Consider the following 57,671-nt stretch of genomic DNA (forward strand, 5'->3'; position numbering starts at 1 on the left):
AACAGCCAGCGAAGCATTGCCCGAAGGGGTTTCTGGCAGCGGATGCTCCAGCAGAGATATCTCTATTTCATGGCGATTCCATTTGCGATATGGGTGTTCCTATTCAGTTATCTGCCGCTGTGGGGCTGGACGATGGCCTTCCAGAAATTTCGGGTCGGACAATCGTTCTTCGATCAGAAGTGGGTTGGCTTCGATAACTTTCGAATGCTGTTTCAGGACGACCAATTCATCAATGCGATGCGCAATACGCTTGCGATGAGCCTTATGGGACTTATTGCAGGATTCACCGTTCCGATTATTTTCGCGGTACTCCTGAACGAAGTCCGAATATCGTTCCTGAAGCGGTTTGTTCAGACAGTTTCATATTTGCCGCATTTCGTATCTTGGGTAGTCGTCGCCGGCATTATCACGAAGATGTTGTCGACCGACAACGGCGTCGTCAACCAACTTCTCATGAATTTGCATCTTATCAACGAACCGATTGCGTTCATGGCGAAGGAGAATTTGTTCTGGTATGTCGTGACAAGTGCGGATGTGTGGAAGGAAACAGGCTGGAACGCCATTATTTATCTCGCAGCGATTTCTGGTATCGGCCCGGAGCTGTATGAGGCAGCCCGCGTGGATGGCGCAAGCCGATTGAAGCAGATGTGGCACATTACACTGCCGGGCATCCGTTCCACAATTATCATTCTGCTCATTATGTCGATCGGTCACTTGATCAGTATCGGGTTCGAGAAACAATTCCTCCTTGGCAACAACCTCGTCAAGGACAAGTCGGAAGTGCTTGATTTGTATGCGCTTAAATACGGACTAGGCATGGGCCGTTACTCTTTCGGTACCGCCATCAACATATTTAACTCAGTTGTCAGCTTGATTCTGCTCTTTGTCGCTAACGGGATTTTCAAGAGAGTGACCAAAGAGAGCATTATGTAGGAGGTTATCCGCTTGGACATTAGTAAACGATCCAGCTTGTCGCTGCCGGACCGCTTGTTCGATATCGCAGTGTATGTCGTTATCGCGTTGGTTGCCATATGTACGCTTTATCCATTCTTGAACGTACTTGCGATTTCGCTCAACGATTCCATCGATACGGTAAAGGGCGGCATTACCGTCTTTCCAAGGCAATTTACATTCGATAATTATTCATTGATTTTCTCTTTCGATGGGCTGCTAACCGGCCTGAAAATATCGATCCTGCGCACCTTGGTCGGTACGCTGCTTGGTCTCATCAGTGCATCGATGCTTGCCTATGTACTGAGTCGTACAGACTTCCAAGCCCGCAAATTTCTATCGACTTACCTGGCCCTCACGATGTATGTGTCGGGCGGTCTGATTCCGTTCTACATTCTGATGCGGGATATGCATCTCATCGGCACGTTCGCGATCTATGTGCTGCCAGGAGTCGTAAGCGCATTCAACGTATTCGTCATGCGCTCGTTCATCGACGGTCTCCCCGGCGCGCTTCAGGAATCGGCGAAGATTGATGGCGCGAATGACTTCATGATCTATTGGCGCATCATTCTGCCGCTAACAACGCCGGCGCTTGCCACGATTGCGCTGTTCCTTGCGGTCGGTCAATGGAATTCGTGGTTTGACACATACCTGTACAACGGCTCCAAGCCTAATCTGACAACCTTGCAATTTGAATTGATGAAAGTGCTTCAAAGCACGCAGATCGGCAGTGACGGCAATGTGAATGGACAGAACATGAACCAGTTGATGAATCGGATTTCGCCAGAGTCCGTTAAGATGGCGATTACGATCATCGTTACCGTTCCGATCCTCGTCGTTTATCCGTTCTTGCAGCGATATTTTGTCAGCGGCATGACGCTTGGCGCGGTGAAGAGCTAGCGTTTATATCACACAACAATCGGTATTGGCAGGGCGACCTGTTTTATACAATATAAGCTGAACTTGAGGGGGAGTTTCAATGAGCAGCATGAAACGAATGACAGGACTAGGCGTCACGCTGACGCTCGCTGTTGGCCTGCTGGCAGGATGCGGCGGCAGCAATGATGATGACAAGGGTGCACAGACTACAGAGACAGGGGATACGTCAAGCGCGGATCAGACGAAGACTGACGATAAGTCGCCTATTACGTTCTCGTTCTTCGCCGAGGATGCGAATCCGAACTGGCAAGGCATGAAGGATCAAGTTGGACAGGCCATCACGGAAGCAACTGGCGTTACACTGAATGCGGAATTCGCTGTTGGCGACCCTTCGCAGAAGGTGGCACTCATTGCAACGAGCGGCGATTATCCAGATCTGATCAGTGCGAAAGGCGATTTGAGCAAGCTGGTCGACGCAGGCGCGATGCTTGATCTTACCGATCTGATCGATAAGTACGCGCCTAACATCAAGAAGCTGTTCGGCGATCAAATGAAGCGTCTCCGCTACAGCAACGACGACCAATCGATCTATGTCATTCCGACATACTCGGGGATGGACAACAAATCGTTCGTAGCCGGCGGCGGCTTCGAGCTGCAGCACCGCGCAGTGAAAGAAGCAGGTTATCCGTCAATTAAGACGCTGCAAGATTATGAGAACGTTATCAAGGCTTATCTCGAGAAGCATCCAACCGATGAGGCAGGCAACAAGAATATCGGCGTAACGCTGAATGCGGACGATTGGAAGATGTACATTTCGGTAACGAACCCTGCAGCCGAAACAACCGGTAAATCCGGCGACGGCGAATATTACATCGATCCAGCTACCAACGAAGCTCATTATCACTTCCGTACGGAGGGTGAGAAGGAATACTTCCAATGGCTTAATCACATGTATAACACAGGTCTGCTCGACAAAGAAACGTTCACTCAGAAATCCGACCAATATTTGGCCAAAATCGCATCGGGCCGTGTCATTGGCTTGATCGACGCAGATTGGGATTATTCAGACGGCGAGAAGTCGCTGAAATCCGCAGGCAAATATGATCAAACGTATGGCCACTACTCGGTCATGGTGTCCGATAAGTACAAGGATAATCGCTTCCAATCGACTGGCTTCACAGCTGGTTGGGGCGTTGGCATCACGAAAGATTGCAAAGATCCGATTCGCGCGATTCAATTCCTCGATTATCTTGCTTCCGAGCAAGCGCAAGTGCTTAACAACTGGGGCATTGAAGGCAAGCAATATAACATGCAGGATGGCAAACGCGTTGTTCCAGCCGATGTTCAACAGCGAATTGTGAACGATAACACCGCGTTCAGCAAAGAAACGGGCATCGGCTTCTATACGAACATCGGCGCGCATTACGGCGATGGCGTGAAGGATTCGACGGGCAACTACTATACGAAGAACTTCCCGGAGCAAATCATCGATTCTTATACGGATGAAGACAAAGAAACGTTGAAGGCTTACAATGCGACGACTTGGATGGATCTGTTCCCGAACGAGGATCAATTCCCGATTAAAGCATGGGGCGCGGCGTGGAATATTGCTGTGCCAAGCGATGATGAAGTGAACATTCTGGCGAACAAGATGAAGGACATTACGTGGAAATGGATCCCGCAAGCGGTAATGGCTAAGCCGGAGGAATTCGATGCAATTTGGGACAAATATCAGAAAACGCTTGTAGATGCAGGCGTTGAGAAGATGGAGAAAGGCTTTACGCGTTATGTACAGGACCGCGTGAAGCTGTGGAATGAATAATTTGGAACGAATCGTCTCGTAACTTTCAAGCAGGTGCCCGAGAGATCAGGAAGTCAACGTCGATGTGATCGTTCATATTAAGAAGTAATTGAACAGCAGGAAACCCAAGTTCGGTTGATCCGCTTGGGTTTCTTTACGTGTGTGAAAGTCGCACCATACATCGCTTTCACGATTGAGGCTCGATAGAATGGATGTCCTTAAGATCCTATTTTGAGACCAGAAAATCAAGGCTAGTTGGATAAACGTTCAACTATAATGCTTCTCAGCAGCATCAAAATGCACAATTAGGAGAGAACATGTATGCACTACACCAATCCTGTCATCAGTGGCTTTCATCCGGACCCTAGCATCTGCAGAGTCGGCGAGGACTATTACTTGGTGACCAGCTCGTTCGAATATTACCCCGGAGTGCCGCTGTTTCACAGTAAAGATCTTGTGAATTGGGAACAGCTCGGACATGTTCTGACACGAACGGAACAACTGGATTTGCGCAATGCTAGAAGTTCAGGCGGCATCTATGCGCCAACAATCCGCTATTACGATGGCCTCTACTATATGACGACTACCAATGTATCCGGCGGCGGCAACTTCTACGTCTATACGGATGATCCTAGAGGCGAGTGGTCGGATCCGATTTATGTCGATCAGCATGGGATTGATCCCGATCTGTTCTTTGATGAGGATGGATCGGTCTATTATACAACTTCCAATGATGCCTTCGGGCAGGGGGCTTACCAGAGCCGCATCGATCTGAAGACGGGGAAACGTCTATCAGACGTGACCTTAATCTGGCGAGGGACCGGCGGACAGTATCCGGAAGCGCCGCATCTGTATCGAATCGGTGAATGGTATTATCTCATGATGGCGGAAGGCGGAACCGAATACGGGCATATGGTCACGATGGCAAGAAGCAAGCGGCCGGATGGTCCATTCGAGAGTTGCCCGCATAATCCGATTCTGACGCATCGGAGCCTGTTGAAGAGCATTCATGCAACGGGCCATGCCGACCTAGTGGAGGCGGCTGATGGCAGCTGGTGGGCTGTTTTTCTCGGCATTCGGCCTGCGGGTTATCCGAATTACCACCATCTAGGACGGGAAACCTTCCTTGCGCCAGTTACATGGACAGAAGATGGCTGGCCGATCATTGGGAATAATGGAACCGTAGATGAACAGATGGAGGTGGACAACCTTTGTGCGCAGCAGGTTAAGGTTGGTTCTGTGCGAGACGATTTCGACGCTACCTATCTCGCTTCGTATTGGAGCTTCTTGCGTGGAAATGATCAAGCGAATCGATCACTTACCGAGAAGAGTGGCTGCCTGACGTTGTTTGGTTCCGCATCAACGTTGAACGAGCTCGGCGTGCCTGCGTTTGTTGGCAGAAGGCAGCAGCATTTTGAATGCCGTGCGCGTGTGCACCTGACGTTTGTTCCGGAACGGACTGGGGACGAAGCAGGAATAACGGCATACATGAACGAGCAGTTCCATTATGAGATCGCGATCATGCAGACGCAGAGCGGGCGCAAGCTCATTTTCCGCAGGAGGATCGGTTCGATGTGGAAGGTCGAGAATGAAATGCCTTGGTCCGATGATTCGGTGATACTGACGGTTCAAGCACATAAGACGCATTATGAGTTCGGATTCGCTAGTCGGGAAGAAGAATCGGAGGTTCCATTCGGCAGAGGCGAAACAAGGTTTCTCTCTACCGAAGCAGCTGGCGGGTTTACTGGTGTATTCATTGCCATGTATGCAACAGGAAACGGTACTCGATCAGAGACGCCTGCACACTTTGATTGGTTTGATTATGAAGTCACGGAATAACGGAGGAGTGTTGTCGATTGTCAGCTAACAGTAAACCGAATGATCTCTATTGGAACGATAAGCTTCCAATAGAGGACCGCGTGAACGACTTAATTGGACACTTGACGCTGGAAGAGAAAATCGGGCTTATGCCTCAGTATCAGATTGCAGTGGAACGGCTTGGCATTCAGGCCTATAAGCATGGAACGGAGGCGGCGCACGGAATCGCTTGGCTTGGAGAGGCGACTGGTTATCCGCAGCCGATTGGCTTAGCGTGTACGTGGGACAAAGATCTGCTGAAGCGAATTGGTAGTGCGATTGGCGATGAAGCACGCGGCTTTTATAAGAAGAATCCTACGCATAATGGGCTAACGCTGTGGGCGCCAACGGTCGATATGGAGCGTGACCCGCGATGGGGGCGGACAGAGGAAGCATACGGTGAAGATCCCGTGTTGGCTGGCAAATTAACGGCTGCATTGACGCAAGGCATTCAAGGTGATCATCCCTTTTATTTGAAGGCAGTCGCGACGCTGAAGCATTTTATTGGCAATAACAATGAAGTGGGACGGGGCGATACTTCGGTCAGCCTCGATCCGCGTAACCTTCGTGAATATTACTTGAAAGCATTCGAAATTCCGTTTAAAGAAGGCGGAGCGCTGTCGATGATGACGGCATACAACGCGATTAATGGTGTGCCGGCAAACCTTAATCGGGATGTCATCGATATCGTCAAACACGAATGGAGAATGAATGGATTTGTTGTGAGCGATGCGTTCGATGTGACGGGAACAGTGCGCGATCATCACTATGTCGATACGAATAAAGAAGCGGTGGCTCGTTCGATTCGGGAGGGCGGCATCGACAGTATTACGGATGAAGCTCAAGTCGTGATCGATGCGATTCGCGAGGCGCTTGCGGACGGGCTTCTGACGGAGAATGACCTCGATATTGCGCTGCGCAATACGTTCCGTGTTCGATTCCGTCTGGGAGAGTTCGATCCAATCGAACAGAATCCGTATGCTGAACTTGACGAATCGGCTATCCTACGTCCGTTACATGCAGAATTGTCTAGGGAAGCGGTTCAGAAGGCGATCGTTTTGTTGAAAAATGAGAAGCAAACACTGCCGCTGCAAGCGGATAAGCTGCGTAAAGTTGCGGTCATCGGACCTTTGGCGGATCGTCTGTTCAGCGATATGTACAGCGGCACGCCACCGTACGCCATTACGCCGCTGCAGGGAATTCGAGAGCACCTTGAAGCAGATGGAACTCGTGTTGAAACCCAATATGTGAGCGGTGCCGATCGCATCCGATTGAAGGCGGTCAGAAGCGGGCGTTATGTCAAGCTAGGAGAAGATGAGAAGGCATCGCTGATCGCAGCTTCCGATCAAGCTGAGGATGGAGACATCCTGGAAGTGGAGGACTGGGGCTGGAGCAGTCATACCATCATCGCCGAGCGGAACAGGCGGTATCTGACGACGGATGATAAGGCGATTCATGCATCGTCTGAGCAGATTGCGGGTTGGTTTACGAAGGAAGTGTTTCATATTCATCCCGTCGATGATGACAACAGAAGTGACGTGAATATTACGACCTGGAATGGAATGCCGTTGACTATAGATGAAGAGACAGGTGTGCTGCTTGTTGGCGATGGACGTGCATCTGAAACGGCTAATGTCGTAAATGTCGGCGGTATAGAGGAAGTCGAGCATTCAAGTGTTGGAACGCCGCCAGCCGAAGCTTTCGAGTTGGAATGCGTGGCGAACGGGGTTAATGTAGCTGTAGAAGCAGCGCGTGGTGCCGATGCTGCAATCGTCGTTGTTGGCAATCATCCTCTAATCAATGGCAAAGAGACGATGGATCGGGCCGACATTACACTGGCGGCTTCACAAGAGCGCCTCGTATTGGAGGTGCTTGCAGCGAACCCGAACACGATTGTCGTCGTTGTCGGCAGCTATCCGTTTGCGTTGAACTCGCTGCAGGAGAAGGTGCCAGCGATACTGTACACTTCTCACGCGGGTCAAGAGCTAGGCCGCGCTGTAGCGGATGTACTGTTCGGTGATGTTAATCCGGCGGGCCGCGTGAATATGACGTGGTATAAGTCCGTGGATCAGCTGCCGCCACTGATGGATTACGACATTATCCAGGGTGGCCGGACGTATCAATATTTCGATGGCGAGCCGCTCTACCCGTTCGGACATGGGCTGTCATATAGCAGCTTCCGATATGACAGACTGGTATTGTCTGACGAACGTGTTGAAGCTGGACCCCAATCGGCTGTTCAAGTTACATGCGATGTAACGAATACGAGCGATCGAATGGGTGAAGAGGTTGTACAGCTCTATACACGACTGGATGTCTCGCGCGTGAAGCGTCCACGCTTGCAGCTGACCGACTTTAAGCGGATTGCATTGGCTCCTGGGGAGACAGTGAGCGTGTCGTTCCAGCTGTCGCTTGATTCGCTTGCAATCTGGGATGTAACGCGTGAACGATTCTGTATAGAAGATGGTGAATATGCGATTCTTATCGGTGCTTCGTCTAGTGATATGCGGCTGGAGCAGCGGCTTCGAATCGACGGTGAGACCATTCCTCCGCGAGATCTTATGCGAGTAACCCGTGCTGCCAACTACGATACTTACGATGGCATTCATCTTGGCGAGTGTACGGAAGGCGGCAGCGCTGCGATTGTAACGGAAGAGACAGGTTGGATCGCGTTCTGTGACGCGGAGCTTGGAGAGGGAGTCTCTGCGATCGAGCTGAGGGCTTCGAGTAAGGAAGACGCAGTTGTTGAGATAAGGCTGGATGGACCGGATGGATCGGTTGCGGGTAGATGCGTACTCGTTGCTGGAGAAGGGCGTGCTTGGCGCAGCTTCACTTGCGGACTATCGCTCGCTTCAGGCCGCCGCGATGTTTATTTAGTGCTGCAAGGATCGGTGTCGATTAGCTGGTTCCGGTTAATTGGAAGTTAATTAGAAATGGCGGTGCAGGGATGACTCCCTGACACCGCCATTTCTTTGTTGTTTCATAGGGTTGACTTCTAAAAAAGAACAGTTGAGATAATATCAATTTTTGGAAGGATTGAAGTATGATTGATATTATTATCTTGGAACCCCGGAAACGATAACTTAATGGAGGATGAACATATGGCTAACAAACGCCTTATAAAGGGAACAATTGTCATTATCGTTGCTGTCATTATTACTTTGTGGATCGCGAGCTTTTTATCGCCTGGGTTAGCAATAAGAAGGTATATTTTCTTTCACTTAAGACCATTACAGAGCTATACAGTAGAAATAACGGACAAGGATAGACATGATAGGCAGTATGGCTATCTTTATGAGGTTATTGGGTATAGAGATCCCGTTACCAAGAATGACTCAGGTGTATTCTATTTGAAGAAACACTGGATTTTCTGGACTGTTGCGAGTGTTGGTTCAGGGAGCTAGTAAGCTGACCTATGTTTGGGACAGCAACTTTCTCTATTATTCAAATTTAGAAGGCGCAACCTGATAATATTTCTTGAACGCCTTCGAGAATGTGAACGGATCCGGGTATCCGAGCAGTGTGGCGATTTGCTGCACCGAATATTTGCGCTCGTTGAGATAATCTCTGGCACGGTTCATACGAATCTGGTAGATGTATTGCCCCGGCGTTATGCCAAGCGTCTTCTTGAAGCTCGTAATGAAGTATTTCTCCGAAATACCTACAAGCGCAGCCAGTTCATTCACGCGAATGGTCTGATGGATATGATGGCTGATGTACTCAAACACCGGATGCAGCAGTTCTAAGCTCCCGCTTGTTGTTCTTGTTTCATTCCTTCCTCTGAACGCGCCGGTATATTGGCCTTGCCCGTGCAACTCGATTATCCTCGCAACTACTGCGGTTAGACATGCCTTCAGATATAGCCGGTTACCGGAAGGGGACTGATCAGCTCTGACTAACGCGTTGGTGCACAGGTCGACTTCTTCCCGTACTAGCTTATATGGAACAACACCCGACAGCTGAAAATCATTCAAAATCCGCTGCTGCTTCCCAATCTCGAAGTCGAAATGAATATAGTTGAAGCGGCAGCCTACCTGATTGACGGTTGTAGCTTTATACGGGATATCTGGATAGAAGAAAACAACATCGCCTGGATTAGCCAGATGTTCAACACCGTCTATCGTTATCGCAACGGTTCCTTCTTGTATGAACCACAGATCATAATCAATGTGTGCTCGATGTTCGATCCACGCCCCGTCGTGCTGGAGCGCTAGGAACGATTTCATGCGGAGTGAAATGAGCTCGGACAGATCACTTAGGATCCCCATATTCGCGGCTTGTTTGTTCATTATAAATCCTCTACTTATTGACATATAGGTATTGAGATTAGTATAACACTGGATTTAATGAACGCAAAGGATCGAACTTTTTGACATGAAGTCGAAACTATCACATATTCACCTTTCACTTGAGACAACTATAATGAGGTTGAGAAGAAGTATACGAATAAGGAGTGCATATGTGATGCTGCGGCTTTTTCGAACCAATGAAATACGTCAAGTTGTGGAGCTGGAAGGGGATTGGGACTTCGAGCCGACCGGGCAAGCGGACACCATACCGGAGAGCTACCAGTATCGGATTCCGGTGCCGGGCTGCTGGGAGATGCATCCGAAGCTTCACACTTATCGCGGTAAAGGGGTTTATCGCAGAACGATTCATATAGCCGAGAAGACAGCTGTTCGCTTGCTCTTCAAAGGTGTAAGCCACACTGCACGTGTCTTCTTCGACGGTGTAGAGGTCGCGCAGCATTACAATGCGTATACCCCTTTCACATCACCGCTGATTGCAGACATCGAAGCAGGTGAGCATGAGCTTGTTGTGATGGTCGATAACAGCTTCAATGAAGACTCCAAGCTGCATATCGCCAATGATTACTACACGTACGGGGGCATTATCCGCCCTGTAGGCATTGAATATATCGAGCCTGTCTATATCAAACATCTTCAATTCACGCCATCTTATGTGAACGGTCAATGGCAGGCTTCCATAGCAGCGGTTGTGACTAATACAAGCACGTCGACGGCACAGGTGCAATTGCAAGGATTGCTCGGCGATACGCCGATTACCTTCCCGGCTGCACATATTCAAGCTGGAGAAACAACAATGATCCGAACAAGCGGTGAGTTCCATAAAGTCCAGGCATGGTCTAACGGATCGCCTGCCTTATATAAGCTGCAAGTTCAGCTGTTCCGAGATGGCGAAGCGCAAGCTTCAGACGATCTAATCGAACGCGTTGGCTTCCGGACGGTAACAACGGCGAACGGACGAATTCAAGTCAATGGCGAGGACATTGTGCTCAAGGGCTTCAATCGTCATGAGGACCACCCGATCGTTGGCGCATCGTTCCCCTACCAGCTAATGGTGCAAGATATGGAGCTTATGCTGGAAGCAGGATCGAATGCTGTAAGAACAAGCCACTATCCGAATGACGAGCGTTTTCTGGATCTATGCGATGAGCGCGGCATCTATGTGTGGGAAGAGAATCATGCAAGAGGGCTCGATATTGAACATATGCGGGATCCGAGATTTCAGGAGCAGTGCCTCGTATGCAACGAAGAAATGGTCGAGAACCATTACAATCACCCGAGCATCATCATTTGGGGCATCTTGAACGAGTGTGCCAGCAATACCCCCGAAGGAAGAGAAATGTATCGCGAGCAATTAGCACAGATAAGAGGGATGGATCAATCCCGTCCGCTTACTTATGCGACTCATCATCGGGAGCATGATATATGCTTCGATCTGGCGGATATCATTTCGTTCAACTTGTATCCGCAGTGGTATACGGATGAAGATCCGGGCGAGCTTGTCGATCGGGCGCGCGGCTGGGCCGAAACGCTTGGCGGGGCGGGTAAGCCGATTATTATGAGCGAATTTGGCGGTGACGGGTTCTACGGCATGCGTGATGCAAGTCGTGTTCGCGGGACAGAGGAGAGGCAAGCAGATATTATTGAAAGCAATCTAGCTGCCTACACGTCCAGACCGTATATTTCCGGTATGTTCATCTGGCAGTTCTGCGATTGCCGTGTTGTGGAAGACTTGGGCTGGCTGTTCAGCCGTGCTGGCACGCAGAACAGCAAAGGCATCGTTGACAAGTACCGCAGACCGAAGCTGGCTTTCGAGGTTGTGAAGGAATATTTTAGACAATAGTAATAACGCTGTTCATTGCATGCCAGAAATACTTCATCAACGGTATGATGCCAGGTTCGGTGAAGGGATAAGGCGATAACTATACTTCAGTTAATCAACAGACGATAGGTTGCCCAAGCGAATGCATGGGTGCCTGTCGTCTTTATCGTATTTCTCCAGTTATTTCGAACGTCACAGTCGTAGACATCATAGCTTCTTGATAGTAAAATTTTGGATAGAGGAGCGTGTTGAATTGACCTTAATCACGATGAAGCAAACGGAATTTGACTCGATGAGTGACGAGAGACTTAGTTGGGTCTGCGTAGAGCCGATGTTAGTTAGCATCCGCGCCAAAGATGCCGCGACGAAGACGCAGGTGATTGGCAGCTTGAACCTAAGCCAGCAGGCGCTGTGCATGTTTAGGGTGTTCTATGATCATGCGCGGAGTTCAGCAGGCGAAATGTATGCTTGGGTGGCTTACATGCTGCAGACGCCAGGTTATTGGATAGGTGTAACCAAAGGCTTAAGTTACTTCGGAGATGATCAGATGGTACAGCTGCTTGAGGATACGAGACAGGTCATAGAGGAACATGAGCGAAAGTCAGAGGTCGAATCGGAATTTCATCCGTTCCGAGATTTAGAGCAGAATCCGGAGTTGGCTAATATAGCAGCTCAATTATATATCAGGTTTCAAGAGATTGAACAAGACAGCATCAAGCGTATCAGTTCGTTTATACGATTGAACCCGCAGCATTTTGTACAAATTGAAGATGAAGTTGTTAAGGAAGTTTAGATGTGTGATAGAGGGGACTGTCCGTGATCGGGCAGTCTCTTGTGTATATACAATGGAGATTCTCGCAAGTTAATGGGTTAACCTCTTAATATTAGATAGAGTTGGATGAATGCATGCGTTAATTCAACATTGTTCTGAAAAAATTCCTGCCGAAAACCTTCCCGATTGCATCTTCTTATTTGGAAATGGAAGCGTTCTTGTTTTATAATAGAACAGATGAGAGCTAGATAATTTATAATACTCCGAATTTATATTCTATGGTATGATAGCTCTACAAGGTTAGTTAACAAATAGGTTAACTAATTAACCAAATTAGGAACGTATATTGTATGATGGGGGAAAACGCATGAGTCTCGATGTGAAAAATGCTATCCAGAGCGGCAAAACAGTACTGGGTATTGAGCTTGGCTCCACACGTATCAAAGCCGTTCTTATCGGTGAGGATCATGTTTCGATCGCTTCCGGCGCACACGACTGGGAGAACAGCCTCGAGAACAACATCTGGACGTACAGCATTGATGCGATTTGGAAGGGCATTCAAGACAGCTATACGAAGATGGCGAATCAAGTGAAAGAGCAATACGGCGTTACGCTTCACACGATTGGCGCAATCGGCTTCAGCGGTATGATGCACGGTTACGTGGCATTCGACAAATCCGATGAGCTGCTCGTTCCATTCCGTACGTGGAGAAACAATCTGCAAGCGCAAGCATCCGCAGAATTGACGGAACTGTTCAACTTCCATATTCCGCAGCGCTGGAGCATTGCTCACCTGTATCAGGCGATTCTGAACGGTGAAGAGCATGTGGCGAACATTAGCTTCCAGACGACGCTGGCTGGCTACATCCATTGGAAGCTGACGGGTCAGAAGGTTCTTGGCGTAGGCGAAGCATCCGGCGTATTCCCGATCGATATCAACACGAAACAATTTAACAAGACGATGATCAATCAGTTCAACGAGCTGATCGCTTCCCGCAACCTGCCTTGGAAGCTGGAAGACATCCTGCCAGGCGTATTGTCTGCTGGCGAAAGCGCTGGCGCGCTGACGGCTGAGGGCGCGAAACTGCTCGACGTTTCCGGCGAGCTGCAAGCCGGCATCCCGCTCTGTCCGCCAGAAGGTGACGCAGGTACGGGTATGGTCGCAACGAACAGCGTAGCACAACGTACAGGTAACGTATCCGCTGGTACTTCCGTATTCGCAATGGTCGTTCTGGAGAAAGAATTGTCCCGAGCATATGAAGAGATCGACCTTGTAACCACGCCTACGGGCAGTCTTGTTGCAATGGCTCACTCGAATAACTGCTCTTCGGACCTGAACGCATGGGTTGGTCTGTTCGAGCAATTCGGCAAAGCGATGGGCATGAACTTCGACATGAACACATTGTACGGCACACTGTACAATCTGGCGCTTCAAGGCGATGCAGATTGCGGCGGCCTGCTGGCATACGGCTACCTGTCGGGCGAGCACATGACGCACTTCGAAGAAGGACGTCCATTGTTCGTACGTTCGTCGGACAGCAACTTCAACCTGCCGAACTTCATGCGTGTTCACCTGTCGACGGCGCTGGGCGCACTGAAGATTGGTATGGACATCTTGCTGAAGGAAGAGGGCGTGAAGCTGGACGAGATCCTCGGCCACGGCGGTCTGTTCAAGACGAAGGGTGTAGGTCAGCGCATTATGGCTGGCGCGCTCAACGTTCCAGTTTCCGTTATGGAAACAGCTGGCGAAGGCGGCGCTTGGGGTATTGCCCTGCTTGCTTCCTACATGATCAACAAATCGGGTAACGAAACGCTCGAAGAGTACCTCAGCGGCAAAGTATTCGCAGGCCAAGCGGGCGAGACGATCGCTCCGGACGCGAAGGACGTTGAAGGTTTCGAAGTATTCATGGAGCGCTACAAGCGCGGCCTCGCAATCGAGCGTGCCGCTGTAGAGAACCTGATCTAATCGAATCTTGTGTACGAATAGCAAAGGAGCTGACTGCCATGGCGGTCAGCTCCTTTGCTGCATTAGTCCAAATCGCTTGTCGTGTGATTCTTAAGCTCCGTAATCGATTTGTCGATCGCTAATTTCATTGCGCTCAATACCTCTGATAGATTCTGCTCGCGGTCGATCGCTTTCTGGAAGAATGGTCCGGCGGTTAGATATGCTGTGCCCTCATAAGGACTGATTGCGCCGATGTTAGGCAGCTTATTCTGGAAGAAAGCTTCGAGATGCTTACCCTGGATCGATTGAACCTCCGTACCGTACGCGCGCATGATTTCGCTATCTGCGAGTACCGGAGCGATGCCGTTCTTCGAGTTCTGCAGCTGAACATCCGGCGACAACAAGTATTGTATAACTTCCATTGCTTTTTGTTTATTCTTGCTTTGAGCAGTAAGCATCAGATTAAGCGTTCGGTTACCCGGACCCACTGATGGGACGTCATCCAACGTAGGGAACGATACAAGATCGATGTCTTGACTAGCGCTGCCGCCTTGCAGGAAATCAAGCCCATAGCCGAGTGCCATCGCAATTTTTCCCTGCTCTGTGAATGCTCTAACGTTCCCGGCATACTCCATGCCATTGCCAGCAATGCTGTAGATTTCCCGAATGTTCTCGAATAGCTGCTTCCATCCATCGCTGTCAACTTGCGCTCGATCGGTGCCCGCATCCAGGAACGAGAGACCTCGTTGATCGATCAAGGAGACGAAGCTCAAGTCTGTGAATATAGGTTCGAGTCCATGGATGTTCATTTTGTTTGAGAACTGCTTGGCCAGATTGAGCGTATCCGTCCACGTCATACCATCCGTGGGGTAAGGAACGCCGACTTGATCGAATACGGTCTTGTTGTAATACAAAGCATATAAATAACGGCTGTATGGAAGGGCATAGATTTGTTCTCCCGTTCCGTATGATCTTACATGGTCGATTAGTCCGGGTTCGAAGGCGTTCAAGTCGATCTCTGATTGCTGGATTAGCGGTGTCATATCGTATTGGACTTTATCGAACAGTTCTTGCGGGATGGTTACGCGATCGATATCCATAATAATGTCAGGTACATCGTTCGCTTCGATTCGCTGCTTCATCTGTGTTGGGTTAAGGGATACGAATTCGAAGGTGATCTCCGGAAACTGCTTTTTGAGCAAATCCATTGTAACGCCGGGGAGGGGCGGAGACGCTGCGAATGACAGCTGGTACGTTTCATTCGGGTCTGGTTTGTCCTCTTGGTCTTTCGAGCAGGCAGAGAATATAGAGGCAGACAGCAGCAGGAATACCGCTGCGAGTATTGGAATTCGTTTCTTCATCATCAACCGCTCCTTATGTATTCGCAATATCGATTCTTCTATACAGTCGAAAATTAATGAGCAAGGGCACAACAAACAGCAAGAGCAGACTGATCATGCCCTTCCAATCATCAAGCGCTGGAGTGGCATTCGGATTATTAGGGAAATAGCTGCTTATGATGACGATTGGAGCGGCCCAAGGATACCATAAACCAATGGTAGGTGAGTTGATAGTAATGGCTCCTGAGATCAATACGATCAGGCCATAAATGGTTGACGCGATGTAGCTCTTGAATATGATACTTATCAGTGCAGCGGCAGGGACGAAGCATAGCACCATGAGAAACAGCAATCCATAGATGCGCATGTAATGCTCGATCATCGCGAGTGTAAGCGACGGGTGTCCAGGCAGCAGCAAGCCTGCACCGATTGTTGCAGCGAATTCCAGCAGAATCAGAATGAATAGCAGCGGGATGATAACCAAATATTTGCCGATCAGAAACCAGTTGCGCGGATACCGATAAGTAAAGATGACATTCGCGGTATTGTCTTGGTATTCTCTTGCGATAAGAAATCCAACAAGCAGGGATACAACTATAGGGATAATCAAATAAGATACATAGCGAAAATTCGTAAACATAAGCCAATCCCAAGAGAACAACGTTCCGTGATTGCGCTTCTGGTATAGAATCGCGGAAAGTTCGAGAAATCCGGTGAATAGTGCACTGCCAGCGATAATCCATTCCAAGTGCAAACGTCGCAGCTTAATTATCTCACAGCGCAAGATACTGAGCATAGTAGGACGCCTCCCTGGTACTGATCGTATCGATAAAATAATCCTCCAAGGAGGCGTTTTTCCGTACCGCCTCGATAACTTGCACCCCGTTCATGACAAGCGTACGAATGATCTCGGCACTGTCCTCGACGTGTTCGTATAACCGGATCGTTCCGGGATCGGACAACTCATATTTGGCGATACCTAAATGCTGTTCGAGAATGAAGAGTGTTCGCGACGGCTCTACGATCTTCAGTTCCAGGTAACTCGGCATTCGCTGACGAAGGATGGAAGTATCAATCTCCTGCAGAAGTTTGCCGTGATGAATGATACCGATCCGCGTTGCTAGCTGATCGATCTCACTTAGCAGATGACTTGATACAAGCAAGGTGATTTGCTGCTGGCGCGAGAGTTGAAGCAGCAGCTCGCGGATTTCACGAATGCCAACCGGATCAAGACCGTTCGTTGGTTCATCAAGCAGCAGCAATTCTGGCTGATGGATAATCGCTCTTCCGATTGCGAGGCGCTGCCGCATCCCCATTGAAAGCTTCCGAACCGTCTTGTTGCGGGCTTCCCACAGACCGATCTGATGAAGGCATCGCTCAATGGCTGTTGGATCCTTCAGTCCGATCAGTTCACAATGGATCGCTAGATTCTCGCTGACGGTCAGATTCTTATAAAAGCCAGGCATGTCAATCATCGTGCCAACTCTCTCAAGCACAGCTTGTTTTGGATTGCGCGTATTGAAAAGATGGACCGTTCCTGAGGTGGGCTTAACAAGTCCGACAATCATGCGCAGCGTCGTTGTCTTGCCAGCGCCATTCTGACCGAGAAAACCATAGATATCGCCTCTTTGAATCGTAAGGTTGACTTGATCAACCACTGTATGTGGGCCATAGGCTTTCGTAAGCTGCTCGGTTTGCACAAGGATATTCTCAATTGTAATCACCTTCTCGCATCATTGATAAATATTACTATCTGTGATTTATTATAGATTGAATAGGTTGATTATGGTATTTCATCATTCTGACAAAATCCTTACAAATTACAGGAGGTCCGAATGGAGCCGACTCGAATATTGCTTGTAGAGGATGACGCTGAGATAGCGCGTTTGCTCCAACGCTACCTGGAGAAGGAAGCATATCATGTGACGGTGACGGACAACGGAGAAGACGCAATAGCGTGGATCGATCGCGTATCCTTTGACCTCATTGTCCAGGACCTTATGATTCCCGGGGCGGATGGCTATCAAGTGCTGTCTCACCTTCGTGCTTCCAGTCATACGCCGGTGCTCATTATTTCGGCAAAAAGTGACGAACTGGATAAGGTCGTTGGCCTACGACTGGGGGCGGATGACTATTTGGGTAAGCCATTCGGGATAGCAGAATTTATTGCGCGTGTTAAAGCGATACTTCGACGATATGTCGATTGGAGCGGCAAGCAGCAGACAGCAGTTCAAGCATTGCCGACACGGTTCGCGTATAAACAGCTCCTGTTGAACGAAGATACCCATTCATGTACGGTCGACGCAAGACCGGTCTCCTTAACCGCAACAGAATTCAAGCTGCTTAAGCTGTTTATGCTGTCGCCCAACAAGGTTTTTACGAAGGAAGAGATTATAAGTGCGGTGTGGAAGGATGAGTATATCGTGGATGACAATAAGCTGCTAGTCGTGATTCGTCGGCTTCGGGTCAAGATCGAGCGCAATCCTTCGGAACCGGAGTATATCCATACCGTATGGGGAGTTGGCTATAAGTTGGGAGACAGACAAGCGATATGATGTCCGGCATTTTAGTCATTGGCACTATAGTGTTGTTGTGGATAGGTTTATATTTTGCTTTCCGCTATGTTCGATTGAAGCGTGCAATGGAAGAGATGACCGATGCGCTGTCAATGCTGAATGAGAATCACCCGGAATGGAAGTTTCGTAGTCGTTTGTCTGATCGGGTATTTCAGCATCATGGAGCAGCCGTGCAGCGGTTGGTTGAACAGTACAAGAGTGTTATCCGCAGGGAAGCAGACACCGAGCAATTGCATCGAAGAATGATTGCGAATATGGCACATGACCTTCAAACCCCGCTAACAGCGACGATCGGCTATATCGAGGCAGTCATGACCGACACAGCACTGCAAGAAGAAGAGCGTCTGGAATACTTGTCCGTCGCCATGACCAAGAGCCGCCAAATTCAAAATATGTTTCAGCAGTTTTTTGAATTGACCAAACTAGAGTCGGACGATATGACCTTCTCGCTTCAGCCGGTTGACTTAAACCCGCTTCTCGAAGAGATTATTGTATTCTTCCGTAAACAGTTACGTGCAGAAGGCATCCAAGAAACGATACAAGTACCGGAGATGGAAGTGTCGGTATGGGGAGACTCTCGTGTAATTGAACGAATTATGTTCAATCTGCTGTCCAACGCCATTCGTTATGGGAAGAGCGGGGGGACACTTGAAGTGAAGGTGAGCGTGGAGGAATTGTATGTTTGGGTGTCGGTCATGGATCGTGGCCCGGGCATATCGCCGAACGATCTTCCTTATATCTTCGACCGATTATATACAGGGGAGGCATCTCGCAATACCAAGTGGAGGGGAAGCGGGCTTGGACTAACGATTACGAAACAGCTCATTCGGCAAATGAAAGGGGAACTGACCGTAAGATCAATTCCCCATGAACGAACCATATTCGCTTTCTCTATGCAGCGGTGTGTCCATTCGATCAACCGAAACGACCCGAAATATAGTCGCTCGTCTGTTTCTGGCTTGGATCCATGAACAACTTGTCTGTCTCATCGTATTCCACTACATGGCCCGATAAGAAGAAGGCTGTTTTGTCAGAAATCCGTGCAGCTTGATGCATGTTATGCGTCACGATGACGATGCTGTAGTCTTGCTTGAGCTCCGAAATCAGATCTTCGACACGTGAGGTCGAGATCGGATCAAGCGCGGAAGTAGGCTCATCCATTAGGATGATGTCGGGCTTCAATGCAACAGAGCGTGCGATGCACAGACGCTGCTGCTGGCCGCCGGATAGGGCGAAAGCGGACTTGTGAAGACGGTCTTTCGTTTCATCCCAGATTGCGGCTTTGCGAAGAGATTCTTCGACAAGATTATCAAGGTCAGCCTTTTTCTTCACACCGTGATAACGTGGACCAAACGCGATATTCTCATATATCGACTTATGGAATGGATTCGGGCGCTGGAACACCATGCCGATATGTTTGCGAAGCGCGACTACGTCAGTTTCGCTGCCGTTAATGTTATGCTCTTTCATCCAGATGTCACCGGTAACGCGGCAGCTTGGGATAAGGTCATTCATACGATTGAGGCTGCGCAGGAACGTCGATTTGCCGCAGCCGGAAGGTCCGATCAGAGCCGTTACCTGCTTCTCGGCGAAGTCGAGAGACACATCTTGAACGGCGTGCTTTTCTCCATAGTAGACATTCAGTTTCTTAGTAGACAATGCATTTGCTTGCACGCTGGAACCCTCCTTATTTGGCTGCGGTGAATTTGTTGGTCATATAGCGGCCGAGCGCACGAGCGCCTAGATTGAATACCAAGACCATGATGATGAGTACGGCGGAAGCGCCTGCTGCGATTTGCGGTGCGTCTGGAGCAAGACCTTCCGAGTTGATCTTCCAAATGTGTACCGCCAGCGTCTCGGCTGGACGGAATGGGTTAAGCGGCGAACGATCGTCGAGCGGGTTCCAGTCTGTGAAATCAAGACGCGGACTGCTCATGCCGGCAGTGAACAAGAGGGCTGCTGCCTCACCGAAGATACGGCCGGCTGCAAGAATCGTGCCCGATAGGATCACTGGCGTTGCAATCGGAAGAAGGACTGAGCGAATCGTCTTCCACTTCGAGATGCCAAGCGCGAAGCTTGCTTCTTTCTGCTGCGGCGGAACACCACGCAGGCCTTGCTCGGTAATGCGTACCATAAGCGGCAGGTTGAAGATTGTGAGCGCCAACGCACCCGAGAACAGCGAGAAGCCGAACCCGAATTTGTTAACGAGGACGAGCAGGCCGAACAGACCAACGATGATCGAAGGGAAGGAGGACAATACTTCGACAACGAGACGAATGAAGGAGGTCAGCTTGCTAGGTTTTGCATACTCACTCATGTAGATGCCTGCGCCGATACCAAGCGGTACGGTAATGATCAACGTCAGGACGAGCAAGAAGAGCGAGTTGAACAACTGCGGTCCGATACCGCCGCCGGCGCGGATCGATTCAGGTGCCGAAGTTAGGAAGTCCCAACTGATATGGCCAACACCGCGGATGAGAATATAACCAAGCAGTCCGAGCAGGACGGCGATGATGAAGCCGGCGACGCACATGATAACGCCGGTTGCGATTTTATCTACTGTTTTTGCACTCACAGCTTCTTCCTCCCTTCCAGGAAGCGGATAATGAATACGAATACGAAGGTCATGAGCATCAAGATCAATGCGAGCGACCAGAGCACGTTGTTTTGTACAGATCCCATTGCCGTATTGCCCATGCTGAGCGTAATGGCACTCGTCAGCGTGGATGTCGATTCGAACAGCGAATGCGGAATGTGCGGAGCGTTGCCGATAACCATCTGAACGGCGAGCGCTTCGCCGAATGCTCTTGCGATGCCAAGGACGATCCCTGTCATCTGTTGAGGCATCGTCGTTGGAAGCGCAACGCGATATATCGTTTGCCAACGTGTCGCGCCGAGTGCGTAGGAGCCTTCTTTGAGGCCAGCTGGCAGCTCGGACAGCGCGTCCGTTGCTATTGTCGTAATTGTAGGTAAAATCATGACAGACAGCACAAGTGCGCCTGCAGCAATACCAATCCCTTGACCAGGGAATAAATCGCGGAATAGTGGAACAATAACGCTTAAGCCGACAAATCCGTAAACGACGGATGGAATGCCAGCGAGCAGTTCGATGACTGGCTGCAGGAATCGGCGGCCGAATTTTGGAGCTAATTCAACGATGAATACAGCTGCACAGAAGCCGAGTGGCGCAGCGATAATGGCTGCGAGAATAGAAGTACTGAATGAACCAAAGATAAATGGCAGTGCACCGAATTGCGGTATATCAATGTCTGGATTCCACTTCACACCGGTAATCAGATCGAATGCATTTACGCCGTTTACAATAAAGGTGCTAAGTCCCTTCGAAGCGACGAAGTAAACCATCGAGAATATTGTAATGACGAGGAAAGCGATACAAATAAACGTATAGATTTTACCGACCCATTCCTCAGCAATATGCGGCTTAGCTTCTTGTCGCTTGTTGTAAGACCGCTCCATATTGACAGACCGCTCCATAATCGCATTCTCCCTTACGCAGGCAGGTCAAGAGACGGGATTGCCCGTCTCTTGGTCGGCCTACAGTTTATTAAATTAATTATTTCGTTACGTTGCCTGCTGCATCGCGTTTAACTTGCATTTTGCTTGTTGGGATATAGCCAAGCTCGACAACATCGCCGTTCTGAACTTCATCGGATGCGATGTAATCCAGGAATGCTTTCGTTGCTGCATCTGGCTCGCCTTTCGTGTACATGTGCTCATATGCCCACACTGGGTACGAACCGTTCGCTACGTTATCCACTGTTGCTTCAACGCCATCATATTTCAGCGTTGTAATGGAATCGTCCAGGTAGGACATTGCCAGGTAACCGATAGCGCCAGGCGTTTCGCTTACGAGCTTCTTAACTGTACCGGACGAATCTTCTTGGATCGAACCTGCAAGGTCTTCCGTCTTCGTGCCGAGTGCGAATTTCTCGAACGTTGCGCGCGTGCCGGAGCTCGACGGACGGTTGATGATTTGGATCTTCTCGTCTTTACCGCCAACTTCTTTCCAGTTCGTTACTTTGCCCGTGAAGATGTCTACCAGCTGTTGTTTCGTAAGACCGTCGATGCCTACATCCTTATTCGATACGGCTGCCATTGCAACGACTGCAACTTGGTGATCAACGAGCGTTGCTGCTTTGTCAGCATCAAGCTTCTCTTCAGCGAACACGTCGGAGTTACCGATTTGCGCTTGACCGTCAGCCACTTGCGTCAATCCTGTACCGCTGCCGCCGCCTTGTACTTGAATCGAAACGCCGCTGTTTTTGTCCATGAATTTCTGCGCCGTTGTGTCAGCCAGCTGTTGGAGTGCCGTGGAACCTACTGCTAGAATTGAACCAGACAGGCTGCTCGATTCGGAGCCGCTGGAGTTGTTGTCCTTGTCTTTGTTGCCGCATGCTGCGAGCGATACCGTCAGTGTCAGTGCCATTGCTAAAGTCAGAATCTTTTTCATTGTGGATATGTTCCCCTTCCAAACTATCGTTTTTGTTGTTCCCTACAAGAATCATTGTAGTAGAGGTGCGTTAACGTGAAGTTTGCCTCATGTTAACGGAATGTAAAACATTCTGATAATGATGAAATTGGTGTAATCGTTTTGAAAAGAGAATGTAACAATAATAAAATGATGGCGAACTATCCATAATTCGGGGTGAACCTATAAGAAACAGCCTCCCGAAGCGATCTTCGAAAGGCTGCTTGTATATCGGCTCTTATTTAATAGAAGAAACAGCTTCACTTCGCGGTGAATGTAGTTTGTTTACATACCTCGCACGTCCCATGAAAGAAGCGATGATGATGCCCACAATGGCTGAGGCAGCAAGAAACCAGAAGCCGAGATGAATGGCATCGGCAAGTATGTCTTTGTTAACATTCGTATTCGAGATAGAAGAAGTATTAAGATGATGATTTACAATCGCCGCCATAAGTGCTGAGCCGAATACGCCGCCTACATTGCGGAAGAACGTTACGGTAGAATTGGCTACACCCCGGTAACGGTCATCGACCGCCGTCGTAATCGCCATCTGCGCGATGGGCATCATAATTCCGATTCCAATGCCGATCAGCGCCATGTCGCTTCGAATCGTCCATTTGCTCGCATCGAGCGGAAGATTAGTTACTATTAATAGACCAGTGCCAGCGAGCGCCATGGATAAAAGCGCACAAGCGCGCCAGGTGAGTACCCGCATGAGGAAGGAGGCGAGGGTAGCGCCAGCCATTACGGCTGCCATCATCGGCGTCATCGCATTGCCGGCATCGACGACGCTTCCGCCTAAGCTGCCTTGTACAAACAGCGGGATGTAGAGCAATGCGCCGAACATCATGACGCCTTGTACGAAGGTGACACCAGCTGTTCCAGCGACCGTCCGATTGCGGAACATGCCAAGCGGCAGAATCGGTTCGGCGGCGCGGCGTTCAACAAGCAGAAAGGCTGTCAATGCAGCGACGCCAACACCGAACAGCCCGATGATCGGCCAAGAGGACCACGCATAGTTGATGCCGCCCATTTTGAGCGCGAGCAGTACCGAGATCGTCGTTGTGATCAACAATGCCGCTCCCGTATAGTCAACCTTCAGACGTACAGATGATGTAGGTTTCTTGTCCTGCATAGCGATGCCGATGATTAGGAGTGCAGCAATCCCAAGCGGTGCATTAATGAAGAAATTCCACCGCCATTCCCACTGGCTTGTAATGAAAGAACCGATGGTTGGTCCGAGAATAGACGACATCGCAAGCACACTCATGAAGAGCGATTGTACGCGGGCGACTTTGCCTACAGGCATCAATGCGAACAATAGCGCGAACGTATTAGCCGCCATCATGCCGCCGCCTATGCCTTGCAGCCCTCGGAACAAGATGAGTTCCGTCATCGATTGAGACATCCCGCATAATAAGGAGCCTATCAAGAATAGGAGCAGACCGGTCATATAGAACCTTTTGCGTCCGTACATGTCAGACAGTTTGCCCGCTATAGGCATGACGGAGGTGGAAGTCAGCATATAAGCAGTGAACACCCAGGAGATATGCTCAAGTCCGCCTATTCGCTGTACTATCGTCGGCAATGCAGTGGATACGATCGTCTGATCCAGTGAAGATAAGAACAACCCGACAAGGAGGGCGCCGAGCGTCCAATACAATCGTTTCTTATCATCCATCGTCATTAACTCCTCTCTAACTCGGACATTCAAACCGTGCCCTTTACGATTCCTCGGAAAATAAGGCTGACAGCCTGTTCGACTAACACATGTCCTTCATCCGCAGTTACTTGACGCTTCGCCAGCTCCAGCATTGCGCCGGTAACGCCGCCCATGTACGTTTGTGCCAGCAACACCGGCTCCACCTCCGCCAATTGTCCAGCTGCAATGCCTTCTTCAATGGTACGAACGAGTGGACCATGAACCGAATCAAGGAACGAATGATAATAGTCCTGGGATTGTCCGCCGAACACGATCGGCATATCGTTAATCATGTTACGATACAAGTACACGCGGCGTGGCTTCGTAACAGCTGTTTCGAGATAAAAGCGGGCATAGCGTTCTAACCGAATAAGAGGGGATTCGGCTGTTAAGAGGCAGCCGGTTACAAATTCCTTCGCGGCGTCGAAGTATTCTTGGAACATGCCTTGGATGAGTTCCATCTTATCTTTGAAATAGTAGTAGATGAGTGTACGAGATACACCAGCCCGCTTGGCGACTTCGCCAATATCGGTGCCTTGCACGCCTTTCTCGAGATAAACCTCCGAGAAGGCTCGACGGATCTGGTCCATCCGTTCGCGACGGACTTGGTCATGCTGTTCCTTCGATCGCGGTGACATAGGGAAGAACTCCTTTCTTGGACTGACATGTGTGTCAGTCATAAACAGTGTATATTTTTACTGACATGGATGTCAATGTAAAAATTAACACATAAGCAGGGGCGTATCCTATACAGTGCGACCCAAACTGAAGAATATACTCCATCATTGTCCGTATTTCGTGAATTGGCTTCCTTGATGGAAGCTGGTACAGTTGTGATAGAAGGCATGTAATCGAGTTCGAGTACACTTAATGAGGCTGTTCAACAAGTCCGCTTGTAAACAAGCAATTAAAGGAGACTGCTACCATACGATGAGCCGATATCGAATTGACGCACGCGAAGATCAGAAAGCGATTACAGCGAAGCCGAATTACCTAGAAGGGACAAGTCCTACTGGCGGTCGCATCAGCTTCACCAACTATTACATGGAGCAGAACGAGCAACCGTTTTTTGGCATATGCGGAGAGTTTCATTACAGTCGATACAATGAGAAGTTGTGGGAAGATGAGCTCATTAAGATGAAGATGGGCGGCATTAACATTGTGTGTACGTATATTTTCTGGAACATCCATGAGGAAATAGAAGGTGAGTATGATTGGAGCGGGCGGCGGAATTTGCGGCAGTTCATCGAGCTATGCGCTAAGCATGATCTGCAGGTCATTATTCGGATCGGACCGTTCTGTCACGGAGAAATCCGTAACGGGGGTATGCCGGATTGGCTGTATGGCCAGCCGTACGAAGTACGTTCCAATGATGAGCGCTATCTCGTTCATGTTCGCAGACTGTATAACCAGATCAGTGAGCAGGTGCAAGGGCTGCTATTTAAGCAAGGCGGTCCGATTATCGGAACACAGATCGAGAACGAACACGGCCATTCCGCTGCGCAGTGGGCAATGACGACGGGGATCAGCAACCAGTGGATGACAACGGGGCTCGATGGCGAAGCGCATATGCGCTTGCTGAAACAAATCGCGGTGGAGGCGGGTATTGTAACGCCGCTGTATACTTGCACGGCATGGGGCGGAGCGAATGCGCCGGCCGATGAAATGCTTCCGCTGTGGGGCGGCTACTCCCACTGGCCGTGGATCTACTACGAGCATGATCGGTTCGGCGAGATGCGCGAGCATCCTGCGACACCTGAATATATTTTCCGCGATAAACATAACAATGCGATTCCGAAGAGCTACAATTTCGAGCCGATGTACGTTCCGGAAGATTATCCATATGCATGCTGCGAGATGGGGGGCGGCATGACGCCGTTCTACCGTTATCGCTTCGATTTTCCTTATATCAGCGTTCCAGCCATGACGGGCATTAAGGTAGCGGAGGGCTGCAATCTGATCGGCTATTATATGTATCATGGCGGCTCGAATCCGACAGGGAAACGGGAGCTTTACTTAAACGATCTGGCAACGCCCAAGATCACCTATGATTTCAATGCTTGCATTGGCGAATTCGGTCAGGTAAGGGAGTCCTACCATCGGACGCGGCTTCAGCATTACAGCTACCGTACGTTCGAACAATGGCTCTGTCTTACCAAAACGATTCTGCCAGGCGATACGTCTGCGATGGACCCGTACGATACCGAGACGCTCCGGTATGCGGTGCGGGCTGCGGATGGTTCAGGCCTGTTGTTCATTAACAATTATCAGGACCATGCGGTGACGCATGACCTATCGGTTGAAGATGGCGTAACGGTCGTGACGCGGGAGAAAGAAATTCGTTTCCCGCTGGAAGGGCCATTGAAGCTGGGCAAGGACAGTTATGCGATGCTGCCTTATCGGTTCAATCTGGACGGCATTATGCTGGAGCAGGCGACCGTTCAGCCGATAACGCGGCTCGAATCGGAAGGGGTAATCTACTATTTCTTCTCGTCGCCACAAGGGATGCCTCCGGAGTTTGTGTTTGCTTCAGATACGGTAACGGTAGTCGAAGCGGGAGCAGCGCAAGTTGTTGAACGTGATAGTGTAACGGTGGTGTATCCGACAGTCGGTGATCTGCAGCCGATCTCACTGCGCTCTTCGTCCGGCCAACTGGTTCGGATTGTGACGTTGACCGACGCTGAGAGTCTCGACTTCTGGAAGGCAGAGCTATGGGGTAAGGAGCGCATCGTTCTGACGAGCAGCAATCTGCTGGTCGGCAATGATCAGGTGAAACTGGAGATTACGGGCAGCGATGAGATTGTGCTTCGTGTCTTCCCGGATTTTGAAGAGCTTCCACATACGCTTGGCGGCGAGCTGGTAGAACGTACGAAACAAGGACTGTTCACCGAATATCGGTTCCGCATTCCGACGCGAGAAGTTCGCTTCGAGCTTGAACGGGTTGCGGATTATCGTGCTATAGTTTCATTCCCACAAGATGCGTTAGATGGGATGAAGGAAGCGCTGCTGCGAATCAATTATAAAGGTGATATCGGCTATGCATTCGTGGGCAACGAGCTTGTTAATGACAACTTCAGCAACGGCAACACGTGGGAGATTGGGCTTAAGCATATCGGAGACCGGTTGACTGAACGAGGTTTGAATCTATATATTTCACCTATCCGACGCGGTAGTTCGGTGAACAGCAATACAACGATGGCGGGCTGGAGCGAGAATGCGGCAGAATCCAATGCGCAGCTGGATGACATTTCGGTGGAATCGGTTTACGAGCTTGTTCTGAATAGAGGGTAAAAGAGAAAATCCCAAAGGGCTGCGAGTTAGCCCTTTGGGATTTTGCGATATTCGGTAGGCGAGTGGCCGATCAACTTCTTGAACATGCGTGAGAAGTAATACGGGTCGTTTATGCCGATTGCGCCTGCGACCTCTTTGACGGTTAGATCGGTCAAGTCGAGCATATTAGCCGCATGCTGCATCTTCATCCGGAGGAAGTAGTCGATCGGTGAGAAGCCCGTCTCCTTGTTGAACAGATGCGAGAGGTGTTGTTTGGATAATCCCGTGTAACTAGCGAGATCAGGGAGCCGAATCGATGTTGCAATATGCTCATTCATATACCGGATCGCGTGATCAAGATGAGCGCCGCGCCGCGCATCCTGATTCGCATGCAGAAGCTCGTGGCCGATGCTGCTCAGGAGCCAGCGGACGGTCTGTGAAATATGGACATGCGTATGAATGGAGAAAGGCCTGTCCGTCATAATCGCTAAGGAATGGTCTATGCGGGCGATGAACTCTGACACGATGCTGCGGGGCATCTGTCTAGGCTCGCGATCCAGCTCATAGAGGCGGATGAAATCCCCGGTGTGCTCGCCCTTCAAGTGAAACCAGTAGATACTCCATGGGTTCGAATCAGCTGCCCAGTAACGATGCGGGACGCTTGCGGGAATGACGATCAAGCTGCCAGGCTTTAGATGAACCGTCTCCTGCCCATCACGCTCGACAACGCCTTCCCCTTCCACGCAATAGATGAAAATATGGGCGTCAGTACCTTCCGGCCGCTCTCGATGGTGATGCTTCGCTTGCAGGAAGACGCCAATATCGCTCACATAGAGCTGCCTAGTCAACTCCGCTGCGGCAAGCTCGTTCTGCATATATTCAGGCAGCACGAAGTAGCGCTGCTGGCGAAAGCCTTCTCTCTTCTGAATCGAACTCATCTCTGCCATTCCCTTCGGACTGAATAAGAATATGATCCATCATTCCTCCGGTTTCGTCAATTGGAATCGTACTCTGACACCTCATTATTTGGTGGGCGTTCGCTAGTTCACTATTCCGACAGCAAGGAACATGAGAATAATGCGTCGAATAAGTAAAAATGTGGATGACTTCATGACTGTCTTCTTCTGTGAAGGATACGAACGTTAGATATTTTAATAATAATGAATGGAGTATCTTCTTTTGAAAAAAATTCTGTTACTGCTCGTACTATTTTCTCTGATATATGTTTCAAGCTGCTCGAATTCTAATAATCTTTCAATTACGTATTTGGAAACAAGAGCAATAGATGATAACGTTAAAAAATGGGTCGTGAACAATAAAAAAGTGGACGGAATCTATCTGGGCAAAAGTATAAACAACGACGAGGGGGAGCTATACTATGTATATATCAATTATTCCAACCCTGTTGCAGACAAATATACCTCAATTGACTCCGTTACTATAGATTCTAATTCAAGCAGCTCGATTCAGGTTAGTGTTACACCCAGGCCCTCCGATCAAATGAGTGAAAAAATATTTTATATAAAAGTTAAGAAATCTTCTTTGAAAGTGATAACACTTAACGGGGAAGATATTAATGTTTCGTCAATCGCATCCATTTAGTGAATGCCTTTATTCGGAATTGGAAAAGGCCTGTCGAAAAGTCATTGTCATAGACTTTTCGGCAGACCTTTTATTTATATCAAGACTGTGTTAACGCCCGACCTGCTCAGCCAGATTCATCTCCGCGCACATGAGAATGAATGCGCCTGCACCGTGCAAGTCGTTCTCGCTTGTTGGGCGCGCGATGTAGTGAGCATAATCGCCGATTCCTGTGCCGATGCAGATATTGCCGATCACAACGTGGCCATTGTCATCGAATCGCAGGGTATCAATGACACCCTGATACCCTTTCCAAGCGTAAGAGAGGTACTTCGGATCGAGATAGCCGAAACGAACGGCTTTTGCGATAGCATGAACATACAAGGAGGTGCAGGAGTTCTCAAGCCAATTATCCGGAAGAGCGCCCTTATCGACAACTTGATACCATCGACCCGTTGCTTCATCTTGGTATTTCACTAGAGCCTTAAGCAAATCTTGCACGATGCGGATAAGCGTTGGCTTATCCTTATGATCGTCAGGGATATACTCGAACATCTCGAGCAACGCTACCGGGAACCAGCCGATTGCACGTCCCCAGAACTCGGAAGCAAGCCCCGTCTCTTTGTCAGCCCAGTTCGCTTGCTTCGTCTCATCCCAGCCGTGGTACAGCAGGCCAGTAATGGAGTCCGTCGTATGTTGAGCTGCAAGAATCGCTTGATAAGCCCACATATCGAAGTATTCGGGTTCGTTGAAGACACTTCCGAATTGGACAGCGATCGGCCCGCCCATGTAGAGACCGTCGAGCCACATTTGGTTCGGGTAGTGTTCCTTATGCCAGAAACCGCCGGATGGATTCGTCTTCCACTGCTTCATCAGCGGGACGAGGTTGTACAGCGCCTTCTTGTAGCGCTCGTCGCCAGTCCGCTCATACAGCGGATAAAGCAGCACGCCTGGCTGAATATCGTCGAGCTCATCGGTCTTGATCTTCTCGATCGTGCCATCGGCTTGCACATGACTATCAACCCAACGCTTCATGTAGTCGTAATAACGTTCATCTCGTGTCTGCTCCCATGTCTTCGTCATGCCAGACAGGAATACGCCTTGGTGATAATGGAATCGTTCCGGAGGGAGCTTCTCGGGTTCGAACTTTGTCATGATTGCTTCGCATGCTTTCTCTGCCCATTGAATCGGCGTCAACGTCTCTTGATTGCTGCTAATGGAAGTATTCATATCGCGTAGATTCCTCCTTGAATCGGTTATAGATGTATCGTAGCATTGGATTATGTACATTTTGTGCGATAATTGATCGTTTCTTCTCATATCTTGCGAGAGTTAACGAGAAGACTGGGCATAGGAGGGGATTGCAATGTCAGAGCTTCATCACGAGGATGCTGCCGGAAAGTTTCTCTTATCGTATCGGAAGGCGCAGAGCCATCATATGCCGATCAGTCATTTTCACAGCACGTTTGAAATCTATTATCTGATGTCTGGGCAGCGATCGTTCTTCATTAAAGATCGGACAATCGCGATGGAGGAAGGTGATGTTGTCATTGTTTCCCCGAATATTGTGCATCGGACAATCAATGCGGCCATGCCTGAACACGAACGTCTTATCGTAAACATTCTTCCGAGTTTTATCGGAATGACAGATTCCACTCTCTCAACGGTCCCTGATGTACTTCAGCCATTGACGGAGCGTGAATATCTGGTCGTCCGCTTATCGCTGCACGATCGAGTAACCATCGATGGATTAGCAGAAGCGATAATTCGCGAGATACGGGAGAAGAAGTCCGGATTCGAAATGTTCGCGCAGACGCTTGTACAGCAGCTGCTCATCTTGTGCTGTCGGCACGCTGAACAGGGAAGCACGACACCGGTCGCTTCGCCAAGCGCGATGCATGAGCGGATATCAGAGATCGCGCAGTATATCAATCGTCATTACATGGACGAATTGTCCCTTCAGCGGGTGGCGGATCAATTCTATATTAGTCCGTATTATCTCAGCCGTTTCTTCAAGGAAGCGACAGGGTTTACGTTCGTGGAATATTTGAATAGCGTTCGCATCAAGGAAGCGAAGAAGCTGCTGGAGCAGACACCGACGAAGGTTAGTCTAATCGCAAGGAAGGTAGGGTTCGGCAGTGTGACTCATTTTGGCCGCGTGTTCAAAGCGGTCACCGGTAGAGCGCCTTTATTTTATCGAAGCGGGCGGTAGGATTTCGTTTTTACTGAATCCAAGTGAAATTTACCCTGTATTTACGATATTTCTCTATTAACTAGTTAATGGATTCATTTATAATGAAATCGCTACCATTAGATATAGTAGAGGAAGGCGAATTCATGATGACAACGAACCGGAATGATAAAGTGAGTGAAGAGACTGGCTACACGAGTCCGTGGATAGTAGAGAGAGCGGATCCTTATGTATGGAAGCATAACGATGGAACGTATTATTTTACGGCATCGGTGCCTGAATATGATCGCATTGTTCTGCGGAAAGCCACAACGATTGAAGGTTTGGTCGATGCAGAGGAAACGGTCATCTGGCGCAAGCACGACACAGGAGAGATGGGCCATCATATTTGGGCGCCGGAGCTGCATTATATTGATGATAAATGGTACGTCTATTTCGCTGCGGGTAAAGCTGAGGAAATATGGGCCATCCGTCCTTATGTGCTGGAATGTGTAGATGCGGATCCAATCACAGGCACGTGGGTGGAGAAAGGGAAGATCGAGCTCGACTTCGAAAGCTTTTCCCTTGATGCGACGACGTTCAACCATAAAGGTGTTCAGTATTTGATCTGGGCGCAGTATAAGGGCGATGACAGCAACATCTACATGGCCAAGCTGGCGAACCCTTGGACGATTGTTGGTCCTCAGGTACTCCTCTCAACGCCGCAATATGATTGGGAAACGCAAGGTCACCGTGTCAACGAAGGACCTGCCGTGCTGGTACGGAATGGCCGAATCTTCGTTGCGTTCTCCGCGAGCGCAACGGATCACCGTTACTGCGTGGGCTTGTTGGAGGCATCTGAAGACAGCGATTTGCTTGATCCGAGCTCCTGGACGAAGCACCCGCTTCCTGTGTTCGAGACGAATGAGGAAACGGAGAACTTCGGTCCAGGTCACAACTGCTTTACAGTTGCGGAAGACGGCGTAACGGATCTAATCATCTATCATGCGCGTCCATATCGTGACATTATTGGCGGGGCGTTGTCCGATCCGAACCGTCATGCCCGTGTGCAGCGATTCACGTGGAATGAGGATGGCACACCGCATTTCGGCAAGCCAGGTAAAGCGGCAGCGGTAACCCAATAACGATTATAGAGACTTTCGAAAAGCCGTAGGGGTTAGCCCTACGGTTTTTTTGAATGCTTCATTAAAGGAATCGATGCTCCGATACCCGACCTGCTCAGCAATATAGCTCACTTTGTGGGTGGTGCTGCGCAGCATTTCGCAGCTTCGCTGGATGCGTACATTTTGCAGGAAAGAGCCGAATGATTGTCCGGTATGTTGGGTGAACAGCCGCTGTAGATGCCGAGCGCTCCAACCCGATATTCGGGATAGCTCATCCAGTGTGACGGTCGTATGGAAGTTCTGCTCCACATAATCGATGACCTGATGGAAGCCGGTGGTTTCCTCCTCGGCAGCACCTCGACCGTTGTCGCCATATTTGAGCCGATACACCGTGACGATAAGTTGACTTAGCAATGCATGAAGCATCGCCTGCGAACCAATTGCGTTCGTGTTCATTTCCTTATTCAGCTGGATCATAATGCGTTCGATCTCGCCTACCCGATCGAAGACGGAGAAGTAAGACGAAGTGTTGCCTCCCAGTGAGGATAGATGTTCTTGAATCGGTTGTTCCTGCAAACCTGACAATAGAGTGGCCAGCTGCATATCGAACAGACAGTTGTAAACAATCGGAGGTTTGCTTGATCGACCCGGTGTAGAAGGCCGGAACACATGGGACACACCGATCGGGATGACGTAGAGCTGCCCCTTGTGAATCGGAAACGTCTCCTGCTCGATATGATGAAAGCCGGTTCCTTCGGCCACGTAGCAATATTCGATAAAATCATGCGCATGGTAAGGGACGTTGAAATCTTCCGTGAACCGGTTGACGAACATGAGTGAATTGTTAGACAGAAAATGATTTTTCTCAAATAGATTGTCTGGCTGTTTCATGGAGAGGATGCTCCTTGGATTTGAATTAGGCTTATGACTAGTATAGCTTAGTTGGTTTATTATGTCCTTATGAAAAGGGTGAAATGTCCGTTGTGGCAGGTGTTACTCCTTGTGCAGCCTATATAATAGGGCTATATGAAACGCCAATATAGCCCGCTTCCGCTTGCGCGGAACGGATGAGGATGAGAGGATGACTTCTGAATGCAAACCGCATCGCAATGGATTTGGTACCCTGGTGATTTTGAAATCTATCATCATCTGCAGTTAAGCCTAAGGCGGGAAGAACGTGAATATCAATGGCCGGCCTTCTGGCGGCTGGATGACTGCTATCATAACGTAAGGTTCCGCAAGAAGATTGTTTGTGACGCACCTGAAGAAATGACCGTATTCGCCCATGGCGTCGGTCATGTCTGGGTGGACGGGAAGAAGCATCCGTTCAAGCATCCAATCATGCTAGCTGCTGGGCAGCATGAAATCGTAGTTCACGTAGCCCGTCCAGACGGTCTGCCATGTGTCTACGTGGAGGGTGCTGAGAGTGCAAGCGACTCGTCATGGGAAGCGAATGAATTTGGGCGAGAGTGGCTGCCAGCAGGATGTAATGGGCTGTATCTGAACCGTGAAGATGATCCCAACCATTTTACATTCCAATATAAGAAGATTGTGCCGGTATCGATTGAACGCAGGGCGGATGGCATTGTATATGACTATGGCCGCGAAACGTTCGCAGTGCTTGAATTCGAGCAGGTAAAAGCGTCGTCGGACATTCACCTGTACTACGGGGAATCGCTGGAAGAGGCATTGGATACCGAGCACAGCATTATCATCGACACGATTCCAGCGGGAAGCACGACTTATCGTTGTACGGCACGGGCATTTCGTTATCTATACATTCGGTGCGCAGAGCAGGAGACATTCGAGTTGTCGGCTTGGTATGAATATTTGCCATTCAATCGAATTGGCAGCTTCAACTCCTCGAACGAGCTGCTGAACCAGATCTGGGAGACGGCAGAGTATACGTTCCATCTGAACAGCCGGGAGTTTTTCCTCGATGGAATTAAACGCGATCGGTGGGTGTGGTCGGGGGATGCTTATCAGAGCTACTTGATCAACAACTATTTGTACTTCGACGCCGACATTACGAAGCGAACAATCATTGCGCTGCGAGGCAAAGATCCGATTGCGACTCACACCAATACGATTGTGGACTACTCGTTCTATTGGATTATGAGCGTGCATGCATATTATCTCGGGACGAAAGATCTCGAATTCGTATCGTTCATCTACCCTCGGATGAAGTCGATGATGGATTACTGCATCTCGCGGACGGATGAGGACGGATTCATCCGGGGCCGCGATGGCGACTGGGTATTCGTCGACTGGGCGGAGTACGATCGGACAGGTGCAGTATGTGCGGAACAAATGCTGCTGGCCGAAAGCTTAAAGGCGGCGTGGGCTTGCGGCGAGCTTCTCGGGAAGGGCGAAGCGGATTACTTGAGGCGGAGCGAGCAGTTGAAGGAGCAGATCAATGCCCGCTATTGGGACGAGGAACACGGTGCGTACATCGACAGTTTCGAGTCTGGTCGGAGGAATGTGACGCGGCATGCGAATATTTTTGCCATTCTATTAGGCATTGCAGATGATCGGCAGCGTGAGTCGATAATTCAGAACGTGCTGCTGAATGATGAGGTTCCGCAGATCAGTACGCCATACTTCGCGTTCTATGAGCTTGAGGTGATGTGCCAGACGGGTCAATTGGAGCATGTGACGAAGCTGATGGAGCAGTACTGGGGCGGCATGCTGGCGCTTGGGGCGACGACCTTCTGGGAGGAGTACAATCCGTCGGTTACGGGCCTTGATCATTATGGCATGTACGGCGACCGATACGGCAAGAGCTTGTGCCATGCTTGGGGTGCGAGTCCGATTTATTTGCTGGGACGCTATTACCTCGGAGTCTCCCCGACTTCGGCAGGTTATGATACGTTCGTCGTCGAGCCGAAGCTTGGCGGGCTGGAGCAGATTGAAGGCACAGTTCCGGTTAACGGCGGCGTGGTTGCGGTTAAGATGACTTCCGAAAGGCTGCATGTCATTACGGATAAGAATGGCGGCACAGTGCGGATAAACGGCAAGGAGTACTCGCTTCATAAAGATATGCCGTTCGTGTTGGAGATAGGTGGGCGGTTGGTCTAGAACGGCAACCGTTAGAATTCGTAAGCCTTGTTGCTGAGGCAGATAAGCACGCCGAGAACCGTTAGCGTGTTCGTGCTAGCAAACTGTCGTGATTATTGAACTGCATATGCGCAGCATACTGTACAAAGAGGATGTCCCCAGCTAACGGCGGGGACATCCTCTTAGCTTGATACTATCGTTTAGTTCAAGGCGAGCACTCTCACGCCATACGGCTCGATCGTCAGATCGCCTGCTTGAAGCTGTACGCCTTCAAGCAAATCCTCAGCTTTCTCCAACAGACGGGCAACCGCCGGCTCGCCCGAATAGTTGAGCAGGAATGCGAATCGGCGGTCGCCTTTCTCGCGGATTGCGATCTCCACCTGCTGGGGAAGCTCCAATTGATCGGCTGCTGCAGGCTGCAGACCAAGCCGGCGAATAAGCGCATTCGCAGCATCAAGGCTGAAGGCAGCGCCGTAATAGTACGCTTCGCCTTCACCATATGCATTCCGAGTGAGTGCAGGCTTGCCCTCGTAATAAGCGCTGTCGTATACGGCAACCGTTTCAACACGATCATTCGCTGGCAGGAGAATATCGTTGAACATCGTTGCTTGTACACTTTCGTCCTTGCCATCCGTCCAACGCAGACCTGGTACCTTCGACTTGCTCGTGAGCAGCGTGAATTCTTCTACCGTAATGCCGCACAATTCTGCGACTGGTCCTGGGAATGGCGCCATCCGGCAGTGCCCCTGCTTATCCTTATAGCCTGTACGTGCACCGAAGATCAGCTTTCCGCCGCCGGCGACATACTGCTTCAACAGTTCGGCCGTTTCATCCGTAAGAATCGCGGCATGCGGATAGATGAGCACCTTGTAACGCGTTAAGTTGCTTAGGCTGGTGTTTTCATTGATGTATAGATAATCGTGTGGCACATGGTTGAACTGCATAGCCTTGCTCCAGCTGTATACACTCTCGCGAGAGAGCGGGCCATGCCATACGTCCAGCTCGCCATCCCACTCGTTATCATAATCATGCAGGATCGCCACTTCAGCAGCGAAGCGGGACCCGACGATCGCTTCTCCGATACGCGCCATCTCGCTGCCGACTTTAGCAACTTCTGCGACACGCCTGTTCGGCTGATTATGGTAGTCGTTGATGCCGTGCCAGTAAATCTCAGTGCCGAACGTTGCTGTTCGCCATCTGAAATACAACAGCATGTCCGCTCCATGAGCAATCGATTGGTACGTCCACAATCGGATTTGGCCGGGCTGCGGCGTTGACTGCGCGAAGGTGACCCAGCCGCCTGGACCTGCTTGCTGCTCCATGATCGTGTAGTTCGGTGAGATGGAACGCGTCTTCGTCAAGTAATTGGAATAGATGCGGTCGAGAAGAGGCTGATCGCGATCATCGTCATTCCAGATTGATGTGAAGTTCGGATACGAATCGTAGGAGTAGAAGTCCAGCAGCTGTTCCGTCATCTTGTGGTTATCCAGATGCGGGAACATGCCGTTCGTCGTAATCCATTGGTTCGGCGCAAGCTTCCGGATGATATCGACCTGCACCTGTACGAACGAGATGCAGTTGTCCGAGATGAATCGTTTCTCATCCAGCGCTTGATGCGGATTGACAGTGCCGCGGGGCAGATGGATCTGTGACCAGTCTGAGTAGCTCTGGTTCCAGAATACCGTTCCCCATGCGGCGTTAAGCGCGTCGAGGGAGCCGTACTTGCCTTCCAGCCAGACACGGAACGACGCATCGTCCGCATCTGAATAGAAGCGATCGCCTTCGGCGTTCAGCTCGTTATCGATCTGCCAGCCAACCACTCCTGGGTAGTCTGCGTAGTGGCGTGCCATCGCCTCGGTTATTTTGGCACAATAATCGCGGTAGATCGGGCTGCTGTAGTTGTAATGCCGACGATTGCCGTGTCGATAAGGCACGCCTTCCTTGTTCACATTCAGAATCTCAGGGTAACGCTGCGTCATCCACGCTGGGGGCGTTGCCGTTGGCGTACCGATAATGACCTGCAGTCCGTATTGATGCGCAAGATCGATCGCACGGTCGAACAGGTCGAATTGGTACACACCTTCCTCGGGTTCGAACAGATTCCAAGCAAATTCACCCACTCGAATGATAGAGAAGCCGATCTCCTTCATCCGTTTGAAATCGTCAGCCCACATCGATTCCGGCCATTGTTCGGGGTAGTAGCATATGCCAAGCGTGAAACGCTCAACGGGTACGGTTTTTGCCATCGTTCACATCTCCTCATCATCGCATCTATTCCAATCATGCGGTATGTCCTCTACATGGCCTCATTATAGGAAGGACAGGTATTTGGTGTAAATAACGTGATTTTGTCGAAGATAATAGGTTTTTGAGATTCTCAACAGCGTACATATGCAATAAGGGAAATGATAAGCATGAATCAAAAAAGCAGGGCTGATGTCGGATCAGCTCTGCCTTTTATTTTCACAAGAGAAGAAGAATAAGTTCACGTGCGGTTTATACCGTCTTATGATGCGGTTTTATTTTGAAATAGATCTGATACGGTTCATAGCCCACATCACGAATCCGACGAAACTCGATCGCGGGGTTCTGGTTTACGGTTTTGAAGAAATATCGCCAGGCTCCCCATTCGCGTTCATTCTCCATCGTCAATTCTGCTGCTGGATCATCATGCTCGGTATAGAGTAGGCGCTCATCGTCGCAGAGACCAGCCAGTACCTCAGGACCATAACGGAATGCGCCGACGCTTGCATCGTCGGGCAGCGGGATGAAACGAATGCCGATCGGCAATAGGATGCTCACCTTGTCGCCGTCCTTCCACAGTCGACTGATCGTATAGAATTCGCTGCTATCCGCCGTGGTCCCCAGAAGTTCGCCATTCAAATAAATGCTTGCTTCAGACATGATCCATTCCGGAATTCTGAATCGTATCGGAAAGCTGCTCGGCACGGATACATGCACGACGCAATCGTATTTGCGATAATTCGGAATATTCTCATGCCGGGCTGTCGCTTCATTGATCGCCTGATAGCCGGCAATATCGGATGATTGCAGCATGCTTCCGCTCATTCGATCTTGTCGCAATACGAACTTGGCCGCTTGTCCATCAAGCAGGGCTTCCAGCTCCGTATCGAAGTACTGACATACATGAATGCCATCATCATCCGCCTGGTAAAAGAAATTCCGATTCAGTGCGGCATTCGCTTGCACCATAGTGCCGTGACAGCAGAAGAAGCTGTTCGTTTCGGTACTCCACTCCTTGCGCAAACCTGCTTTCATCGGAAGAAAATAAGTGAGCAGCCCTGTCGACGGATGATCGTGTTGTTTGCCAGTAACGCCATATTCTTGATAATAGGCTTGCGCCATGATTCCGTTGTATAGATTGTATTCGATATATTGAGCGTATGCAGGGTTGCCTGTATGCCGCAGCAGAAACTCCGCCAACCGCATCATATTGTACACCGTGCAATGCTCTTGATTCTTATCCCCTAGGCGGGCCTTCATCTTCATCTTCGGCATCCATACTTCACCGGAAGTTTGTCCGCCAGTAGCAAGATAGCCGCGTTCGGTTACCGCGCAATTCCAGTAGGCGCGAACGATGTCCATCCACTGCTGTTCGCCGGTTACTTCAAATGCCCGCGCGCAACCGAGCACTTCCGGAATTGTTGTGTTCGCATGCATATTCGTAAGCGGGTCTTTCCCTTCAAGCAGCGGTTGAAACAACCGACGACGATAATAGCGCTGCAGAAGAGTCTTATATTTCTCTTCGCCCGTAATTTGCAGAAGCTCTGCCCATACTTCAAGCATTCCGCCTGTTTCGGCATCAAGAATGTTGTCGAACTTTTCTCTGTCGAATGAGCTGCTCCACGCCAAGAACCAATCCGCAAATCGATCGGCCACTTCCAATGCCTGCTTGTTTCCGGCGTAAATGTGCATATCGACGAGGCCCATCAGAAGCTTGTGGAGGTTATATTGAGGCGCCCAGATGTCCTTGCCTTTCGCGATCCAATGGAGGTATTTCTCAGGAATTGGTCCAACCCATTGCCCGCCATTATCTTTCTGACATTCTGCAAGCTCTTGTACGATCAAATCTGCTTTCAGTTTCAACTCTGCATCGCCAGTCTCATCGTAACGGATGGCAGCGGCGGAGAGCCAATGACCTAAGAAATGACCGCGAAGCTGGCAAACAGGCGACTCCCAGCCCCCATGTGCATCGGGTGGAATCTCTCTTCCTGTATAACGGCCCGCTTCAAGTCGATAATTGAATAGCAAGTTATCGTTGGTTAGTTTCATCAAATAAGCTCGATTAGCCGTTTCTCTCCTACGCAGCTCGTTGTCCAACAAGTTGACTTGACGACCCCTCAATTCGTTCATGCAATATCACTCCTGTCCCTAATCGCTGTGTATGATTGTGTACGTCTTAACTAAGAGTGATTATAGGGATCAAGAATAACAAATTACATGATTTAACGTATGGAATTATTGATCTATCCTGAGGAGTAAACGTTGTCATCTGTACGACATTTCGTACATCCGCTAGAATGACATGGAATGTTCGTATTTCATAATTAGTTAAGAAAAATATCTGATGATAAAAATGAACCAATGAAGAGGTGATCGCGTCTATGCAAACATTCGGCTCCATCCTAACGTACGTAAGCAAGGGCGATGGAGGATATCTATCACCAGCAGATTCAAGAAGAACGGATGCTTTATACATTGCTGCAAAAGAAAACAGAGATGAACGGTTCACCAATCTCAATAAAGGGAAACCGATTCTGTATGTAAAGTGGGAAGATTCGGTCGAGAATGCACCGAACGCTCAAATGGGCTCACCCAGCTTATTTCGCAAACCGGACGGTACTTATGGATTGGTTGCATCCGAGAACAACAAGGGTAGCGGCATCTATTTGTGGGACTCCATGGATCTTATTGCATTCTCCAATCAAAGACGGATTGAAGTCAACAGGGACGGAGTAGCCTTGGAAGATCCGAAAATCGTATATGATGCGAGCTCGGATACCTATCAACTGTTCTGGAGAAGCGGCGGCGGTGAGGTTTCGTTTGTTTCGGTTTCGAATGATCAACTAACTTCCTTCGCGACGCGGACCGAGCATGAATATGGAGCTGCTGAGATGAAGGGAATTCTCCCTTCTAATGCATTGCCGAATGAAGCGTCCAAATTCGATGTGACACAGCAGGAGTATGAGCGAGTGATTCGGAGGTATGCACCTGTAACGAACACAGGTGTACAAGTATTGGAGGATATATCGATCAAGGCAGGAGAAAATCTGCCTTCGCTAATGGACCGAATCGAGCTGTTCTACAGCGATGGCTCGAGCAAATTTCTTGGTGTGAACTGGAATCTGGAGGATATCCAAGCGATTCAACCAACAGAGCCTGGAAGCTACAGGATCAGAGGAACGATTGTGCAGTCTGTATTTGAATATCCATTTATACAAGAACGGGCAGATCCCTTCATAACCTATAATCCAGATGACGGTTATTATTATGCGACAGGCTCTTATTATCCGGAATCCGATCCTTCTAATTGGACTGAGTTCGAGATGCAGGACATTGATTACGATAGAATTACGCTGCGACGAGGGAGAACGCTTGAGGAACTGCGCTCGGCAGAGGAGTTTGATGTATGGGTACCGCGTGGCGAGGACGGTTTTGTACCCTTCTTGTGGGCGCCTGAGGTCCATAAAATCAATGGCAAGTGGTACATTCTTGTTGGAGCTGGACAATCGGATAGCGGCAGACGCTGGTGCAGCACGATGGTTCTGGTTGAATACACCGGGACGCTCCAGGACATGCAGCAGGGCGGTATGTTGAGACGCAACAACTGGAAGCCAAGAGCAATTCAGGACTCCCCTTGCGGCTTTGACATGACATTCGCCGAGATCAATGGGACTGGGTATTACATTTGGCCTAGCAGATGCCAATTGTATATTCAGAAGGTAGATCCGATAGACCCGACGAAACGGATTGGCGAAGCAGCAGTTATCAAAGGCATTGATTGGCCGTTCGAATATGGCAAACATAACATTCATCATACCGATCAGGGAATCGTTGAAGGTGCTGCCGTGCTGCAATATGGGGATAAAATCTATCTAAGCTATGCAGGTGCTACGGTAGACCAATATTACTGTACCGCGGTCATGACAGCTGATGCGGGAGCCGACGTTATGAATCCTGATAGCTGGACACGTCCGACCTATGCTGCACTAAGTACGGAAGACGTGCTGGCTGTGGAAGGGATCAAGCCCCACTGCGGGCCAGGTCATAACTCCTTCTCTTTGGATGAGTATGGCAATCCCATTAATATCTATCATGCAAGACCCGTTCCAGATCCGCATGTCGGCGTTGGGGCAGGAGGGCTTCATGATCCGTGCCGGCACACGATGGTTCGACCGGCGCATATCGCCATTGATGGCACATTAATTCTGAATATGACGAAGGAAGAAGAATTGGCGCCGCAGAATAGGAATGTAGTGTTGACGGTCAAAGTAATTTATTGACGGTTGCTTATCGGAGTTGAAAATAATCAACCAAAGCTTTTAAACAAAGGTCCTCGTCCTTATAGCCGGGGACCTTTCGTTTTGCATGAACGCTATTGTTTCAAATATTGCTTAGGCGTCGTTCCGTACGTGCGCTTGAACATGCGGATGAAATAGCTGGTGTCCATCCCGACTCTCTCGGCCACTTTCTCTACAGCCATGTTCGGATAGTCCTCGAACAGCTGTACCGCGATGCGCATGCGCAGCTGCAGCATATATTGCTGCGGCGTCATACCGAAGCTCGCCACGAAGAGCCGGTGAAAATGCTGGACGGAATAACCCGCTGCCCGTGCGACATTCGTCATCAGCAGCCGCTCGTTATAGTGGTCGTGAATGAGCTTGACTGCTGTTTGCAGGGCGACATTTGATTGACTGGAAGTGATCGTGCTTTTACCTATTTTGCGGTCGGTGTATTGATTCTCAAGTATGCTGATCAGCATTCCATATATTCGCCTAGAGGATTCCCAGTAGGCGCTCTCACCACTTGAGTGGAGCAGATGCCACAGCGATTCAAGCTGCTCCCACAGCTGATTGAAGTTTGAAGCAGGGAGCGGGTTCAGCAGCAGTTCATTCATTTGTTGAAGCATAGACCCAGCTGCGGTGCCGTGGAAACCGATAAAGCCCAGATCCCATTCCTCGTTCGGGCTATCAGAATAATATTCATGCGGCGTATCGGCTGGCAGCAGCAGCAGCGTACCTTTCGACATCAGGATCTTCTGTTGACCGTCTATAATAAACACGCCGCGCCCGCTGCGCGATAAGAAAAGCTGGTGTGCTGGATAGCCTTCGGGCCGAGACAGATGCCGCTGAGCATGGTTGCCGATGACGCGCACATAGAGGGGCAATACCTGTTCGAGGTTCGTAAATTCTGCAAGCAGAAATGGCAGCATCGGGATACCCTCCATTCGTAATGTTCATATTGTACGATTTTGTGGAGGTAACGTTCAATGTTTATAATTGCGATGAAGGCTATAATCAAGTCATTAATGAGTGAATATGACGATAATTCAAAGGAGCGACCCTTAATGACACAACAACATGCGCCAATTAGTCCGAAGCTTCCTGTTCTTATGCATGGTGCCGATTATAATCCGGATCAATGGCTGCATAATCCAGCTGTGCTGGAGGAAGATATTCGCCTGATGAAGCTGGCAGGCTGCAATGTAATGGCGATTGGTATTTTCTCATGGGCGGCGCTTGAGCCAGAGGAAGGCCGATTTACGTTCGAATGGATGGATCAAGTGCTGGATCGTTTCGCAGCGAACGGAATTTATGCATGGCTCGCTACGCCGAGTGGCGCGCGTCCCGCTTGGATGTCAGAGAAGTATCCTGAAGTTCTACGTGTTGAAGGCAATCGTGTACGCAACCTTCATGGTATGCGTCACAACCATTGTTATACATCGCCGGTTTATCGTGAGAAGACGAGCATCCTGAACGGCAAATTAGCAGAACGTTATGGGAATCATCCAGCGGTTATCGGCTGGCATATTTCCAACGAATTCGGCGGCGACTGCCATTGTGATTACTGCCAAGAAGCATTCCGCGGCTGGCTGAAAGAGAAATATGGTTCGCTTGATGCATTGAACAGCGCATGGTGGACATCGTTCTGGGCCCACACGTATACGAGCTGGAGCCAAGTGGAATCGCCGGCACGTCACGGCGAGATGATGGTCCACGGACACAACCTGGACTGGCGTCGTTTCGTAACGGCGCAGACGGCAGACTTCTGCCGTCATGAGATCGATTCGGTGCGCAGCGCGAACCCGTCGCTGCCAGCGACGACGAATATGCATATGATCGAAGGTCTTGATTATCGCAAATTCTCCGAAATTCTTGATGTAATCTCGTGGGATGCGTACCCGACTTGGCACGAATATAAAGATGACAGTCAGCTCGCGGCATCGATTGCGTTCTACCATGACCTATATCGTTCCTTGAAGCGTAAGCCGTTCCTGCTCATGGAGAGCACGCCAAGCCTTACGAACTGGCAGCCTGTCAGCAAGCTGAAGCGTCCAGGGATGCACCAGCTTTCTTCGCTGCAAGCGGTAGCGCATGGCTCGGATTCGGTCCAATACTTCCAATGGCGTAAGAGCCGCGGTTCAAGCGAGAAATTCCATGGAGCGGTCGTCGACCATGTCGGACACGAGCATACTCGTGTGTTCCAAGACGTTGCACACCTGGGCGAGACGCTGAAGAACATTTCGGAGGTCGCTGGATCGGCAACGCCGTCCGAAACTGCGATTTTGTTCGATTGGGATAATCGGTGGGCTGTGAAGGATTCGCAAGGACCACGCAACATGGGCATCAAATACGAAGAGACCGTCTACGCGCATCATCGCGCGTTCTGGAAACAGGGGATTGCGACGGACGTTATCGGCTCGGAGGATTCATTCGACGGGTATAAGCTGATTATCGCTCCGATGCTCTATATGTGCCGCGAGGAAACGGGCCGCAAGCTGGAGCAGTTCGTCGAACAAGGCGGAACGCTTGTGACTACCTACTGGACTGGCGTTGTGGATGAGCATGATCTGTGCCATCTCGGGGGGTTCCCGGGGCCGCTTCGGAAGACGCTTGGCATATGGGCGGAGGAAATCGAAGGCTTGTACGATTATGATCGGAACGGCTTGGAGCTGTCGGCAGCCAATGTATTAGGCCTTAGCGGTACGTATGAAGCACACGAAATCTGCGAATTGATTCATACGGAAGGCGCTGAAGTGCTTGGCGTATATACAGATGACTTCTACGCAGGCCGGCCAGCGCTGACATTGAATCGCTTGGGACAAGGCCGCGCGTACTACATGGCTGCTCGACTGAAGGATGATTTCCTCAGCGACTTCTATACGTCGGTTGCTGCAGAAGCTGGTGTGAGCCGCGCATTGCAGACTGAACTGCCAAGTGGTGTATCCGCAGCTGTTCGTACGGATGGCACTACCGACTATCTGTTCCTGATGAACTTCAGCGGCGAGCATCAGCAAGTTGAGCTCGATGAGCGGAGCTACAGCGATATGGAATCGGGCGATTCCGTATCCGGTGCTGTAGAATTACCTGTAAACGGCGTGATACTCTTGAAACGGCAATCTGTTTAAAAAGAGACGAGGAACAAAACATTTGAGCGCAGCGAAGGCTACCGTTTCCACGGTAGCCTTTCGCTTTGTGGCTATAGCAATAATCTAGACATCTTGCCACGCTGTATATTTATTGCCATCTGGGTCGAAGAAATGAAATGCTTTTCCGCAATCGCCACTATCTTTAAGTTCGGAAACTTTCGCACCGCCGGCTCTCATCTGCTCATACAATTCTTCAATTTGTTCCACCTCGAAACAGACGGATTCCATTACATGTTCCTCGTTATTGTCGTCCCAATCATGCGTAACGAAATTCGATGACTGCTTTTCTTTGGTCTCCAAGAAGAATATCCCTTGACCAGATGCAAGTTTCACATTCCCTCCAGGCGATAACGTAATTAACCCATGTCTCATGAAAAATTGTTTAGTTACCGCTGCGTTCGTCACGGGAATATATACGCATTCAATCTTTTTCAAACGTGCTTGGTTATGCGGAAATTTGCTTTCTAGTTCATTTTTTAAGTCCAATTTATTCATGGAAAACCAGCCTCCATCTAAATAGGATGATAACGACTTTAGAATATAATAATTCGGTATTCAATTTGAAATTCCTTCCATTAACAAGTTGTTAGAATAATGAGTGCGGCTGTTACCGGAAAAAGGAAAACAGTATGTTGAAGCGAATTAAAATGATCATCAATTATTGGAAATGGAGTTGTTCTATTTTGATAAAATCATCTTATTTAGACATTATGACCTTAGATTTCGAGAGATCAATCAAGTGGTATCAAGATAATTTGGATTGCACCGTTTCGGTCAATAATGGGATAGATTTTGCGATGCTTGAATTCTCAGGTAATCCAATGTTTATTTATAAGTTGGAACAAATCAATAGAAATTACCTCCCTAATGGAGAGCCGTTTTACGATGCCGGGTTCATTGTAGATATAGATGATTTGGACAAGCTCCATCAGAAGCTCAAGAACAATGGGAATGAAGTAACCGATCTCGAGATAGAAGAAGAGGATGGAAAACCGTGGGCCTTTTATGTCAATGATCCTGACGGTAATCGAATATGTTTTTGGAGAGGGTAACTCGTCGTTCTAGATATCTTTCCTGTCCAAAATGAAAACAAGCGGCCTCTCACAGAGAAGCCGCTTGTTTCTATTCAATCGAATCCCACAACGAACGCGCATAATGCATCAGTGTTAACGACTGCTCCCAGCGATCGCTAAATTCTCGTTTCCGATTCGTCGCCTCGTCGAAGGTAATGGCGTAGGGCGGTGGGCCGAGCTCTGGAATGAATAGGAGCGAGCCGCCTTCAGGATGCGACTGCTGCCAGTTCCACATGCCTTCTTGCCACCATTGACCGTATCGTACCAACATCGGATGCGTTCCATCCGTTCCGATGTCGACTTGAATCTGCTCGCCGTTCGATAGACGAGCATGAATGCAGTCAGCGCGGGAGAGCAAGAGACGGAAGTGCGTTTCTGCCTGCTCGGGTACGTTCAGCATTTCGCCGGCGAGCACATAATGGGACAGATCCGCAGTCAATCGCAAGTTCGGGATACGCTCGACGTACTCGGCCGTTCGAATGAGATCCTGTGTAATCGTGCCACGATGCGTCTCGACATTGACTGGCAACCTATATTCATCAGCCAATCCAGCTATACCCGAGAGGAGCTCGATGGCGCGTTCTCCAGTCAGAAAAGGCGTCATGACTTGAACATTGACGGCTCTAATGCCGCCATATGCTGCCGCACGCTCAAGCGCTGATTTCATTTCCTCGATGGACTTCGGGTAAACATTAACGCTAAGCGCAAGTCCATATTGTTCTGACAACGAGCGCCATTGCTCTGCTGCTTCGCCGGGTTCGGGCGTGAAAGCATCGATACCTTGGAAACCTGATTCCGCAATGAGCTGAAACTTTTCTTCCATATTCAGCTCACGGCCGTCGAACAGTAGATTTGACATGCCCCACCAGGACATATGGATGTCAAGGGATGCGTTCTGTTTAGTGATAGGCTGGTGTCTCAATGCCGCAAGGACCTCCATCGGGATTACCCTCCAAGGTGAGTTTCTCGCCGTTGGCGCGATAGAGCGGATTATACCAATGGGAAATACGTGTCGCGCTCACATTCGCATAATGGGAAATGAATGCGCGGCGGAATCGATCTTTTGTTTTGTTACGATAAGAGCCGTGAATGAGATTGCCGTTGAAGAACAGAATATCGCCGGGCTCCATAACAGCTGCAATTGGTTTCTCTTCTTTCGGCGGCTTCACGTAATGAGTTGTGAACGATTCCTTGGAATCCGATTCTTCCGGACATACAATCTCGTACGTATTCGTCTTCGGCACGAGCAGCATGCAGCCGTTTTCTTCGTCGCAGCGGTCAACCGCGCCCCATGCCGCGATACAGTTGCCTGGCTCAACCTTAAGATAGAAGTTATCTTGATGAAGCGCCTGACCGCGCGAGCCTGGCGGCTTGTAATAGAACATGCTTTGCGCAGCGAGTGCTTCCTCGCCATACAGGTCTTCCAAGATGCGAATGACAGTCGGGTGAAGCATATATTTCATGCTCGTCTCGTCGAAACGGTGCGGGTGCATGACGCGTGGATATCGTCTTAGCGGATCTTGATTCGACTCGGATAGATCTGGTTCGAAGAAGCCTGGGATCATCTGGTCGCTTATCTCGTCAAATCTTGTTTGAATCTCTGCAACTTCTTCAGCATTCCAGACACCCCGAACGATGAGGTACCCTTCTTTCTCAAACTGTTCCATCTGCTCGTTCGTTAGAACAGAAAGCTGTTTCATTCCTGCTATCCCCTCTCGTAATTACTGCTGCTATGTCTCAAAGTCTACAGGAGAGAGTCGGTTCAGATGAAGTCGGATTTCTGCTCTTAACTAACGGAATTCTGCTATGATCCTCTTTTTCTACTCATGCGGAGACTATGGCTGTTAATCTGATTCATGATTATTAATCGGATTTAGCAGAACTAATCATATTTCTAGAATTAGGGGAGAGAATAATCCCGTTGATTACTGTAGTTTTAATGGGAGAGAGGTTTGTGGTACAATTCTTTGATACTGCTTATATATTCAATGTCTGAATGTATGAGTAAGGATAGGATGCGTTGTATGTTACATAGAGAGTCTGTTAGAATCATACAAAACATCAAGTGGAGGGAATATTGTTGAGCACAGATAAAACAATTGGCATTCCTTTGCCAGGGTTTGCTGATTTCAGCCGCAAAGTTGCTGCAGAAGGCACTGTTTTACTTCGTAATGAGGGACAAGTGTTACCGCTAACTCTTGGGGACACTGTATCAATATTTGGGCGAGTTCAAGTTAACTACTATCGCAGCGGCACTGGTTCAGGCGGCAGTGTAAACGTGCCATATACGACGAACCTGCTTGGCGGCTTGCGCGCTAAGTCGAACATTACGGTCAACGAATCGCTTGCATCGACTTATGAGAAGTGGATCGAGCAGAATCCGTTCGATAATGGCGGCGGCGGATGGGCAGCAGAACCATGGTTCCAGAAGGAAATGCCACTGACGGAAGAGCTTGTAGCGGATGCGAGAAGCAAATCCAATAAAGCAATTATCGTCATCGGCCGCACAGCGGGCGAGGACCAGGATAACGCGAACGAGCCGGGCAGCTATCAGCTGACCGAAGATGAGAAGACGATGCTGAAGCTCGTTACGGCACAATTCGAGAAGACGGTCGTCGTATTGAACGTTTCCAACATTATCGATATGAGCTGGGTGGACAATGCTGCATATGCTCATCCGATTACTGCGATCATCTATGCATGGCATGGCGGTATGGAAGGCGGCAACGCTATCGCAGACGTACTCGCTGGCGACGTAACGCCAAGCGGCAAATTGACAGATACGATCGCATATTCGATCGACGATTATCCATCGACTGCGAACTATGGCAGCGACACGCGCAACTTCTACCAAGAAGATATTTATGTCGGGTACCGTTACTTCGAAACATTCTGCCCAGAGAAAGTGCAGTATGCATTCGGTTACGGCCTGTCCTATACAACGTTCAATATTGAGCAGCAAAGTGCGAAAGTGGTTGGCGATCATATAGAAGTGAGCGCAGTAATCACGAACACAGGCAGCCAATATGCGGGTCAAGAAGTATTGCAAGTTTACTATGAAGCTCCACAAGGTAAGTTGGGTCAACCGGCTAAGCAGTTGGCGGCGTTTACGAAGACTGCATTGCTTCTACCGGGCGAGTCTGCGCAAGTATCGGTAACGTTTTCGATAAATTCGATGGCGACTTATGATGATGCTGGTGCTACGGGTCATCGCTCTGCCTATGTGCTTGAAGCGGGTGTCTACAACCTGTATGTCGGCAATAGCGTCAAAGATGTCGTTCAAGTAAGCGTAGACGGTCAAAGCGGCTATCAAGTGAATGAAGTAGTTGTCGTTGAGCAACTGGAAGAAGCGCTTGCGCCAACGGAGAACTTTACGCGCATGAAGCCAGGCGCACGCAAGTCGGACGGCACGTATGAGCTGACTTATGAAGCAGTGCCAACGGCAAAAGTGTCGCTCGCAGAGCGCATTGCAGAGCGTATGCCTGCAACAGTGGCGCATACGGGTGATCAAGGCTACAAGCTGCGTGACGTTCAAGAAGGCAAAGTAAGCTTGGAGACATTCGTAGCTCAGCTGTCGAACGAAGAACTTGCGGTTCTCGTTCGTGGCGAAGGTATGGTCAGCCCATTGGTAACGCCAGGTACAGCATCCGCATTCGGTGGTGTCAGCGAAGGTCTGCGCAGCTATGGTATTCCTGTGGCATGTACAGCTGACGGCCCATCCGGCATTCGGATGGACAGCGGTCATAAGGCGACGCAAGTCCCAATCGGTACACTGCTGGCTGCTACATGGAACTTGCCGCTGATCGAAGAGCTGTATGTTCTTGAGGGTAAAGAGTTGCTCAGCAATGACATCGACACGCTGCTCGGACCAGGCATGAACCTTCGCCGCAGTCCGCTGAACGGCCGGAACTTCGAGTACTTCTCGGAAGATCCGCTCGTGACGGGTCTGTTCGCGATCACGAATGTCGTTGGTATTCGCCGAGGCGGATCAAACGCAACGCTGAAGCACTTCGCATGTAACAGCCAGGAGAAGTACCGCACGCAAGTCGACGCGGCTGTATCCGAACGCGCATTGCGTGAGATATACCTCAAAGGCTTCGAGATGGCTGTTAAGAAAGGCGGCGCGCTGTCGATCATGACGTCCTACAATCCGGTCAACGGACACTGGGCAGCGTCGAACTATGATCTGAACACGACGATTCTGCGCGGTCAATGGGGCTACACAGGTATCGTCATGACGGACTGGTGGGCGAAGATGAATGACGTAGTTAGCGGCGGTCCTGCTGATGTACGTTTCACCAACCACATGGTTCGTGCGCAAAATGATCTGTACATGGTTGTCGACAACTATGGTGCAGAAGCGAATACGACGGAAGACAATACGATCGAATCGCTGGCGAATGGTACCTTGACGCGCGGCGAGCTGCAGCGCAGCGCGATTAACATTCTGAACTTCATCCGCCAAGCGCCAGTATTCTCGCGCAATCAGCAGATTAAGGCAGCTGAAGCTGTGAAGGTCAGCGCTTCTTCAGAGCTGCAAGGCGGCCACAGCATTGCAGAGGATGGACAAGTGAAACCAGTGAAAGATGGCGCAGTTGTTATAGCTGTTGCAGAAGCTGGCCAATACCGTCTGATCGGGCGCATGATGTCACCGGACGGCGGCTTGGCGCAAAGCGCATGCAACGTGCTGCTGAATGGTCAGGTCATTACGACTGCTCAGACTAACGGTACAGACGGCAAATGGTTCAAGCGCAACCTGGCGAAGGTTGAACTTGAAGCAGGTCAGTACGAGCTGACGCTTGATTTCATCAAGCCAGGCATCCAGTTCGATTACATCGAGTTCCAGCAAATTAAATAAAGCAGTCAGTACCTCTAGAAGGTGTCTGCATCACACTAAAAAGCGCGGCTCAGGCCGCGCTTTTTGTGCTATAAACCCCACTGCGCAGCCTGATTGGGCGAGCATCCTCGGGAGCTGGAACTCGTGTGATACTTCCTAGTTATTTGTAACAAGGTAATAATAAGAAATCAGCGTCAGCGTTGCCATGAGAACTCATGCGGCAATGCTGATTTTTTTATTGAAGAACATGAGAAGAAGAAGCAGTGTTGAGCAGAAGTTCTTGTTGAAACCGGAGGTCGAAAGTCTTCTAACCGAAACATGCATCTCGAATGAGGAATGTTAAAAATTGTGTTTATTCTGATTCAAAATCGTTAGATATATGATTTGTAAGGTTACGTGTCACTTTAGCGACATGATAGGATTGATCTGTAACAATTCGATCCGAAAGGAAGATAATAAATATGCGAAATAAGAATGTGACAGCGGTACCTACCGAGCATCTCAGGTCAGTTGATGCCGAATTTCAAGGTTCGATGCAAGAGGTTTCTTATGAGGTATACAACTATATCGATTTATCGCGACAACTTGTAACCAATCGGAATATCGATATCAGTGAAGCAGGAAGAGAAGCCATTGCAGGGGATGCCATATGGAAGAAATGCAACGTCTACTTACCTGCGGGCTATGACGCAAACGACACGGATGTCAAATACAATGTACTGTATTTACTGCACGGAGTCGGCGGAGATCAATTTGAGTGGTTAAGCAGCAATGGTAAGGTTGACGGCCGATTTATTATTTGCAATCTATTTGACAATCTTATTGCAAACGGAGATATCGATCCGCTGATCGTCGTATTTCCCAACGGTAGAAGCGCGCATGACTGGACGGACAGTTCCTTTAATTCCGAGGGTACCAATATGCTAGGATTTTATTACTTCGATTATGAGTTGAGATACGATTTGATTCCGTTTATAGAATCAAACTACAATACCTACGCGGATATAGCAGACACATCCTCCGAGGGAATCCTATTCAATCGCGCTCACAGAGCGATCGCCGGGCTTTCGATGGGGGGAATGCAGGCTCTGAATCTGATCCTCGGCGGGTATAGATATGATTCGACGCGATTCACTGGAACCGATAGCATCTGGGGCAATGGGCTGGATCAAACGGTGCTCACGTCAGGCATGATAGATTTGTTTGCTTATGTCGGAGCTTTTTCGAATGCTCCTACTTCAAGCGAAGGCAACGTTCTTGGAGCAACTCTCGCATCAAGCGATCATAAGCTTCGTTTGCTATATATGACCTGCGGAGAAGCCGATTTCGCGATTCGCAGCTATGCCAAATCGGTGGAAGGGCTGTTAGATCAAGCGGGAAATCATCTCGAACATTTTTATCAAATTCTGATTAAGGATGGTTCTCATGATTTCAATGTTTGGAATAATGGCGTATACAACTATAGTCGCTTGATATTTACAAATAGCGATGAGTCTTTAATGTCTGATGTTGTACTGAAGACGTTGTAAGGATGCGACAAGAAGCTGGTAAATTGCCAGCTTCTTTTTTTTTTTTTTTTTGGGGGATCTATAAGTATGACTAGTGATTTAGATTCGGAGCGGAAGAATAAATACGAGAATAGTAGGATGCTGGATAATGCTGGAACTGTTATACTGTGGAGATACGTTATTCTATTAAATGGTCTGTAGGAGGTTTGGCATCATGCATAATGTAAGCGGAAGCAAGATTGGGCGAACGAAGGCATGGAAAAGGCTGTTGATAATGCTGAGCGTGTTCTCGATCGGGTTATCCATTATAGGATGGGGCGGTCATCAGCGCGCCTATGCGGATTCTCCGCTCACGTCGACAGATTTCTATCGGGCCTATGAGGACATCGATGCGGTGGAGGCGGCGAAGAAAGGTGGCATGACGAAGGAAACGGCGGCGTTTCTTTCATCTGAAGAGCAGCCGATCGATGAGAAAGCGGCCGTCATCAATGCGATCTATGCGGGTGGAAGCGAGTGGAAGGACCGTCATTACGCTGACGATTATGCAAAACTCGTCTTCAGCAAGACACTCGATGCTTTGAACCCAGCGGAACTCGGCGGGGATGACCTGTTCGTGCTAGGTTATCTGAACGTCATGGATCATTATTTGCAGGTCGATAATGTCGCATGGCTTGTCAAAGCGAAGCAGGCATTGCCGTCCAGTCTAACCGTATCGCTAATTTACGCGGTTGCATTCTCGCAGATGGAATTCGACTGTTCGTGGGAATATGTCCGACAGACGTTGGAGGACTCGAACCTGCAGGCGGATCTCCGGCCAGAAGCGGTCGACTTCATTACCGATTACATGAAGCTGTATGAAGGCAGCCCTTGTTCAGCGGAACAGGCAGCCCTGCTAGCTAATAACATCGAGACAGAAGAGTTGCTCGCAAGCTCTGTCGTGCTCTTTATTGATCAGCCGACGGTATTGAATCATGGCGTACGCGCCTTTGCCCTCCCTGGTGAACCCAATGTATCGCCATATGCGACGAAAGGTACGACGCTGGTTCCGCTGCGATTCATAGCCGATGCTTTTGGCGCTAAGGTAGGCTATGACCCGAAGAAGCATACCGTTACGATTCAAACGGCGTCGGCCTCATTTACATTTGTGCCGAACGAACATCGCTACGTCTCCAATGGCAAGCAAATCGCAATGAATGGCGCGATGGAAGTGAAACAAGGTCGGGCATATGTGCCGCTTCGCGTCATCGCGGAAGCGCTCGGCAAGCATGTGTATTATAATCAAGGGCTCATTATTATTAGCGACAACAAGGCTATAGATCCAAGCAACAAGCATGACCAGGAACTGGCTAATGCCATACGGCAAAGGCTGCTGAAAGGCGAGCCGGTTGGTGGATAGATTTCGTGCAACGTACTCCGTAATCAATTAATATCCTTACTATATAATTGAACTACAGAAAAAGCGCGGCTCAGCCGCGCTTTTTCTGTTGGTTCCCAACTCTTTTCCCACACGAACAAAAGCTGTGCCCCACAGGGGCACGCGACTCCAAGCACGATGTAACATACACGCGTCTTAGTATCGCTATCACCCCTTTCCGGGGTCCAGGGGACGGGAGTCCCATGGGGCCCTCCCTTGCAGGGAGGGTTTGGGTGGGTAGAATCCTAAATATCTTTAGTTTTTTTTGTTTTTAGTATGTTCAAAGAAAAACAAAGATGATAAACTAGGTCTATCAAATACAAACAGACAAATTCGGAGGTAAACAAATGGTAAAAAGCTTATGGGTTGCCGAACAAGCTGCGCAATATACGAATGGCCTTGATCAACTGGTTTATCGCTCTAATCTTATCGGCGCTGACCGCCGCGTTTGCAATATTTTCGGCGGTAACACGTCCACGAAGACGATCGAGAAGGATTTTCGCGGTCGCGATGTAGAAGTGATGTATGTGAAGGGCAGCGGCTCCGATCTGGGCTCCATGAAAGCGGGCAATTTCACAGGTTTACGCATGGATGACATTCGTCCTCTCTTCGAGCGCGACGCAATGACAGACGAAGAGATGGTCGCTTACCTCGGCCACAGCATGGTCGATTCCAAACATCCGCGCGCTTCGATCGAAACGCTGCTGCATGCTTTCTTACCATTCAAACATGTTGACCATACGCATCCGGATGCAATTATCAGCCTCTGCTGCGCAAGCAACGGCAAAGAGTTGGCGAGAGAAATTTTCGGAGACCGCTTCGTATGGGTACCGTATATTCGTCCTGGCTTTACCTTGTCCAAAATGATTGCAGAAGGCGTTCTCGCGAACCCGAATGCTGAACTGGTACTGATGGAGAAACACGGACTTGTTACTTGGGGCGAAACGTCCGAAGCTAGCTACGCACAGACGATCCGCATTATTAATGAAGCAGAGGCATTCATTGAGGCCCGCGTTAACGAAGCGAAGCTGTTCGGCGGCGTGAAGCACGCTCCGCTCGCAGCAGACGTTCGCCGTCAGATCGCTTCGCAAGTCATGCCAACGATCCGCGGTGCGGTTTCCGACAGCAAGAAAATGATTTTGTCGTTCGACGATCAAGACGATGTACTCGCATTCGTCGGCGGACAAGACTCGCCGCAGCTGTCGCAAGTAGGCGCGGCTTGCCCAGACCACCTCGTGCACACGAAGGTTGTTCCGCTCTTCATCGACTGGACACCGAACGCAGATGACGTAGAAGGACTGAAAGCGAAGTTGAAGGAAGGCGTTGCAGCTTACAAAGAGCAATATGCGCAATACTTCGAGCGCAACAAACATGAAGGCGACGTTATGTTCGAAGCTGCACCACGTGTTATCCTTATTCCAGGCATCGGTATGGTGAACACGGGCAAGAGCTGGGCATTGTCGCAAGTAAGCGGCGCCCTGTACCACCGTGCAATCGCTGTAATGCGCGGCGCTACGGCACTTGGCCAATTCGTATCGCTCAACGAGAACGAATCGTACAACATCGAATACTGGCCGCTTGAGCTGTATAAGCTGTCGCTCGCTCCAGCAGAAGCGGAATTCTCCCGCAAAGTTGCGTTCATCACTGGTGGCGCAGGCGGCATCGGCAGCGAGACGGCACGTCGTCTCGTGTCGGAAGGCGCACACGTAGTCCTGGCTGACTTGAACCTGGAAGGCGCTCAGAAAGTTGCAGACGAAATCAATGCGAAGTACGGCGAGAACCGTGCGATTGCAATCAAGATGGATGTAACGAGCGAAGAAGCGATCCAAGCGGCTTATGCTGAAGTAGCTGTCGTATACGGTGGCGTTGACATCATCGTCAACAACGCAGGTCTTGCAACGTCGAGTCCGTTCGATGAGACGTCGCTGAAGGAATGGAACCTGAACATGAACGTGCTTGGCACGGGTTACTTCCTCGTTGCTCGCGAAGCGTTCAAGCTGATGAAACAACAAGGCATCGGCGGTAACATGGTATTCATCGGTTCGAAGAACTCGGTATATGCCGGCAAGAACGCTACGGCTTACAGCGCTGCTAAAGCACTGGAAGCACATCTTGCACGCTGCATCGCAGCAGAAGGCGGCGAGTTCGGTATCCGCGTCAACACGATTCTGCCTGACGCCATTCTCCAAGGTTCGGCGATCTGGAACGGTTCGTGGCGCAACGAGCGTGCCGCAGCATACGGCATCGAGCCAGACCAACTGGAAGAATACTACCGTAAGCGTACGACGCTGCTCGTGAACATTTATCCGAAAGATATCGCTGAAGGCATCGCATTCTTCGCATCGTCCAAGGCTGATAAAACGACGGGCTGCATGCTGACGATTGACGGCGGCGTACCAGCTGCGTTCACGCGCTAAACTTCAATACCATTAAAGCGGCACCGTTCCTCATCGCTTAGCGAAGGGGATCGGTGTCCGTTATTCACATACGAATCGAAAATGGAGGCTGGATCATTGATGGATGCTAACGTTAAACAAGCTTACGAAGCGGCGAAAGCGCTTTACGCACAACATGGCATTGATACAGGCGAGGTACTGAAGAAGCTGGCTGAAATCCGCGTATCGATGCACTGCTGGCAAGGCGATGATGTCAAAGGTTTCTTGAATCAAGATCAAGAACTGTCCGGCGGCATCTCCGTAACGGGTAACTATCCAGGTGCTGCACGTACGCCAGAAGAGCTGCGCGCCGACCTCGACAAAGCGTTCTCGCTCATTCCAGGCAAGCACAAAGTCAACCTTCATGCGATCTATGCAGACACGGATGAGAAGGTGGAGCTGGATCAACTGGAGCCCAAGCATTTTGAACGCTGGGTAACATGGGCGAAGGAGCAGGGCCTGGGCCTTGACTTCAACCCAACATGCTTCTCGCATGAGAAATCGTCCGACGGTTTCACGCTGAGCCATCCAGATCCGGAGATTCGCCAATTCTGGATCGATCATTGCAAAGCATCCCGTAAGATCGGCGCTTACTTCGGTGAGCAGCTTGGACAGACTTGCGTGACGAACGTATGGGTACCAGACGGTTTCAAGGACAATCCGGTTGACCGGATGAGCCCGCGCCGCCGTTTGAAAGAATCGCTTGACGAAGTGTTCGCAGAGCCAATCGATCCGAAGCATAACCTCGACGCGGTTGAGAGCAAGCTGTTCGGCCTTGGTTCGGAAGCGTATGTCGTTGGTTCGCATGAGTTCTATATGGGCTATGGTTTGCAAAATGACAAACTGATCTGTCTCGATGCAGGTCACTTCCATCCGACGGAGACGATCTCGAACAAGCTGTCTTCGCTGGCGCTGTTCACAAGCGGCATCCTGCTCCACGTAAGCCGTCCGATGCGCTGGGACAGCGACCACGTCGTCATTATGGACGACGAGCTGCTGGAGATCGGCCGTGAGCTCGTTCGCCACGATCTGCTCGGCACGACGCATATCGGTCTCGACTTCTTCGACGCGAGCATTAACCGTGTTGCTGC

At 49.7% G+C, this 57,671-nt stretch carries 42 protein-coding genes (1 of these 42 cut by a window edge); 23 read left to right on the top strand and 19 right to left on the bottom strand.

From position 1 onward, the window contains the following. Window positions 1-42: 42 nt before the first annotated feature. From H8B09_RS26460 to H8B09_RS26485, 6 genes are all read left to right on the top strand, one after another. Window positions 43-933, top strand: coding sequence for an ABC transporter permease (locus H8B09_RS26460; protein WP_224754058.1), 891 nt, complete (start codon window positions 43-45; stop codon window positions 931-933). Between the two features lie 12 nt (window positions 934-945). After that, entirely contained in the window at window positions 946-1,851 is a 906-nt protein-coding gene (locus H8B09_RS26465; RefSeq protein ID WP_191206603.1) for a carbohydrate ABC transporter permease, read from the top strand. A 79-nt stretch (window positions 1,852-1,930) separates the two neighbouring features. After that, on the top strand, window positions 1,931-3,652 hold the full coding sequence (locus H8B09_RS26470; protein ID WP_191206604.1) for an ABC transporter substrate-binding protein: 1,722 nt from the start codon (window positions 1,931-1,933) through the stop codon (window positions 3,650-3,652). A 300-nt stretch (window positions 3,653-3,952) separates the two neighbouring features. Next, on the top strand, window positions 3,953-5,470 hold the full coding sequence (locus H8B09_RS26475; RefSeq protein ID WP_191206605.1) for a glycoside hydrolase family 43 protein: 1,518 nt from the start codon (window positions 3,953-3,955) through the stop codon (window positions 5,468-5,470). Between the two features lie 17 nt (window positions 5,471-5,487). Continuing rightward, window positions 5,488-8,415 carry a glycoside hydrolase family 3 C-terminal domain-containing protein gene (locus tag H8B09_RS26480; protein ID WP_397376099.1) on the top strand — a complete coding sequence of 976 codons (2,928 nt, stop codon included), beginning with the start codon at window positions 5,488-5,490 and terminating at the stop codon, window positions 8,413-8,415. A 174-nt stretch (window positions 8,416-8,589) separates the two neighbouring features. After that, window positions 8,590-8,892, top strand: coding sequence for a YjcN family protein (locus H8B09_RS26485; RefSeq protein WP_191206606.1), 303 nt, complete (start codon window positions 8,590-8,592; stop codon window positions 8,890-8,892). A gap of 36 nt (window positions 8,893-8,928) precedes the next feature. Here the strand turns inward: H8B09_RS26485 and H8B09_RS26490 are convergent, their stop codons facing one another. After that, window positions 8,929-9,777, bottom strand: a complete 849-nt coding sequence (locus tag H8B09_RS26490; RefSeq protein ID WP_191206607.1) for an AraC family transcriptional regulator — start codon at window positions 9,775-9,777, stop codon at window positions 8,929-8,931. A 175-nt stretch (window positions 9,778-9,952) separates the two neighbouring features. On the opposite strand from H8B09_RS26490, the gene H8B09_RS26495 reads away from it, so the two are divergent. The 3 genes from H8B09_RS26495 (at window position 9,953) to H8B09_RS26505 (ending at window position 14,355) form a co-directional block, all read left to right on the top strand. Then, entirely contained in the window at window positions 9,953-11,638 is a 1,686-nt protein-coding gene (locus H8B09_RS26495; RefSeq protein ID WP_191206608.1) for a glycoside hydrolase family 2 protein, read from the top strand. Between the two features lie 232 nt (window positions 11,639-11,870). Then, the gene (locus tag H8B09_RS26500) at window positions 11,871-12,410 is read left to right on the top strand and encodes a hypothetical protein (RefSeq protein ID WP_224754032.1); all 540 of its coding nucleotides are present in this window, start codon (window positions 11,871-11,873) and stop codon (window positions 12,408-12,410) included. A 346-nt stretch (window positions 12,411-12,756) separates the two neighbouring features. Further along, window positions 12,757-14,355, top strand: a complete 1,599-nt coding sequence (locus tag H8B09_RS26505) for a xylulokinase (RefSeq protein WP_191206610.1) — start codon at window positions 12,757-12,759, stop codon at window positions 14,353-14,355. 62 nt (window positions 14,356-14,417) lie between these two features. Here H8B09_RS26505 and H8B09_RS26510 read toward each other — a convergent pair whose 3' ends face one another. From H8B09_RS26510 to H8B09_RS26520, 3 genes are read right to left on the bottom strand one after another with little or no spacing between them, the layout of a single operon-like run. Next, window positions 14,418-15,698: an ABC transporter substrate-binding protein gene (locus H8B09_RS26510; RefSeq protein ID WP_224754033.1), complete on the bottom strand. Its 1,281-nt coding sequence runs from the start codon at window positions 15,696-15,698 to the stop codon at window positions 14,418-14,420. A 10-nt stretch (window positions 15,699-15,708) separates the two neighbouring features. Then, the gene (locus H8B09_RS26515; RefSeq protein ID WP_191206612.1) at window positions 15,709-16,470 is read right to left on the bottom strand and encodes a DUF2705 family protein; all 762 of its coding nucleotides are present in this window, start codon (window positions 16,468-16,470) and stop codon (window positions 15,709-15,711) included. Further along, entirely contained in the window at window positions 16,448-17,398 is a 951-nt protein-coding gene (locus H8B09_RS26520) for an ABC transporter ATP-binding protein (RefSeq protein ID WP_318152778.1), read from the bottom strand. The genes H8B09_RS26515 and H8B09_RS26520 overlap by 23 nt, the downstream gene beginning before the upstream one ends. 111 nt (window positions 17,399-17,509) lie before the next feature. On the opposite strand from H8B09_RS26520, the gene H8B09_RS26525 reads away from it, so the two are divergent. Together H8B09_RS26525 and H8B09_RS26530 are read left to right on the top strand one after the other, a co-directional pair. Continuing rightward, window positions 17,510-18,229, top strand: coding sequence for a response regulator transcription factor (locus tag H8B09_RS26525; protein WP_191206613.1), 720 nt, complete (start codon window positions 17,510-17,512; stop codon window positions 18,227-18,229). Beyond that, window positions 18,226-19,221, top strand: a complete 996-nt coding sequence (locus H8B09_RS26530) for a sensor histidine kinase (protein WP_224754034.1) — start codon at window positions 18,226-18,228, stop codon at window positions 19,219-19,221. The genes H8B09_RS26525 and H8B09_RS26530 overlap by 4 nt, the downstream gene beginning before the upstream one ends. Here H8B09_RS26530 and pstB read toward each other — a convergent pair. From pstB to H8B09_RS26560, 6 genes are all read right to left on the bottom strand, one after another. After that, window positions 19,166-19,924: a phosphate ABC transporter ATP-binding protein PstB gene (pstB, locus tag H8B09_RS26535; RefSeq protein WP_191206615.1), complete on the bottom strand. Its 759-nt coding sequence runs from the start codon at window positions 19,922-19,924 to the stop codon at window positions 19,166-19,168. The genes H8B09_RS26530 and pstB overlap by 56 nt on opposite strands. 13 nt (window positions 19,925-19,937) lie before the next feature. Continuing rightward, window positions 19,938-20,825 (bottom strand): phosphate ABC transporter permease PstA, encoded by an 888-nt coding sequence (gene pstA, locus H8B09_RS26540; protein WP_191206616.1) that lies wholly within the window; start codon window positions 20,823-20,825, stop codon window positions 19,938-19,940. Next, window positions 20,822-21,745, bottom strand: a complete 924-nt coding sequence (pstC, locus tag H8B09_RS26545; protein ID WP_397376100.1) for a phosphate ABC transporter permease subunit PstC — start codon at window positions 21,743-21,745, stop codon at window positions 20,822-20,824. Before pstC ends, pstA begins: the two co-directional genes overlap by 4 nt. 79 nt (window positions 21,746-21,824) lie before the next feature. Then, a complete protein-coding gene (locus H8B09_RS26550) occupies window positions 21,825-22,721 on the bottom strand; it encodes a phosphate ABC transporter substrate-binding protein PstS family protein (protein WP_191206617.1) in 897 nt (298 codons plus the stop codon). Between the two features lie 256 nt (window positions 22,722-22,977). Beyond that, complete coding sequence (locus tag H8B09_RS26555) at window positions 22,978-24,420, bottom strand: MFS transporter (RefSeq protein ID WP_191206618.1); 1,443 nt, start codon at window positions 24,418-24,420, stop codon at window positions 22,978-22,980. A gap of 29 nt (window positions 24,421-24,449) precedes the next feature. Then, entirely contained in the window at window positions 24,450-25,079 is a 630-nt protein-coding gene (locus H8B09_RS26560; protein WP_191206619.1) for a TetR/AcrR family transcriptional regulator, read from the bottom strand. Between the two features lie 292 nt (window positions 25,080-25,371). Between H8B09_RS26560 and H8B09_RS26565 the strand changes: the two genes are divergently transcribed. Continuing rightward, window positions 25,372-27,732 (top strand): beta-galactosidase, encoded by a 2,361-nt coding sequence (locus H8B09_RS26565; RefSeq protein ID WP_191206620.1) that lies wholly within the window; start codon window positions 25,372-25,374, stop codon window positions 27,730-27,732. 26 nt (window positions 27,733-27,758) lie between these two features. On the opposite strand, the gene H8B09_RS26570 is transcribed toward H8B09_RS26565, so the two are convergent. Both H8B09_RS26570 and H8B09_RS26575 read right to left on the bottom strand, forming a co-directional pair. Next, a complete protein-coding gene (locus tag H8B09_RS26570; protein WP_191206666.1) occupies window positions 27,759-28,649 on the bottom strand; it encodes an AraC family transcriptional regulator in 891 nt (296 codons plus the stop codon). Between the two features lie 754 nt (window positions 28,650-29,403). Further along, a complete protein-coding gene (locus tag H8B09_RS26575) occupies window positions 29,404-30,522 on the bottom strand; it encodes a glycoside hydrolase family 88/105 protein (RefSeq protein ID WP_191206621.1) in 1,119 nt (372 codons plus the stop codon). Between the two features lie 136 nt (window positions 30,523-30,658). Between H8B09_RS26575 and H8B09_RS26580 the strand changes: the two genes are divergently transcribed. Together H8B09_RS26580 and H8B09_RS26585 are read left to right on the top strand one after the other, a co-directional pair. After that, window positions 30,659-31,504, top strand: coding sequence for a helix-turn-helix transcriptional regulator (locus H8B09_RS26580; RefSeq protein ID WP_191206622.1), 846 nt, complete (start codon window positions 30,659-30,661; stop codon window positions 31,502-31,504). 125 nt (window positions 31,505-31,629) lie between these two features. After that, window positions 31,630-32,607, top strand: a complete 978-nt coding sequence (locus tag H8B09_RS26585; protein ID WP_224754035.1) for a glycoside hydrolase family 43 protein — start codon at window positions 31,630-31,632, stop codon at window positions 32,605-32,607. A 3-nt stretch (window positions 32,608-32,610) separates the two neighbouring features. Here the strand turns inward: H8B09_RS26585 and H8B09_RS26590 are convergent, their stop codons facing one another. Next, window positions 32,611-33,477, bottom strand: a complete 867-nt coding sequence (locus tag H8B09_RS26590) for an AraC family transcriptional regulator (RefSeq protein ID WP_191206623.1) — start codon at window positions 33,475-33,477, stop codon at window positions 32,611-32,613. A gap of 201 nt (window positions 33,478-33,678) precedes the next feature. On the opposite strand from H8B09_RS26590, the gene H8B09_RS26595 reads away from it, so the two are divergent. Next, on the top strand, window positions 33,679-35,664 hold the full coding sequence (locus H8B09_RS26595; protein ID WP_191206624.1) for an alpha-L-rhamnosidase-related protein: 1,986 nt from the start codon (window positions 33,679-33,681) through the stop codon (window positions 35,662-35,664). A 179-nt stretch (window positions 35,665-35,843) separates the two neighbouring features. Here the strand turns inward: H8B09_RS26595 and H8B09_RS26600 are convergent, their stop codons facing one another. Both H8B09_RS26600 and H8B09_RS26605 read right to left on the bottom strand, forming a co-directional pair. Next, window positions 35,844-37,889: a beta-galactosidase gene (locus H8B09_RS26600; protein ID WP_191206625.1), complete on the bottom strand. Its 2,046-nt coding sequence runs from the start codon at window positions 37,887-37,889 to the stop codon at window positions 35,844-35,846. A gap of 250 nt (window positions 37,890-38,139) precedes the next feature. Next, window positions 38,140-40,017 (bottom strand): beta-L-arabinofuranosidase domain-containing protein, encoded by a 1,878-nt coding sequence (locus H8B09_RS26605; RefSeq protein ID WP_191206626.1) that lies wholly within the window; start codon window positions 40,015-40,017, stop codon window positions 38,140-38,142. Window positions 40,018-40,268: 251 nt separating this feature from the next. Between H8B09_RS26605 and H8B09_RS26610 the strand changes: the two genes are divergently transcribed. Then, entirely contained in the window at window positions 40,269-42,167 is a 1,899-nt protein-coding gene (locus H8B09_RS26610; RefSeq protein WP_191206627.1) for a family 43 glycosylhydrolase, read from the top strand. 92 nt (window positions 42,168-42,259) lie between these two features. Here the strand turns inward: H8B09_RS26610 and H8B09_RS26615 are convergent, their stop codons facing one another. Then, complete coding sequence (locus tag H8B09_RS26615; RefSeq protein WP_191206628.1) at window positions 42,260-43,096, bottom strand: AraC family transcriptional regulator; 837 nt, start codon at window positions 43,094-43,096, stop codon at window positions 42,260-42,262. Window positions 43,097-43,231: 135 nt separating this feature from the next. On the opposite strand from H8B09_RS26615, the gene H8B09_RS26620 reads away from it, so the two are divergent. After that, a complete protein-coding gene (locus H8B09_RS26620; RefSeq protein ID WP_191206629.1) occupies window positions 43,232-45,292 on the top strand; it encodes a beta-galactosidase in 2,061 nt (686 codons plus the stop codon). An 84-nt stretch (window positions 45,293-45,376) separates the two neighbouring features. Here the strand turns inward: H8B09_RS26620 and H8B09_RS26625 are convergent, their stop codons facing one another. Further along, window positions 45,377-45,808 (bottom strand): VOC family protein, encoded by a 432-nt coding sequence (locus H8B09_RS26625; RefSeq protein ID WP_191206630.1) that lies wholly within the window; start codon window positions 45,806-45,808, stop codon window positions 45,377-45,379. A gap of 134 nt (window positions 45,809-45,942) precedes the next feature. Between H8B09_RS26625 and H8B09_RS26630 the strand changes: the two genes are divergently transcribed. Next, entirely contained in the window at window positions 45,943-46,365 is a 423-nt protein-coding gene (locus tag H8B09_RS26630; RefSeq protein WP_224754036.1) for a VOC family protein, read from the top strand. A 70-nt stretch (window positions 46,366-46,435) separates the two neighbouring features. Here H8B09_RS26630 and H8B09_RS26635 read toward each other — a convergent pair whose 3' ends face one another. Both H8B09_RS26635 and H8B09_RS26640 read right to left on the bottom strand, forming a co-directional pair. After that, window positions 46,436-47,245 (bottom strand): sugar phosphate isomerase/epimerase family protein, encoded by an 810-nt coding sequence (locus tag H8B09_RS26635; protein ID WP_224754037.1) that lies wholly within the window; start codon window positions 47,243-47,245, stop codon window positions 46,436-46,438. Window positions 47,246-47,285: 40 nt separating this feature from the next. Further along, window positions 47,286-48,086 (bottom strand): phytanoyl-CoA dioxygenase family protein, encoded by an 801-nt coding sequence (locus H8B09_RS26640; protein WP_191206633.1) that lies wholly within the window; start codon window positions 48,084-48,086, stop codon window positions 47,286-47,288. Between the two features lie 380 nt (window positions 48,087-48,466). On the opposite strand from H8B09_RS26640, the gene H8B09_RS26645 reads away from it, so the two are divergent. From H8B09_RS26645 to rhaA, 5 genes are all read left to right on the top strand, one after another. Continuing rightward, on the top strand, window positions 48,467-51,244 hold the full coding sequence (locus tag H8B09_RS26645; RefSeq protein ID WP_191206634.1) for a glycoside hydrolase family 3 C-terminal domain-containing protein: 2,778 nt from the start codon (window positions 48,467-48,469) through the stop codon (window positions 51,242-51,244). Between the two features lie 440 nt (window positions 51,245-51,684). Further along, on the top strand, window positions 51,685-52,752 hold the full coding sequence (locus tag H8B09_RS26650) for an alpha/beta hydrolase (protein WP_191206635.1): 1,068 nt from the start codon (window positions 51,685-51,687) through the stop codon (window positions 52,750-52,752). Between the two features lie 193 nt (window positions 52,753-52,945). Next, complete coding sequence (locus H8B09_RS26655) at window positions 52,946-54,127, top strand: stalk domain-containing protein (protein ID WP_191206636.1); 1,182 nt, start codon at window positions 52,946-52,948, stop codon at window positions 54,125-54,127. Window positions 54,128-54,492: 365 nt separating this feature from the next. Then, on the top strand, window positions 54,493-56,562 hold the full coding sequence (locus H8B09_RS26660) for a bifunctional aldolase/short-chain dehydrogenase (protein WP_191206637.1): 2,070 nt from the start codon (window positions 54,493-54,495) through the stop codon (window positions 56,560-56,562). Between the two features lie 99 nt (window positions 56,563-56,661). Continuing rightward, a protein-coding gene (gene rhaA, locus H8B09_RS26665) for an L-rhamnose isomerase (RefSeq protein WP_191206638.1) crosses the window boundary here: on the top strand, window positions 56,662-57,671 show its 5' portion. The gene runs 250 nt beyond the window's last position; only the first 1,010 of its 1,260 coding nucleotides appear in the window; the start codon lies at window positions 56,662-56,664; the stop codon falls past the right edge of the window.

The organism is Paenibacillus terricola, assembly GCF_014779765.1.
Classification (GTDB): domain Bacteria; phylum Bacillota; class Bacilli; order Paenibacillales; family Paenibacillaceae; genus Paenibacillus_T; species Paenibacillus_T terricola.

Coding starts and splice junctions, on each gene's coding strand:
- H8B09_RS26515 (WP_191206612.1), bottom strand. CDS start 16,470: ATGCTCAGTATCTTGCGCTGTGAGATAATTAAGCTGCGACGTTTGCAC.
- H8B09_RS26595 (WP_191206624.1), top strand. CDS start 33,679: ATGCAAACCGCATCGCAATGGATTTGGTACCCTGGTGATTTTGAAATC.
- H8B09_RS26580 (WP_191206622.1), top strand. CDS start 30,659: ATGTCAGAGCTTCATCACGAGGATGCTGCCGGAAAGTTTCTCTTATCG.
- H8B09_RS26640 (WP_191206633.1), bottom strand. CDS start 48,086: ATGAAACAGCTTTCTGTTCTAACGAACGAGCAGATGGAACAGTTTGAG.
- H8B09_RS26525 (WP_191206613.1), top strand. CDS start 17,510: ATGGAGCCGACTCGAATATTGCTTGTAGAGGATGACGCTGAGATAGCG.
- H8B09_RS26615 (WP_191206628.1), bottom strand. CDS start 43,096: ATGCTGCCATTTCTGCTTGCAGAATTTACGAACCTCGAACAGGTATTG.
- H8B09_RS26505 (WP_191206610.1), top strand. CDS start 12,757: ATGAGTCTCGATGTGAAAAATGCTATCCAGAGCGGCAAAACAGTACTG.
- H8B09_RS26655 (WP_191206636.1), top strand. CDS start 52,946: ATGCATAATGTAAGCGGAAGCAAGATTGGGCGAACGAAGGCATGGAAA.
- H8B09_RS26460 (WP_224754058.1), top strand. CDS start 43: ATGCTCCAGCAGAGATATCTCTATTTCATGGCGATTCCATTTGCGATA.
- H8B09_RS26495 (WP_191206608.1), top strand. CDS start 9,953: ATGCTGCGGCTTTTTCGAACCAATGAAATACGTCAAGTTGTGGAGCTG.
- H8B09_RS26565 (WP_191206620.1), top strand. CDS start 25,372: ATGAGCCGATATCGAATTGACGCACGCGAAGATCAGAAAGCGATTACA.
- H8B09_RS26475 (WP_191206605.1), top strand. CDS start 3,953: ATGCACTACACCAATCCTGTCATCAGTGGCTTTCATCCGGACCCTAGC.
- H8B09_RS26650 (WP_191206635.1), top strand. CDS start 51,685: ATGCGAAATAAGAATGTGACAGCGGTACCTACCGAGCATCTCAGGTCA.
- H8B09_RS26585 (WP_224754035.1), top strand. CDS start 31,630: ATGATGACAACGAACCGGAATGATAAAGTGAGTGAAGAGACTGGCTAC.
- H8B09_RS26620 (WP_191206629.1), top strand. CDS start 43,232: ATGACACAACAACATGCGCCAATTAGTCCGAAGCTTCCTGTTCTTATG.
- H8B09_RS26600 (WP_191206625.1), bottom strand. CDS start 37,889: ATGGCAAAAACCGTACCCGTTGAGCGTTTCACGCTTGGCATATGCTAC.
- H8B09_RS26635 (WP_224754037.1), bottom strand. CDS start 47,245: ATGTCAAATCTACTGTTCGACGGCCGTGAGCTGAATATGGAAGAAAAG.
- H8B09_RS26590 (WP_191206623.1), bottom strand. CDS start 33,477: ATGAAACAGCCAGACAATCTATTTGAGAAAAATCATTTTCTGTCTAAC.
- pstC (WP_397376100.1), bottom strand. CDS start 21,745: ATGGAGCGGTCTGTCAATATGGAGCGGTCTTACAACAAGCGACAAGAA.
- H8B09_RS26605 (WP_191206626.1), bottom strand. CDS start 40,017: ATGAACGAATTGAGGGGTCGTCAAGTCAACTTGTTGGACAACGAGCTG.
- H8B09_RS26470 (WP_191206604.1), top strand. CDS start 1,931: ATGAGCAGCATGAAACGAATGACAGGACTAGGCGTCACGCTGACGCTC.
- H8B09_RS26510 (WP_224754033.1), bottom strand. CDS start 15,698: ATGATGAAGAAACGAATTCCAATACTCGCAGCGGTATTCCTGCTGCTG.
- H8B09_RS26575 (WP_191206621.1), bottom strand. CDS start 30,522: ATGAATACTTCCATTAGCAGCAATCAAGAGACGTTGACGCCGATTCAA.
- H8B09_RS26530 (WP_224754034.1), top strand. CDS start 18,226: ATGATGTCCGGCATTTTAGTCATTGGCACTATAGTGTTGTTGTGGATA.
- H8B09_RS26560 (WP_191206619.1), bottom strand. CDS start 25,079: ATGTCACCGCGATCGAAGGAACAGCATGACCAAGTCCGTCGCGAACGG.
- H8B09_RS26485 (WP_191206606.1), top strand. CDS start 8,590: ATGGCTAACAAACGCCTTATAAAGGGAACAATTGTCATTATCGTTGCT.
- H8B09_RS26490 (WP_191206607.1), bottom strand. CDS start 9,777: ATGAACAAACAAGCCGCGAATATGGGGATCCTAAGTGATCTGTCCGAG.
- H8B09_RS26555 (WP_191206618.1), bottom strand. CDS start 24,420: ATGGATGATAAGAAACGATTGTATTGGACGCTCGGCGCCCTCCTTGTC.
- H8B09_RS26570 (WP_191206666.1), bottom strand. CDS start 28,649: ATGAGTTCGATTCAGAAGAGAGAAGGCTTTCGCCAGCAGCGCTACTTC.
- H8B09_RS26550 (WP_191206617.1), bottom strand. CDS start 22,721: ATGAAAAAGATTCTGACTTTAGCAATGGCACTGACACTGACGGTATCG.
- H8B09_RS26625 (WP_191206630.1), bottom strand. CDS start 45,808: ATGAATAAATTGGACTTAAAAAATGAACTAGAAAGCAAATTTCCGCAT.
- H8B09_RS26630 (WP_224754036.1), top strand. CDS start 45,943: ATGTTGAAGCGAATTAAAATGATCATCAATTATTGGAAATGGAGTTGT.
- H8B09_RS26660 (WP_191206637.1), top strand. CDS start 54,493: ATGGTAAAAAGCTTATGGGTTGCCGAACAAGCTGCGCAATATACGAAT.
- H8B09_RS26610 (WP_191206627.1), top strand. CDS start 40,269: ATGCAAACATTCGGCTCCATCCTAACGTACGTAAGCAAGGGCGATGGA.